The 55483-nt window shown below is 70.8% G+C and carries 57 protein-coding genes (1 of these 57 cut by a window edge); 21 read left to right on the top strand and 36 right to left on the bottom strand.

All coding sequences use genetic code 11. The annotated features are described in order from the left end of the window. Positions 1-62 precede the first annotated feature (62 nt). The 4 genes from ACPXB1_RS18295 to ACPXB1_RS18280 all read right to left on the bottom strand — a co-directional run bounded on the left by ACPXB1_RS18295 (position 63) and on the right by ACPXB1_RS18280 (position 2170). On the bottom strand, positions 63-566 hold the full coding sequence (locus tag ACPXB1_RS18295; RefSeq protein WP_425735596.1) for a winged helix-turn-helix domain-containing protein: 504 nt from the start codon (positions 564-566) through the stop codon (positions 63-65). Between the two features lie 123 nt (positions 567-689). Continuing rightward, positions 690-1178 (bottom strand): rhodanese-like domain-containing protein, encoded by a 489-nt coding sequence (locus tag ACPXB1_RS18290; RefSeq protein WP_355629600.1) that lies wholly within the window; start codon positions 1176-1178, stop codon positions 690-692. Positions 1179-1225: 47 nt separating this feature from the next. Further along, positions 1226-1681: a cysteine dioxygenase gene (locus ACPXB1_RS18285; RefSeq protein ID WP_355629598.1), complete on the bottom strand. Its 456-nt coding sequence runs from the start codon at positions 1679-1681 to the stop codon at positions 1226-1228. A gap of 111 nt (positions 1682-1792) precedes the next feature. After that, positions 1793-2170 carry a signal peptidase I gene (locus ACPXB1_RS18280; RefSeq protein ID WP_355629595.1) on the bottom strand — a complete coding sequence of 126 codons (378 nt, stop codon included), beginning with the start codon at positions 2168-2170 and terminating at the stop codon, positions 1793-1795. Positions 2171-2233: 63 nt separating this feature from the next. Between ACPXB1_RS18280 and ACPXB1_RS18275 the strand changes: the two genes are divergently transcribed. Continuing rightward, on the top strand, positions 2234-2626 hold the full coding sequence (locus ACPXB1_RS18275; RefSeq protein ID WP_053655767.1) for an ankyrin repeat domain-containing protein: 393 nt from the start codon (positions 2234-2236) through the stop codon (positions 2624-2626). A 32-nt stretch (positions 2627-2658) separates the two neighbouring features. Next, positions 2659-3609 (top strand): DUF3500 domain-containing protein, encoded by a 951-nt coding sequence (locus tag ACPXB1_RS18270; protein ID WP_355629592.1) that lies wholly within the window; start codon positions 2659-2661, stop codon positions 3607-3609. Positions 3610-3772: 163 nt separating this feature from the next. On the opposite strand, the gene ACPXB1_RS18265 is transcribed toward ACPXB1_RS18270, so the two are convergent. From ACPXB1_RS18265 to ACPXB1_RS18235, 7 genes are all read right to left on the bottom strand, one after another. Next, positions 3773-4531 (bottom strand): class I SAM-dependent methyltransferase, encoded by a 759-nt coding sequence (locus ACPXB1_RS18265; RefSeq protein WP_355594848.1) that lies wholly within the window; start codon positions 4529-4531, stop codon positions 3773-3775. A gap of 240 nt (positions 4532-4771) precedes the next feature. Then, positions 4772-5263 carry a DUF2231 domain-containing protein gene (locus ACPXB1_RS18260; protein WP_355629590.1) on the bottom strand — a complete coding sequence of 164 codons (492 nt, stop codon included), beginning with the start codon at positions 5261-5263 and terminating at the stop codon, positions 4772-4774. Positions 5264-5488: 225 nt separating this feature from the next. After that, the gene (locus ACPXB1_RS18255) at positions 5489-6229 is read right to left on the bottom strand and encodes a GAF and ANTAR domain-containing protein (RefSeq protein ID WP_355629587.1); all 741 of its coding nucleotides are present in this window, start codon (positions 6227-6229) and stop codon (positions 5489-5491) included. 346 nt (positions 6230-6575) lie between these two features. Beyond that, positions 6576-8867, bottom strand: coding sequence for an accessory Sec system translocase SecA2 (secA2, locus tag ACPXB1_RS18250; protein ID WP_425735573.1), 2292 nt, complete (start codon positions 8865-8867; stop codon positions 6576-6578). Between the two features lie 87 nt (positions 8868-8954). Continuing rightward, positions 8955-10724 carry an ABC transporter ATP-binding protein gene (locus tag ACPXB1_RS18245; RefSeq protein WP_425735572.1) on the bottom strand — a complete coding sequence of 590 codons (1770 nt, stop codon included), beginning with the start codon at positions 10722-10724 and terminating at the stop codon, positions 8955-8957. Positions 10725-10776: 52 nt separating this feature from the next. Further along, positions 10777-11865 (bottom strand): zinc-binding dehydrogenase, encoded by a 1089-nt coding sequence (locus ACPXB1_RS18240; RefSeq protein ID WP_425735571.1) that lies wholly within the window; start codon positions 11863-11865, stop codon positions 10777-10779. Then, entirely contained in the window at positions 11858-12868 is a 1011-nt protein-coding gene (locus ACPXB1_RS18235) for a Gfo/Idh/MocA family protein (RefSeq protein ID WP_425735570.1), read from the bottom strand. Before ACPXB1_RS18235 ends, ACPXB1_RS18240 begins: the two co-directional genes overlap by 8 nt. A 223-nt stretch (positions 12869-13091) precedes the next feature. On the opposite strand from ACPXB1_RS18235, the gene ACPXB1_RS18230 reads away from it, so the two are divergent. The 4 genes from ACPXB1_RS18230 to ctaD all read left to right on the top strand — a co-directional run bounded on the left by ACPXB1_RS18230 (position 13092) and on the right by ctaD (position 18317). Further along, positions 13092-14075 carry a glucosyl-3-phosphoglycerate synthase gene (locus ACPXB1_RS18230; RefSeq protein WP_425735595.1) on the top strand — a complete coding sequence of 328 codons (984 nt, stop codon included), beginning with the start codon at positions 13092-13094 and terminating at the stop codon, positions 14073-14075. A gap of 106 nt (positions 14076-14181) precedes the next feature. Further along, positions 14182-15339: a glycosyltransferase gene (locus ACPXB1_RS18225; protein ID WP_377674000.1), complete on the top strand. Its 1158-nt coding sequence runs from the start codon at positions 14182-14184 to the stop codon at positions 15337-15339. A gap of 132 nt (positions 15340-15471) precedes the next feature. Then, positions 15472-16200, top strand: coding sequence for an ATP-binding protein (locus ACPXB1_RS18220; protein ID WP_425735569.1), 729 nt, complete (start codon positions 15472-15474; stop codon positions 16198-16200). Between the two features lie 125 nt (positions 16201-16325). Further along, positions 16326-18317, top strand: coding sequence for a cytochrome c oxidase subunit I (gene ctaD, locus ACPXB1_RS18215; RefSeq protein WP_425735568.1), 1992 nt, complete (start codon positions 16326-16328; stop codon positions 18315-18317). Between the two features lie 80 nt (positions 18318-18397). Here ctaD and ACPXB1_RS18210 read toward each other — a convergent pair whose 3' ends face one another. Both ACPXB1_RS18210 and ACPXB1_RS18205 read right to left on the bottom strand, forming a co-directional pair. Further along, complete coding sequence (locus tag ACPXB1_RS18210) at positions 18398-19552, bottom strand: SigB/SigF/SigG family RNA polymerase sigma factor (RefSeq protein ID WP_355594867.1); 1155 nt, start codon at positions 19550-19552, stop codon at positions 18398-18400. A gap of 222 nt (positions 19553-19774) precedes the next feature. Beyond that, positions 19775-21178 carry a hypothetical protein gene (locus tag ACPXB1_RS18205; RefSeq protein ID WP_355595069.1) on the bottom strand — a complete coding sequence of 468 codons (1404 nt, stop codon included), beginning with the start codon at positions 21176-21178 and terminating at the stop codon, positions 19775-19777. A gap of 243 nt (positions 21179-21421) precedes the next feature. Between ACPXB1_RS18205 and ACPXB1_RS18200 the strand changes: the two genes are divergently transcribed. Beyond that, positions 21422-21652 carry a CDGSH iron-sulfur domain-containing protein gene (locus tag ACPXB1_RS18200; protein ID WP_355594869.1) on the top strand — a complete coding sequence of 77 codons (231 nt, stop codon included), beginning with the start codon at positions 21422-21424 and terminating at the stop codon, positions 21650-21652. Positions 21653-22005: 353 nt separating this feature from the next. Here ACPXB1_RS18200 and ACPXB1_RS18195 read toward each other — a convergent pair whose 3' ends face one another. From ACPXB1_RS18195 to ACPXB1_RS18185, 3 genes are read right to left on the bottom strand one after another with little or no spacing between them, the layout of a single operon-like run. Then, a complete protein-coding gene (locus tag ACPXB1_RS18195) occupies positions 22006-23121 on the bottom strand; it encodes an iron-containing redox enzyme family protein (RefSeq protein WP_425735567.1) in 1116 nt (371 codons plus the stop codon). 50 nt (positions 23122-23171) lie between these two features. After that, positions 23172-24926, bottom strand: a complete 1755-nt coding sequence (locus ACPXB1_RS18190) for a thiamine pyrophosphate-binding protein (protein WP_355629568.1) — start codon at positions 24924-24926, stop codon at positions 23172-23174. Then, positions 24919-26043, bottom strand: a complete 1125-nt coding sequence (locus ACPXB1_RS18185) for a Vms1/Ankzf1 family peptidyl-tRNA hydrolase (protein ID WP_355594874.1) — start codon at positions 26041-26043, stop codon at positions 24919-24921. Before ACPXB1_RS18185 ends, ACPXB1_RS18190 begins: the two co-directional genes overlap by 8 nt. A 142-nt stretch (positions 26044-26185) precedes the next feature. Between ACPXB1_RS18185 and ACPXB1_RS18180 the strand changes: the two genes are divergently transcribed. After that, positions 26186-26734 carry a hypothetical protein gene (locus ACPXB1_RS18180; RefSeq protein WP_355595070.1) on the top strand — a complete coding sequence of 183 codons (549 nt, stop codon included), beginning with the start codon at positions 26186-26188 and terminating at the stop codon, positions 26732-26734. Between the two features lie 28 nt (positions 26735-26762). Here ACPXB1_RS18180 and ACPXB1_RS18175 read toward each other — a convergent pair whose 3' ends face one another. Continuing rightward, a complete protein-coding gene (locus ACPXB1_RS18175; RefSeq protein ID WP_355595072.1) occupies positions 26763-27101 on the bottom strand; it encodes a DUF3817 domain-containing protein in 339 nt (112 codons plus the stop codon). Between the two features lie 181 nt (positions 27102-27282). On the opposite strand from ACPXB1_RS18175, the gene ACPXB1_RS18170 reads away from it, so the two are divergent. Further along, the gene (locus ACPXB1_RS18170; protein ID WP_355594876.1) at positions 27283-28761 is read left to right on the top strand and encodes a glutamate--cysteine ligase; all 1479 of its coding nucleotides are present in this window, start codon (positions 27283-27285) and stop codon (positions 28759-28761) included. 470 nt (positions 28762-29231) lie between these two features. Here ACPXB1_RS18170 and ACPXB1_RS18165 read toward each other — a convergent pair whose 3' ends face one another. Both ACPXB1_RS18165 and ACPXB1_RS18160 read right to left on the bottom strand, forming a co-directional pair. Beyond that, positions 29232-30404 carry a zinc-dependent alcohol dehydrogenase gene (locus ACPXB1_RS18165; RefSeq protein ID WP_355629567.1) on the bottom strand — a complete coding sequence of 391 codons (1173 nt, stop codon included), beginning with the start codon at positions 30402-30404 and terminating at the stop codon, positions 29232-29234. 26 nt (positions 30405-30430) lie between these two features. After that, positions 30431-31447 (bottom strand): SRPBCC family protein, encoded by a 1017-nt coding sequence (locus ACPXB1_RS18160; protein ID WP_355594880.1) that lies wholly within the window; start codon positions 31445-31447, stop codon positions 30431-30433. 158 nt (positions 31448-31605) lie between these two features. On the opposite strand from ACPXB1_RS18160, the gene ACPXB1_RS18155 reads away from it, so the two are divergent. The 5 genes from ACPXB1_RS18155 (at position 31606) to ACPXB1_RS18135 (ending at position 37053) form a co-directional block, all read left to right on the top strand. Further along, on the top strand, positions 31606-32658 hold the full coding sequence (locus ACPXB1_RS18155) for a carboxypeptidase regulatory-like domain-containing protein (protein WP_355594881.1): 1053 nt from the start codon (positions 31606-31608) through the stop codon (positions 32656-32658). Between the two features lie 87 nt (positions 32659-32745). Further along, positions 32746-33306, top strand: a complete 561-nt coding sequence (locus tag ACPXB1_RS18150) for a sigma-70 family RNA polymerase sigma factor (protein ID WP_425735566.1) — start codon at positions 32746-32748, stop codon at positions 33304-33306. Further along, on the top strand, positions 33293-34501 hold the full coding sequence (locus ACPXB1_RS18145; protein ID WP_425735565.1) for a WD40/YVTN/BNR-like repeat-containing protein: 1209 nt from the start codon (positions 33293-33295) through the stop codon (positions 34499-34501). The genes ACPXB1_RS18150 and ACPXB1_RS18145 overlap by 14 nt, the downstream gene beginning before the upstream one ends. A gap of 129 nt (positions 34502-34630) precedes the next feature. Then, complete coding sequence (locus ACPXB1_RS18140) at positions 34631-35002, top strand: SCP2 sterol-binding domain-containing protein (RefSeq protein WP_355629555.1); 372 nt, start codon at positions 34631-34633, stop codon at positions 35000-35002. Positions 35003-35007: 5 nt separating this feature from the next. Next, on the top strand, positions 35008-37053 hold the full coding sequence (locus ACPXB1_RS18135; protein ID WP_355629644.1) for an amylo-alpha-1,6-glucosidase: 2046 nt from the start codon (positions 35008-35010) through the stop codon (positions 37051-37053). Between the two features lie 73 nt (positions 37054-37126). Here the strand turns inward: ACPXB1_RS18135 and ACPXB1_RS18130 are convergent, their stop codons facing one another. Further along, positions 37127-37612: a hypothetical protein gene (locus tag ACPXB1_RS18130; RefSeq protein WP_355594886.1), complete on the bottom strand. Its 486-nt coding sequence runs from the start codon at positions 37610-37612 to the stop codon at positions 37127-37129. A gap of 170 nt (positions 37613-37782) precedes the next feature. Here ACPXB1_RS18130 and ACPXB1_RS18125 point away from each other — a divergent pair, with 170 nt between their 5' ends. Then, on the top strand, positions 37783-38418 hold the full coding sequence (locus ACPXB1_RS18125) for a dihydrofolate reductase family protein (protein ID WP_425735564.1): 636 nt from the start codon (positions 37783-37785) through the stop codon (positions 38416-38418). Positions 38419-38442: 24 nt separating this feature from the next. Here the strand turns inward: ACPXB1_RS18125 and ACPXB1_RS18120 are convergent, their stop codons facing one another. The 9 genes from ACPXB1_RS18120 to ACPXB1_RS18080 form a co-directional block, all read right to left on the bottom strand. After that, positions 38443-39231 carry a hypothetical protein gene (locus ACPXB1_RS18120; protein WP_355629552.1) on the bottom strand — a complete coding sequence of 263 codons (789 nt, stop codon included), beginning with the start codon at positions 39229-39231 and terminating at the stop codon, positions 38443-38445. Positions 39232-39248: 17 nt separating this feature from the next. After that, positions 39249-39566, bottom strand: coding sequence for a type VII secretion target (locus ACPXB1_RS18115; RefSeq protein ID WP_355594892.1), 318 nt, complete (start codon positions 39564-39566; stop codon positions 39249-39251). After that, positions 39563-40312: a hypothetical protein gene (locus tag ACPXB1_RS18110; RefSeq protein WP_425735563.1), complete on the bottom strand. Its 750-nt coding sequence runs from the start codon at positions 40310-40312 to the stop codon at positions 39563-39565. The genes ACPXB1_RS18115 and ACPXB1_RS18110 overlap by 4 nt, the downstream gene beginning before the upstream one ends. After that, positions 40309-40782 (bottom strand): hypothetical protein, encoded by a 474-nt coding sequence (locus ACPXB1_RS18105; protein ID WP_355594896.1) that lies wholly within the window; start codon positions 40780-40782, stop codon positions 40309-40311. The genes ACPXB1_RS18110 and ACPXB1_RS18105 overlap by 4 nt, the downstream gene beginning before the upstream one ends. Before the next feature lie 163 nt (positions 40783-40945). Beyond that, the gene (locus ACPXB1_RS18100; RefSeq protein WP_355594898.1) at positions 40946-41569 is read right to left on the bottom strand and encodes a DUF6518 family protein; all 624 of its coding nucleotides are present in this window, start codon (positions 41567-41569) and stop codon (positions 40946-40948) included. 92 nt (positions 41570-41661) lie between these two features. Beyond that, positions 41662-42117: a DUF6069 family protein gene (locus ACPXB1_RS18095; protein ID WP_355594900.1), complete on the bottom strand. Its 456-nt coding sequence runs from the start codon at positions 42115-42117 to the stop codon at positions 41662-41664. 36 nt (positions 42118-42153) lie between these two features. Next, a complete protein-coding gene (locus ACPXB1_RS18090; RefSeq protein ID WP_425735562.1) occupies positions 42154-43152 on the bottom strand; it encodes an RNA polymerase subunit sigma-70 in 999 nt (332 codons plus the stop codon). Between the two features lie 155 nt (positions 43153-43307). Next, a complete protein-coding gene (locus ACPXB1_RS18085) occupies positions 43308-43700 on the bottom strand; it encodes an ester cyclase (RefSeq protein ID WP_355594904.1) in 393 nt (130 codons plus the stop codon). A gap of 24 nt (positions 43701-43724) precedes the next feature. Then, positions 43725-44411, bottom strand: a complete 687-nt coding sequence (locus ACPXB1_RS18080; RefSeq protein WP_355594906.1) for an SDR family NAD(P)-dependent oxidoreductase — start codon at positions 44409-44411, stop codon at positions 43725-43727. Positions 44412-44534: 123 nt separating this feature from the next. Between ACPXB1_RS18080 and ACPXB1_RS18075 the strand changes: the two genes are divergently transcribed. Next, positions 44535-45143, top strand: coding sequence for a TetR/AcrR family transcriptional regulator (locus ACPXB1_RS18075; protein WP_355594908.1), 609 nt, complete (start codon positions 44535-44537; stop codon positions 45141-45143). 215 nt (positions 45144-45358) lie between these two features. On the opposite strand, the gene ACPXB1_RS18070 is transcribed toward ACPXB1_RS18075, so the two are convergent. Further along, positions 45359-45697 carry a GlsB/YeaQ/YmgE family stress response membrane protein gene (locus ACPXB1_RS18070; RefSeq protein ID WP_425735561.1) on the bottom strand — a complete coding sequence of 113 codons (339 nt, stop codon included), beginning with the start codon at positions 45695-45697 and terminating at the stop codon, positions 45359-45361. A gap of 218 nt (positions 45698-45915) precedes the next feature. Between ACPXB1_RS18070 and ACPXB1_RS18065 the strand changes: the two genes are divergently transcribed. Continuing rightward, positions 45916-46989, top strand: a complete 1074-nt coding sequence (locus ACPXB1_RS18065; RefSeq protein WP_425735560.1) for a glycoside hydrolase family 43 protein — start codon at positions 45916-45918, stop codon at positions 46987-46989. Between the two features lie 320 nt (positions 46990-47309). On the opposite strand, the gene ACPXB1_RS18060 is transcribed toward ACPXB1_RS18065, so the two are convergent. The 3 genes from ACPXB1_RS18060 to ACPXB1_RS18050 all read right to left on the bottom strand — a co-directional run bounded on the left by ACPXB1_RS18060 (position 47310) and on the right by ACPXB1_RS18050 (position 49831). Continuing rightward, positions 47310-48344, bottom strand: coding sequence for a hypothetical protein (locus ACPXB1_RS18060; protein WP_425735559.1), 1035 nt, complete (start codon positions 48342-48344; stop codon positions 47310-47312). 486 nt (positions 48345-48830) lie between these two features. After that, a complete protein-coding gene (locus tag ACPXB1_RS18055) occupies positions 48831-49187 on the bottom strand; it encodes a hypothetical protein (protein ID WP_425735558.1) in 357 nt (118 codons plus the stop codon). Between the two features lie 422 nt (positions 49188-49609). Further along, positions 49610-49831: a VOC family protein gene (locus ACPXB1_RS18050; RefSeq protein ID WP_425735594.1), complete on the bottom strand. Its 222-nt coding sequence runs from the start codon at positions 49829-49831 to the stop codon at positions 49610-49612. Between the two features lie 288 nt (positions 49832-50119). On the opposite strand from ACPXB1_RS18050, the gene ACPXB1_RS18045 reads away from it, so the two are divergent. Further along, on the top strand, positions 50120-50827 hold the full coding sequence (locus ACPXB1_RS18045) for a DUF4386 domain-containing protein (RefSeq protein WP_425735557.1): 708 nt from the start codon (positions 50120-50122) through the stop codon (positions 50825-50827). A 130-nt stretch (positions 50828-50957) separates the two neighbouring features. On the opposite strand, the gene ACPXB1_RS18040 is transcribed toward ACPXB1_RS18045, so the two are convergent. Then, complete coding sequence (locus ACPXB1_RS18040; protein ID WP_355594920.1) at positions 50958-51299, bottom strand: nuclear transport factor 2 family protein; 342 nt, start codon at positions 51297-51299, stop codon at positions 50958-50960. Between the two features lie 2 nt (positions 51300-51301). After that, the gene (locus ACPXB1_RS18035) at positions 51302-51994 is read right to left on the bottom strand and encodes a hypothetical protein (RefSeq protein WP_355594922.1); all 693 of its coding nucleotides are present in this window, start codon (positions 51992-51994) and stop codon (positions 51302-51304) included. 684 nt (positions 51995-52678) lie between these two features. On the opposite strand from ACPXB1_RS18035, the gene ACPXB1_RS18030 reads away from it, so the two are divergent. The 3 genes from ACPXB1_RS18030 to ACPXB1_RS18020 all read left to right on the top strand — a co-directional run bounded on the left by ACPXB1_RS18030 (position 52679) and on the right by ACPXB1_RS18020 (position 55246). Next, on the top strand, positions 52679-53524 hold the full coding sequence (locus ACPXB1_RS18030) for an aldo/keto reductase (protein WP_425735556.1): 846 nt from the start codon (positions 52679-52681) through the stop codon (positions 53522-53524). Between the two features lie 314 nt (positions 53525-53838). Continuing rightward, positions 53839-54555, top strand: coding sequence for an SDR family NAD(P)-dependent oxidoreductase (locus ACPXB1_RS18025; RefSeq protein WP_425735593.1), 717 nt, complete (start codon positions 53839-53841; stop codon positions 54553-54555). Between the two features lie 64 nt (positions 54556-54619). Continuing rightward, positions 54620-55246 (top strand): VOC family protein, encoded by a 627-nt coding sequence (locus ACPXB1_RS18020; RefSeq protein WP_425735555.1) that lies wholly within the window; start codon positions 54620-54622, stop codon positions 55244-55246. 124 nt (positions 55247-55370) lie between these two features. Here the strand turns inward: ACPXB1_RS18020 and ACPXB1_RS18015 are convergent, their stop codons facing one another. Continuing rightward, positions 55371-55483, bottom strand: the final stretch of a protein-coding gene (locus ACPXB1_RS18015) for a helix-turn-helix domain-containing protein (protein WP_425735554.1). 1177 nt of this gene lie beyond the right edge of the window; 113 of the gene's 1290 nt are visible here — the last part of the coding sequence; its start codon lies off the right edge, out of view; it ends in the stop codon at positions 55371-55373.

Here is a 55483-nt window from a genome sequence, read left to right as displayed (position 1 = left end):
GGGTCCCCGTCCTGTTCACCGGGTCGCCGCGACCCGCCTCCGATCGGCCGCCCGCCCGCTGGTCAGCGAGTGTGGTCCACGCTGATCCGCGCCTCGTCGGCCAGCCGGTAGCCCACCCCGTGGACTGTGGTGACCACCTCCACGCCGTCCAGCTTGGCGCGCAGGCGACGTACGTGCACGTCCACGGTGCGGACGACCGCATGCTCGTAACCCCAGACGTTCGACAGCAACTGGAGCCGGGTGAAGACACGGCGCGGGTGCTCGGCCAGAAACAGCAGCAGGTCGTACTCGATGCGGGTCAGCGCCACCACCCGGTCACCGCAACGGACCGCCCGCGAGCCGGCCAGGATGAGCACGTGGTCGGAGTCGGCGGCGGCGGTCGCGGGCGGCGGCGCCGGTGCGACGACGGCGGCGGTCGCGGGCGGCGGCGCCGGTGCGACGACGGCGGCGGTGCCGGTGGTGCTCAGCTGCCCCTCGCCGGCCTCGGCCAGTTCGCCGAGCAACTGCACCAGCCGGGCCAGCCGGGGGCTCAGCGGCCCGGGGGTGAGATCCAGCGTGATGGTCAGGGTCGGGCCGGTGCGCTGGCGGCTGGGGCGGGCCACCGGGTGGGGACGCGTGGGGATGGCGACGACGGACATGGTGCCTCCTGAGATGGCGGTACGCCCGCCACGCCCGGTGCGGCGTGACGGTCAGCGGCGCGCCCAGCCGGCGGTGACCGGGGACGCGAGGGGGGACGCGTGGTGCAGCGGGGTCGGGCCGAGGGCCGGCAGGCCGGCGATCCGCCAGGCCGCGAAGCCACCGTCGACGTCGGTGGCCCGGTGCAGGCCGATGTCCTGCAACGCGGCGGCGGCCAGCGACGAGGTGTAGCCCTCCTGGCAGAGGATCACCACCGGCACGTCGTAGTCGACGGCCTGGGGCAGGCGGGACGGACAGCGCGGGTCGAAGCGCCACTCCAGCACGTTGCGTTCGACAACGAGGGAGCCCGGCACGACGCCGTGCGCGGCCCGCTGTGCGGCCGGCCGGATGTCGACAAGCAGGGCGCCGGCCCGGTACGCCAGGTGTGCCCGCTCCGGGTCGAGCCTGTCGAGTCGGGCGCGGGCGGCGGCCAGGATCTCGTCGATGCCGCGGGAGCCCGGTGGCGGCACGGGAGCCGGACAGTGGTCGGCGATGACCTGCATTATCGGGTTCCTTCCGGTGACGGGGGTGATTCGGTGCCGACGGTCGCTCACCAGGACCGGCCGGCCTCGGCGACCTCGGCGGCGCGCAGACGGCCGTCGACGAGGTCGTAGCGGGTCATCCGGCGCAGCGCCGGCCGGTAGACGTGGACGCTCACCGCTGGCGTCACACCCCGGTTGGTGACGACGTGCACGTGCCGGGAGCCGAAGCGGCGACCGGAACCGGCGGGCAGCAGCCGGGGGCTCAGTCGTCCTCCGCTTACCGTCTCCTCGGTGAGCGCTCCGGCGACCACCCGGAACGCGCCTGCGGACCCGCCGTGGTCGTGCAGGTCGGTGCCCTGGCCGGGCAGCCAGCTCAGCGCCCACACCTCGTGGTCGACGCCGGTGGCGAGCCGGGCGTACCAGCGCTGCACGGGGTCGAATCGCAGTGCGACCGGCCACCTGGTCGGGTCGGCCCATTCGGCGGCGACGGCCAGCAGGTCGGTGTCCGTGCGGTAGTGGATCATCGGTGTTTCCTCGCGGGTCGTTCGACGGGGTGCCTCCGTACTCTAGCCGTCAAACCCTATAGGTTTAGTAGGTAATTTCACATGCCGGGACACCAGCCCTCGGGCCACGGTTCAGCGCAACACCGGTGGGTCCACCCGGTAGCCCGGCACCGACGGCCACCGCACTGTCAGCACCGTCGACGCCACCTCGGCGTACCAGGAGTGATCCACCCCCCGGCCCCACACCACGTAGTCACCCGGCGCGGCCAACCGCACCGTCCGGTCCGGTAACTCGACCCGGAAACAGCCCTGCACGAGGACGAGAAGCGTGGTCCGACGCTCCCCGGTGGCCCACCGCGACCGCGCCTCCCCCGGCCGGTGCACACCCCACTTCACCTCGACGTCGGTGCTGTGCCGGATCTCCCCCGGCGGCGCGAAGTGCCCGAGCAGCCAGCCCGCGTTGCCGGCGCCGTCCACACCCGCGTTGCCCACGTAGACCGTCTCGCCCATCGGACCCTCCCCCAGCCTGCCGGCCGAGCAACCTATCAGGACGCCGACGGCTAGCCTGGACCGGTGACCGACGACCTTGACGCCGAGACCCTCGCGTTCGCGCACCGGATGTTCGACCTGGCCCGCGCCGGCTCCACCGAGGAGCTGGCCGCCCAGATCGACGCCGGCCTGCCGGTCAACCTCACCAACGACAAGGGCGACACGCTGCTGATCCTGGCCGCCTACCACGCCCACCCGGACACGGTGGCCGCCCTGCTCGACCGCGGCGCCGACCACACCCGCACCAACGACCGGGGGCAGACCGCGCTTGCCGCCGCCGTGTTCCGCAGCAGCGCCGACGCCGTCCGCGCGCTGCTGGCCGCCGGGGCCGACCCGGCGTACGGCAACCCGTCGGCGGCCGACACCGCGCAGTTCTTCAACCTGCCGGACATGGCTGAGCTGCTCCGGGCGGGCTGACGCCGACCCCGACCGACCGGTATACAGGGGCGATGGAAGGTCCCCTGTCCGAGCAGATGCGCGCCGCCGGCACCTCGCTGCTGGCCGCTCTCGACCCCCCGGCTCGCGCCGCCGCCGGCTACGCGTTCGACGACGATAACGCCCGCCGCTGGCTGGAGTACCGACCACGCCCCCGCCCCGGCGTCAGCCTCGCCGACCTGGACATCGCCGGGCGCAAGGCCGCGCACCGGCTCCTGGCCACCGCGCTCAGCCCTTCGGCGTACGCGCAGGCGATGGCAATCATCGCGCTGGAAGAGGTCCTCGATCGGGCCGAGGGATGGCGGCGCGGGCGACACAGCGGCGACTACTGGGTGGCAGTCTTCGGTGATCCGGCACGCGACGACCGGTGGGCGTGGCGGCTGGAGGGCCACCACCTGTCGGTGACAATGACCGTGGTGGACGACCAGGTCTCCCCCGCCCCGATCTTCTTCGGCGCCAACCCGGCCGCCGTCCGCTATGCCGGACGCCCCGTCTCCCGGCCGCTCGGCGTCGAGGAAGACCTCGCCCGCGACCTCCTCGACGCGCTCGGGCCCACCGAACGGGCCGCCGCGATCATCGCCGACGAGGCACCGGCGGACATCATCAGCGCTACCCGCCCCCACGTCGACGGCCCACTGGAGCCACTCGGCGTACCTGCCGACCGGCTCCGCCCAACCGGACGCGCGCTGCTGCACCAGATCGTCGCGCTCTACCTGGACCGGCTGCCGCCCGAACTGGCCACCGCGGAGGCTGCCCGCCTCGACGCCGGCCAGCTGCACTTCGCCTGGGCCGGCCCGACCCGACCGGGCCAGCGGCACTACTACCGGGTGCAGGGCCACGACCTACTTATCGAGTACGACAACACGAGCGAGGACGGCAACCACGCGCACACAGTGCTCCGCCGCCCCGCGAGCGACTTCGGCACCGACGTCCTAGCAACCCACCACAAGTCCCACCCCCACTAACGCCCGCCGCGCCGCGCCGCGCTTGCCGATGACCATGCCGCCGACCCCGGCCGGCATCAGCCCAGACGCCGTGCCGCGTCGATCATGGAGTTGTGGTGGGCGGCGCGCCCCGATACGTCGCTTTTGTGAGGCACCACAACTCCATGATCGACGGTGCGGGGAATCAGGGGCGGGTGGCTTCGATGAGGAAACGTTCGGCGTGGGCCACGAAGGAGCCTTCGGTGGTGATACGGCGATGCAGGGCCAGCAGCGCGGGACGGTGGGCCTGCACGGTGAACCCGGGCACCGTCCAGATCACCTTGCGGAGGAACCAGACCACCGCGCCGATGTCGAGGAAGACCGCACGCAGCCTGGCCCGCCGCAGGTCGACCACCCGCAGTCCGGCTGCCTCGGCGTCGGCAACCGCCTGCTCGGGGTGCCGCGTTGCCGGCGCTGGCAACGGACCGAGGATCGCCTCGCTCAGCTCCCGCATGGTGCCCGGCCCGATCTGCTGCGACAGGTACGTCCCACCCGGGCCCAGCACCCGCGCCGTCTCCACCCAGTCGGTACGCACCGGATGCCGGCTCACCACCAGGTCGAAGGAATCGTCACGAAACGGCAGCGCCGACTCCGGGGCGACAGCCACCACCGTCGCGCCGACCCGCCGCAGCGTCCGGCGGGCCACCTCGACGTTCGGCGGCCACGCCTCGGTGGCCACCAGCACCTTCGGGGGATGTGGCACCTCGGCGAGCACCTCACCTCCGCCGGTGTCCACGTCCAGCGCGGCAGTAGCGCGGACCATCCGGTCGGCGACCAGCCGCGCGTACCCCCAGGGCGGCCGCTCCTCGGTTGCCCGGCCGGCCAGCCAGTCGAAACCCCAGCCGTCGACGGGCGCGGTGGCGGCCTCGGCGATCAATTCCTCGACGTCGCGGGTGTCGTTCATGGCGGTCAGCCTCGCCGGCCGGCGCCCCGGCCGGCAAGCCATTTGCCTTTGGCTGACCGGACCCGCATCCCGTCCGTCACCGATTTCGCACCACCTGGCCGCACCGCACCGCACCGCACCGCACCGCACCGAGCTGACAGAGCAGGGCCTAGCCATGCCGGCCGGGGCGGGGAAGGCCAGGGCAGGCGGGGCGGCTGGGCCGGGCGGGCCGGAGGGCGGGGCCGGGTTGTGGCGGGGCGGTCAGGGGCGAGGACGGACGATTTCTACTGTGGAACCGGCGAGCGCGTCGAAGCTGCCGGCCTCGGCCCGGCCCGCGTCGAACTGGCGCATGAGCCGCGCGCCCAGGTGCACCCCGACCCCGCCGATGGCCAGGGCGACCAGTTCGGTGACCAGGATCGCGACCGACGCGCCGCGCTGCGGAGACTGCGCCCGAACGAGGCAGGCGATCAGGAACATGCCGGCCATCGCCGCGTTGGCCAGGTTGAAGGCGATCGCGGTCCGACGGGTACGGTCGCCCGGCACGTCCCACAGGTCGATCATGCCGGCCACCACTGTGAGCGCGGCGGCGACAAGCGCGGCGACGCCCGTCCAGTAGCCGACCTCACCGAGGAACGCCGGCCCTCCGATGACGTCGGTGAAATCGAAGACGGTGGCGCTGACAAAGAGCCCCATCGGGAACGTCACAAGCATCGGTTGGATTGGATGCCCCTGCACCCGCAGCCGGCTCTGCATCGGTCCTCCCCAGGTTTGTGCAGCTCAGGAATTCAGAGTGCTACCCGGGTCATCCGATTGTGAAACGATTCCGCCCGGCTCACCACCGACCGGAACAACGGGCACGCCCACCCGACACATTGATCGACTCGACTTCCTGGAAATCGGGGTGTCCGGATCGCGAGGACACCCCGATTACATGAAACCCGAGTCGATCATGGGCGGGCGCGGCGCGGCGCTCGGCGATCAGCTCTCGCGGGGACGGGAGACCGTGCGGACGAGGCGTTCCGCCACCTGGCGCAGCGGGATGTCCAGCGACGAGGCGGCGGCGCGCAACACGCCGAGGGCCTCGGCCGGCGGGCAGCCGCGCTGCGTCATGATCACGCCCACGGCCTGCCCGACCACCCCGTCGAGCAGAAGCGTGGCGTCCCGCTCGTCGGCGAGGACCTGCTGCCGACCCCGGTCGCGTACGGCGGCAAGCAGCAGGCCAGCGTGTTCGGCGAGCAGCATCGCTGTCAACTGGTGCTGCGGGGTGAGCATGTCCGGGGCGCCGGCGTACAGGTTGATAGCCCCGATCACCTGGTCGTCGATGTCGACCGGTGCGGAGATCACGCCGCGTACGCCGAGGTCACGGGCACGTGCGGTCCAGACCGGCCAGCGCGCCTCGGCGGCCAGGTCGGCGGCGAGGATCATCTCGCGGCGCTGGATGGCGCTCATGGCCGGCGAGTCGGGGCCGTGTCGCAGGTCGTCGAGGCCGGCCATCCGCTCGTCGGAGGCGGCCACACCTGCCGGCTCGCCGGCCCGCAGCGCGGTGAACCCACACCAGCGGACGCCAGCCACCGCGTCCCGGGTGATCCGGACCAGCGCCAGCAGGGCCTCATCGAAATCGGTCAGCGCGATGAGGCCGGCGGTCAGTTCCCGCAGCAGTGCGGCGGTCTCCAACACGCCGAGTCGTTCGACGACCGGTTCCCGCGTGTCCAGGTTCACCGGCGCACTGCCCTCGTGCGCCCTCGTATGTGTCCCGCCGACGTCGTCACGTGTGCCATCGTCTGCTCTCTTCTGAACTTGACCGACCCGCCCTACTACCCTCGCAAACCGGGATCGAAACGGCGAACCCGGGGCCTCCCCGACAGGCGGGACGTGCCGCGGAGCCCTGAACGCCCGACCGGAGACCCGATGACCAGCACCGCCACAGCCCCGACGCCGCGCGGACGCCCGACCGAGGAACGCACGCCCGCTCCTCGAACGGTCACGCGCCGACCCCAGCGCCGCAGAACCCCGACCGGCACACGAACGCGCGATCGGGGCCCTGCGGACGGCGGGGCAGGTCGGATCAGCGCGAGGCGCCGCTGAGCCGCCGTCCCACCGAGGCGATCAGCCGGTCCAGCTCGGAGCCGAACGGGTTGTCGTGAACCAGGTACGTCCAGGTGGCGGTCGGCCGGACCAGGGTGCTCTCCTCGGGCTCCCAATCCTCGTCGAATTCGGTCTCCTCGAAGGTGGCGAGGGTACGGGCTTCGATCTCCGGCACGAGGTTGTTGAACGCCGGAACGGCCGCCCGGTGGAACTCGTCGAGCGGGTCGAGCCGGCCCAGCGCGCGCAGGTGCACACCCTCGCGGACCTCGGACAGCTCGGCCAGGTGCTCGGCCCACAGCCGGTCCAGGTGGTAGAGCGCGATCGACCGGGCGGCGCGGGCGAGCAGGTCCTCGTCCATCTCGCCGGCCTTGTCGGGCATCTTGTCCAGCAGCATCAACGCGGCCACGTCGCTGGTGAGCAGACGCTCCCGGCGCTCGGCGAGGGCCTTGCGCTGCTGCTCGATCACGACGCTGTAGCGCCAGGTGTTGCGGTGGATCTCGTGGTTGACGCCCTCGGCGACCCGCTGGGCGTGCTCGACGGCGTAGTCCACCTGCTCGTCGGTGACGAGCCCGTCCGCGTTCATCCGGGGCGAGGCCGGCACCGAGTCGGAGGCGTGCCGCACGACCAGGTCGTCCTCCAGGCTGACGAAGAAGACCGAGCCACCGGGGTCGCCCTGACGGCCGGCGCGGCCGCGCAGCTGGTCGTCGACCCGGCGGCTGTCGTGCCGGCCGCTGCCGATCACGTAGAGCCCGCCCAGCTCGGCGACCCGATCCTGGTCGGACTGGTCGCTGCCGCCGAGCCGGATGTCGACGCCCCGACCGGCCATCTGGGTGGAGACGGTCACCGCGCCGTACGCGCCGGCCTCGGCGATGATCGCCGCTTCCTCGTCGTCGTTCTTGGCGTTGAGCACCACGCAGGGCACACCGGCGGCGTTGAGCCCGGCGGCGAGCCCTTCGGACTCCTTGACGTCCAGTGTGCCGATCAGCACGGGCCGGCCCTTGGCGTGCCAGCGCTGGATCTCGTCGATGAGCGCCTCGTCCTTCTCGGCGCGGGTGGCGTAGATGCGGTCCGGCTCGTCCTCGCGGACACACGGGGTGTTCGGCGGGATCACCGCGACCTCCAGGCCGAAGAACTCCCGCAGCTGGTCGCCGACAAGCACCGCCGTGGCGGTCATGCCGCACACCTTGGGGTAGAGCGCGATGTACGCCTGCACGGCGATGGTGCCGAGCACCTCGCCTTCGGCTGTGGCGTCCAGCCCTTCCTTGGCCTCGACGGCCGCCTGGAGCCCGTCGGGCCAGCGGCGGCGCTGGGCCACCCGGCCGCGCATCTCGTCGATCAGCTCGACCGAGCCGTCCCGGACGATGTAGTCCACGTCGCGGTGCAGCAGGGCGTGCGCGTGCAGCGCCACGTTGACAGCGGAGAGCTGCGCGACGTGCTCCTCGTCGTACAGGTCGATGCCGAGCTTGGCCTCGACGGCGGCCAGGCCGGTGGCGGTGAAGGCGACGCTGCGCCCGTCCTCGGCGACCGTGTAGTGCCGGTCCTTGCGCAGGCCGCGGACGAGCGCGGCGGCGGCGTGCACCGGGTCCTGCTCGCCTGGTACGGCGCCGGCGAGGACCATCGGCACCCGCGCCTCGTCGATCATGATCGAGTCGGCCTCGTCGACGATCGCTGTGGTCAGCGTCGGCTGCACCCGGTCGGCCACGTCGGTGACCAGCTGGTCGCGCAGGTAGTCGAAGCCAGCCTCGCTGACCGAGACGTAGGTGACGTCGCACGAGTAGGCGTCGCGCCGCTCCTGCGGGGTGGACGCCTCGTTGACCCACCCGACCGTCAGGCCGAGCAGCTTGTAGACGGGCTCCATCCACTGGGCGTCGCGGCGGGCCAGGTAGTCGTTGACGGTGAGCACGTGCACCGGCCCGTTGCCGAGCCGGACGTGCCCGTACGCGGCGATCGTGGCAGTAAGGGTCTTGCCCTCACCGGTCGCCATTTCGGCGACCTTGCCGGACAGCAGCGACATCGCGCCGAGCAGCTGCACGTCGTACGGCCGCTGGTCGAGGCCCCGGCGAGCGGCCTCGCGGCCGACGGCGCAGATCTCCTCGTACCCGGCGGCGACGCCTGCGGCCTCGGTCAGCTCGGCGTCGTCGAGCGCGACGAGGTCATCCTCGCGCGCCGCGATCGCCGGCAGCAGCTTCTCCAGCGGAGCAAGATCCACGGTGTGACCGGGGCGCTGCAGGAACCGCCGGAACTTGCTCTTGAACCGTTGCGACACACCCATGAGCGGCAACGGTACGCGATTCGAGCCGCCTTCTGCGGCCCGGCCGGTCGGTCATCTGCCGGCATGTCGGTACGGAACGCCTGTGGATCAGCCGACCAGCAGTTGGTGGGTGGCCAACTCCCTGTAGAGCGGGTCGGTGGCGGTCAGTTCGGCGTGGGTGCCCACGGCGCTCACTCGACCGCCGTCGAGGACGACGATCTGGTCGGCGTCGACCACCGTGGCGAGCCGGTGCGCCACGATCAGCAGGGTCCGGCGGACGGCCACCGCGTCGATGGCGCGGCGCAGGGCTGCCTCGTTGCGCGCGTCGAGGTTGCTTGTCGGCTCGTCCAGCAGCAGCACCGGAGGGCTGGCCAGCAGCGCCCGGCCGATGGCCAGCCGCTGCCGTTCGCCTCCGGAGAGCAGTACCCCGCCCTCCCCCACCTGCACGTCCAGGCCCTGCGGGGTGCGGTTCGCCAGGTGGCTCAGGTTGACCTCGTCGAGGACCTGGTGCAGCCGCTCGTCGGTGGCGTCCGGGGTGGTGATCAGCAGGTTCTCCCGGAGCGTGCCGGCGAGCACCGGGGCCTCCTGCTCGACGTAGCCGAGCCGGGCCCGCAGCACGTCGCGGGGCAGTTCCCGCACGTCGGTGCCGTCGATGCGGACCGCGCCGGCGCTCACCTCGTAGAAGCGTTCGACGAGGGCGAGCAGCGTCGACTTGCCGGCGCCGGAGGGCCCGACAAGCGCGGTACGGGTGCCGGCCGGCACCGCGAAGCTGACCTCGTGCAGGACCTCCTGGCCGCCGGGGTAGCCGAACCCCACCCGGTCGAACTCGATCATCGGGGTGGGCTGGCGCGGGGTCGCCGTTGCACCTCCGGGCATCGGCCGGTCCGCCGCGCCCTCGGCGGGCACGGCGAGGATCTCCTCGATCCGTTGCAGCGCGCCCAGGCCGCTCTGCAACTGGGTGTACGCGTTCAGCACCTGGGCCAGCGGCAGAGCCAGGAAGAACAGGTACATGACGAAGGCGACCAGGTCGCCCACAGTGATCGCGCCGGCGGCCACCCGCGCCCCGCCGATGCCGAGCACAAGCAGGAAGGCGCCCTGCACGGTGACCGTGCCGATCGGGCCGACCACCGCCTGCACCCGGGCCACGCGCAGGCCCGCCGAGTACGCCTCCCGGGCGCTGCCGGCGACGGTCTCCGTCTCCCGGGCCTCGGCGCGGCTGGCCCGGATGGTGCGGGCCGCCGAGATGGCCCGCTCGACCGCCGAGGTCATCTCGCCGACCCGCTCCTGCGCGGCGCGGGCCAGTGCCCGCACCCGGCGGGCGAAGGTGGCCGCGAAGCCCAGCCCCAGCCCGACCCCGAGCAGGGTGACGCCGAACAGCAGCGGGTCGAGAAGCACCATCGCCGTGCCGGCGCCGACCACCATCACCGCACCGGTGACCGTCTCGAAGAGCCCGGAGGTGACCACCGCCCGCAGCAGCGTGGTGTCCGAGCCCACCCGGGAGAGCAGGTCACCGGTGCGCCGGCTGTCGTACTCGGTGATGGGCAGCCGCAGCAGATGCGCGGCCAGGCGCCGACGGGTGGTAAGCACAAGTCCCTCGGCGGTGCGTTGCAGCAGGTAGTTGCGCAGTCCGCCAATGGCCGCGCCGAGCAGCACCAGCACCACGAGCACCGCTACCAGCCGGGACACGCCCTGGCCGTCGGTCACCCGGTCGAGCACCGACCGGGTGAGCAGGGGCTGGGTCAGCGACGCCGCGGCGCCGGCCAGCGACAACAGGCCCACCACGACGAGGGTGCCGCGGTGTTCCCGAAGGTACGGCAGCAGGGCGGTCAGACCGACGGGACGGTCCTTCGGGGTGCTGCCGTCCTTCGGGGTGCTCATGCCGGGAACGGTAGCCCGCCGACGCACCCGAACAGCGCGCCGCGGCGACGGATCACACTGCCAGCACCACCTGCAACTCCTGGCGGCGGCGCTCGGCGAGGTCGGTGAGCAGGGTGGCCGCGTCGTCGAACGGCACCACCGCCGAGACCAGGTGCTTGCCGATGGCGTCCCCGTACGCCCGCAGCAGGTCGATGGTCTCGGCCGACAGCCGTTCGCGGTCCCAGGTGGGCGCGAGCCCGCGCGGGACCCTGCCGATCTGGGCGCAGCGCAGCGCCAGCCCGTTGTGGTGGAACTCCTCGCCGAGGCGGACCGCGTCCGCGCCGCCCTGGTAGAAGGCCAGGTCGATCACGGTGCCCTGGGGGCGCAGCAGCCGCAGCGCGAGCTGCAACGCCCACGCCTGACCCCGGCACTGGAACACCACGTCGGCGCCCCGGTCACCGGCGGTGTGCGCCCACCGGGTCTTGAGGACCACCGCCGGGTCGTCCGCCTCCGGGTCGAGGGTTTGCAGGCCGAGCGCCTCGGCGACCTGTCGGCGCTGCGCGGTGGGGTCGAGGACGACCACTGAGGCGGCGCCGTGCCGCCGGGCCAGCAGGGCGGTCAGCAGCCCCACCACGCCAGCGCCGATCACGGCGACCCGCCGGCCGCGTACGCCGTCGCCGAGTGACCGGACGTCCGGGCCGTGCAGGTCGGCGGCGGCGTGCAGCAGGCCGTTGGCGCAGATCGGGCCCATGTGGGCGACGTACACGCCGAGCAGCGGGTCGAGGTCGTCGGGCAGCGCCACGAACCGTTCGGCGACCGGGTCGGCGAGCCAGCCGGTGCGGTGCCCGTACGTCATGGCGCCTACAGTGCCCACGGCGACCGCCGGGGTGGCGCTCTCCACCACCCGGCCGACCTGCATGTAGCCGAGCCGGGTGACCGGGTACCTGGTGCTCGCCTCGCCCGGCTGGAACAGGCCGAGGTCGGCGTTCCAGGTGACGTGCAGGTACGGGTTGGTGCCCTTGACGTAGCTCAGCTCGGTGCCTGCGGAGACGCCGCTGAACAGGGTCTCGACGCGGAACGTGCCAGGGCGCAGCTCCGCCGCCTCCTGCTCGACGATCTCCACCCGGCCCGGCGCGCTGACCGTGACGACCCGCTCACGCATCGACTGTCACCCCCGTGGTGAGCAGCGCCGACTCGGCCGGCGCGGTGAGCCGTACCGTCGCTCCGGTCCGCGCCGAGTCGGCCACCGCGAGGGCCAGCCGCTGGGTGCCGAGGGCCTCGGCGTACGGGACGCGCACGTCATCGCCGATGCCGCGTACCGCGTCGACGAAGGCGCGGTCCACCGCCACCCGGGCGGCCTCCGGATCGGCGGGCAGGTGCCGTTCGCCGTCGGCGTCACGGATCGACAGGCCGTCCTCGGTGAGCGACAGGGCCAGCCCGTCGGCGAGGATCTCCAGCCCGGCCCGGTGCTTCCAGCCCAGCACGCAGGCCGCGCTGAGGGTGCCGACCGCGCCGTCGGCGAAGCGCAGCGCGGCGGTGGTCACCGAGTCGATGTCGGCGCCGTCGACCGGCGGTGGCGTGCCGTTGCCGTACGCGGTGACCTCGGTGACCTCGCCGGCCAGCACCCGAATGAGGTCCAGTACGTGCGCGGCCTGCTCGACGACCGGACCGCCGGAGCGGTCCCGCACCGACCACCAGGCGACCGGCGGAACCTTGTCCAGCCAGGCGCCGCTGACCATCCGAACGGGACGGTCGGCGAGCAGCTCGCGGGCCTTGTCGACAACGCTCAGGTAGCGCCAGTGGTGCCCGACGGCGGTACGCAGCCCGCGTCGGGCGACGAGGTCGGCGATGCGCTCGGCGGTGACCAGGTCGACGGCGACGGGCTTCTCCACGAACATCGGCACACCGGCGTCGATCACCGCCTCCTCGGCGGGGCCGTGCGCGAACGGTGGCACGCAGACGTACACCGCGTCCGGCGCGGCGGCCAGCAGCTCGGCGACGTCGCCGTGGACCTGCCCGCCGTGCTGCGCGGCCAGCGCCGACGCCGCCTCCGGCAGCACGTCGGTCACCCCGACGAGTTCGACGTCGTCGAACCCGGACAGCACCCGGGCGTGGCGCTGTGCCACTCCGCCCGCGCCGATCAGACCCACCCGGCATTTCCGCATTCAACAACCTCTTTCGAGAACGTTTCTCCTTCGATGGGAGCAGTCCCCTGGGGTGTGCGCAATCAAACGTTCATGCCCCGGGAACGCGACAATGTCACCACCGTGATCAAGCTGTTGCTCCGGAAACGGTTAGCGCGTGGTGGCGAGTGGGAAGAAGCACTGTCGCTATTTCCACGCACGAACAAAGGGGGTGCCCGTGCGGGATACGACCGTGTCACCGGTGGTGGAGGCGTGGGCCACGTACCGGACGACCTCGGCAGCGGACTGGCCGGCGCGCCGGCTGCTGCGTGCCAAGGGGGAGAGCCGGGTCAGCGTGGTGCTGCCGGCGCGCAACGAGGAGGCCACGGTCGGAGCGATCGTGTCGACCATCCGCGAGCACCTGATGGACCGGGTCGCCCTGGTCGACGAACTGATCGTTGTGGATTCGCGGTCGACCGACCGCACCGCGCAGGTGGCGCGGGCCGCCGGCGCGGAGGTGGTCAGCCAGGACGTGATGACCCGCGGGCTACCCCGGCTCACAGGCAAGGGCGACGCCCTCTGGGCCGGGCTCGCCGCCGCCGAAGGGGACGTGGTGGCGTTCATCGACGCCGACCTACGGGAGTTCCGACCGCACTTCGTGAGCGGGCTGCTCGGCCCGTTGCTCACCGACCCGTCAGTCGATTTCGTGAAGGGCTTCTATCACCGGCCCCTGGTGGGCACGGCAAGCGTGGAACCCGACGGCGGCGGTCGGGTGACCGAGTTGATGGCCCGCCCGCTGCTCAACCTCTTCTGGCCCGAGCTGGCCGGCTTCGTGCAGCCGCTCGCCGGTGAGTACGCCGGCCGCCGCGACGTGCTGGCCCGGGTGCCGTTCGTCTCCGGGTACGGGGTGGAGACGGCAATGCTGATCGACCTGCTGGACCTTGTCGGCCTGGACGCGTTGGCGCAGGTCGACCTGGGCGAACGCAAGCACCGTCACCAGGACACGGCGGCCCTCGGCAGGATGTCCGCCCAGATCATGCTGACCGCCTGGTCCCGGTTGCAGCGGCGCGGCTGGGCGGCGCCCGGCACGGTGCCGGAGGCCCTGTTGACGCAGTTCCGTCGGGGCGGGTCGGACACCCTGCCGAACCTGGACCGCGAGATCGTGGTCAGCGACGTGTCCATCGAGGAGCGTCCGCCGCTGGCGGAGCTGCGTCACCGGGTGCCGCGTCGACGGGTGGCCGCCGCGTGAGCGCGAGGAGTGAGCCGATCTCGCGAGCCCCGCAGGCGCGAACCAACGGCACCGTGAGCACGACAGTGCGGCGCGGGAGCGCCGCCATACCGAAGGGCGGAATCCGATGAGCCTCACCGTGCTGATGAACGCCGGCCCGTGGCTGTCGGTGCCCCCACCGGGCTACGGCGGCATCGAGAACGTCATCGCCACCCTGGTGCCCGAGCTGCGCCGACTCGGCGTACGCGTGGTCCTCGCCTCGGTGCAGAGCAGCGCCCTGCCGGTGGACGAGAAGGTGTCGGTCTTCGCCGACGGGCAGTTCGCGTCGCTGCAACGGCCGTACAACCAGGTCTGCGGAATCGCCCAGGCGCACCTCGCCGGGGTGGTCCGCGAGCTGCACGCACGCGACGACATCGACCTGGTGCACGACCACGTGGAGGCGGTGGGGCTGGCCACCCTCGCGGCGATGGGGCCGTCCGGGCCGCCGACCCTGCACACCCTGCACTGGGATCTCGCCAAGCACCCCGACCTGTACGGGAGCCTGGACGGCGGCGACCGGGTCCGGGTCAACGGCGTCTCCGCCTCTCAGCTGGCCCGTGCCCCACTGGCGCTGCGCGAGCACTCGGTGGGTCACGTGCACCTGTCCACCCCGCTGGCCGTGGACGCCGACCGCCGGCCGCGACCCGACAAGGGCGAGCACCTGCTCATCCTGGGCCGGATCAATCCGGGCAAGGGGCAGGACGTGGGCGCCCGGCTCGCGCAGCGGGTCGGTTTCCCGCTGGTGCTGGCGGGCCCGGTCGGCCCGTACCATCGCCCGGCCGACCTGGCGGCGGCCGGCGACGAGGCCCGGCAGAACCCGGACGTGCGGTTCTTCCTCGACGAGGTCGCCCCGCACGTCGACGGTGATCTGGTCCGCTGGGTCGGCACGGTGGCCGGTCAGGAACGCGACGACCTGCTCGCCAGCGCCCGCGCATCGCTGTTTCCGCTGCGCTGGGAGGAGCCGGGCGGCACTGCGGTGGTCGAGTCGCTCGCCCTGGGCACGCCAGTCGTGGCGACCGCGCGGGGCTGCCTGCCGGAGCTGATCGAACACGGCCGCACCGGGCTGCTCACCGCCGACGAGGAGGAGTTGGCCGATCTCGTCCTGGCCGCCGACCTTCTCGACGCCGACGAGTGTCGCCGGGTGGCCGCGCAGCGGTTCACGCCGGCGGTGATGGCCCAGCGCTACGTCGAGCTGTACGAACGGGTCCGGGAGCTGGCCAGCGCGCCGCGCCTTCAGCCCGTCTGACCTGCCCGTACCACTTGCTGCCGCCGAGGGCCTGACCGCCGTCGGCGGCAGCGGCGCGTGTGCGGGCCGGTTTGGTCCGGCTCAACGTCGGGTAGTTCGCAGATCCCGACACACCAGCCGAAGCGAGGTTCCATGTCCGACCGGATCGTCTGCGAGGTGCGTGACGCGGCGCCGGTGGCGGTCGTTCGGCTCAGCGGTCCGCTGGATCTGGGCACGATGCGCACCGTTCACCAGGCGCTGGGCGCCGCGCTGGCCACCCAGCCGGAGGCGCTGGTGGTCGATCTCACCGACGTCGCGGTACGGGATCGGTTGGCGCTGTCGGTCTTCGCGGCGACGGCCCGGAGGGCCGAGGAGTGGCCTGCCGTGCCGGTGGTGCTGTGCGCTCCGCCACCGGTCGCCGCCCGCTGGCTGGCGGAGTCGACGACGTGCCGTGTGGTGCCGGTGTCAACGGACTGCGCGGAGGCCACCCGGCTCGCGGGCGCGGCCACGTCGTTCCGGGTCCGGGCCCGGTTCGAGCCGGTGGCCGAGGCCTGCCGGCGGGCCCGGGAGCTGGTGGGCGACGCGTGCGCGCGGTGGAACCTGCCGGACGCCGCCGGTCCGGCCGCCCTGGTGCTCAGCGAGCTTGTCGGCAACGTCGTACGGCACGCGGGCACGCCCATGCAGGTGACGGTGACCCTGCGCCGGCCGTACCTGCATCTGGCAGTGGTGGACGGCAGCGGCGCGCCGGCCCAGCCCGCCGAGGCCAGTCTGCGAGCCGAGGGTGGTCGTGGGCTGATGCTGGTCCGGGAGCTGGCGCAGCGGTGGGGCAGCGTGCCGGCGGGCCAGGGCAAGGCCGTCTGGGCGATGCTGCCCGCGACCTGACAGTTCGGGGCGCTTCCACCGGTACCGGCGATCTGACCGAAATTACCGCTCTCGCCTGGTTTTATGGTGGGAGGGTCGGGTAGGTACGCCCGTCCTTTCTGCCGTCACGACGGGGTGAGAATGCCATGCCCAAGCGGGTAACCACGGAACCCGGTCGAGATCGGGGCCCGGCGATCCTGGCGCCGGCCCGCTTCGGGGGCTTCCCCGGAGCGGTACGGGCACCGGTCCCCGGCAACTCCCTGATCAGGTTTCTCGGCACCACCGACCACAAGCAGATCGGCATCCTGTACCTGCTGACGTCGTTTGCGTTCTTCCTGGTGGCCGGGCTGGAGGCCATGCTGATCCGGGCCGAGCTGGCCCGCCCGGGGATGCAGATCCTCTCCGCCGAGCAGTACAACCAGCTCTTCACCTCGCACGGCGCGGTGATGCTGCTGCTGTTCGCCACCCCGGCGGCCTTCGGGTTCGCCAACTACATCGTGCCGATCCAGATCGGCGCGCCAGACGTGTCGTTCCCCCGGCTCAACGCGCTGGCCTACTGGCTGTACCTGTTCGGCGGCCTCATGGTCATCGGCGGATTCCTCACGCCGCAGGGCTCGGCGGACTTCGGCTGGACGGCGTACACCCCGCTCAGCGACGCCTCGAACAGCCCCGGCGTGGGCGCGAACATGTGGGTGCTCGGCCTTGTCGTCTCCGGCCTTGGCACCATCCTCGGCGCGGTCAACCTGATCACCACGATCCTGACCCTGCGCGCGCCCGGGATGACGATGTTCCGGATGCCGATCTTCACCTGGAACATGCTGTTCACCAGCCTGCTGGTGATCCTTGTCTTCCCCCTGCTGGCCGCCGCGCTGCTGGGGCTCTCGGCCGACCGGCTGCTCAACGCGCACGTCTACGACGCGGCCACCGGCGGCCCGATGCTCTGGCAACACCTGTTCTGGTTCTTCGGCCATCCCGAGGTGTACATCATCGCGTTGCCGTTCTTCGGCATCATCACCGAGATCATCCCGGTGTTCTCGCGCAAGCCGATCTTCGGCTACACCGGGCTGGTGCTGGCGACCGCCGCGATCACCGTGCTGTCCATGACGGTGTGGGCGCACCACATGTTCGCCACCGGCCAGGTGCTGCTGCCGTTCTTCAGCATCCTCAGTTATCTGATCGCGGTGCCCACCGGCGTGAAGTTCTTCAACTGGATCGGCACCATGTGGAAGGGCCAGCTCACCTTCGAGACACCGATGCTGTTCGCCGTCGGCTTCCTTGTCACGTTCCTGCTCGGCGGGCTCACCGGGGTGCTGCTGGCCAGCCCGCCTGCCGACTGGCACACCCACGACAGCTACTTCGTCGTGGCGCACTTCCACTACGTGCTCTTCGGCACCGTGGTGTTCGCCCTGTTCGGTGGCTACTACTTCTGGTGGCCGAAGATGACCGGCCGGCTGCTCGACGAGCGACTCGGCAAGGCGCACTTCTGGACGATGTTCATCGGCTTCCACGGCACCTTCCTCGTGCAGCACTGGCTGGGCAACGAGGGGATGCCCCGCCGGTACGCCGACTACCTGCCCAGCGACGGTTTCACCACGCTCAACATGATCTCCAGCATCTCCGCCTTCGTCCTCGGCCTGTCCACACTGTTCTTCATCTACAACGCGTGGAAGTCCTGGCGCTACGGGGCGATGGTGACGGTGGACGACCCCTGGGGGTTCGGCAACTCCCTTGAGTGGGCCACCACCTGCCCGCCCCCGCTGCGCAACTTCGACCGGATGCCCCGGATCCGCTCCGAGCGGCCGGCGTTCGACCTGAAGTACGGCCCGTTCGTCGCCGACCTGGGCCGCGACCTGCCCCAGCGCACCACCAAACCGCCGCAGCACCTGGCCGACGAGATGCACCTCGAACACCACGCGCCGGAGTCGCCCGCCCGCGAGGGCGCGCACGGCGCGGCCGAAGCAGCCGCGTACCAGCCGGCGCCGGAGTCGGGTGCCCGGCCGGTGGACGTGCCGGAGCCCGAGGACGTCCGCCGACCGAGCTTCGAGAACAGCGACGCGCCGCAGGACCCCGACGAGGCGCCGGGGCCGCACGAGCGGTGGCGGCACCCGCACAGCGACGGCGAGACCGGGGAACGCTGACACACAGGTACACGAGCGAGGGCCGACACCGCGCTGGTGTCGGCCCTCCTTGCTTGCGTACGGTCGCGACCGCCGCCCGGTCAGTCCCGGGCGGGCGCCATGCCGGCGGCGGTGAGCGAGCGGCGTACCGCCGGCTGCACCCGGGTCAGCCGCAGCGGCACGCCGGTGCGCTCCGCGGCGTCCCGCCCGGCCATCAGCGCGGCGATCCCGCCGGCGTCGAAGCCACCCGCGCCCACCAGGTCGACGACGACCTCGCTCGGCTGGCCGGTGACCGCCTCCAGCATCGCGCGGCGCAACTGGTCGGCGCCGTCCCGGTCGATCTCGCCGCCGACCTCCACGACCACCCGGTCGCCGTTCTGTTTCACCGAGATGCGGGTCTTGCCCGGGTCCGGCTCGGCCGCGCCGTTCTGCCACGGCGGCGGCGCGTCGGCGAGCATCGCCTGCCGCAGCCAGGTCAGCGCCCGCGACAGCAGCCGGGAGACGTGCATCTGCGAGATGCCGAACCGGGCGGCGATCTCCGCCTGGGTCTGGTTGCCGTAGAAACGCATGGCCAGGATGCGGCGCTCCCGCCAGGGCAGCCGGTGCAGCAGCCCGCTGACGGTCACCCTGTCGTCGACGGATTCCAGCGCGTTGTCCGACTCGCCGACCAGGTCACCGAACTCCGCGGAGCTCTCCCCGCCCACCGGCGCGTTCAGCGACGCCGGGCTGTAGCCGGCAGCCGACTCCAGCGCGGCGAGGATCTCCGCCTCCGGCGTCTCCAGCCGGGCCGACAGCTCGGCCACCGACGGCGCCCGGGACAGTTCGCTTGTCAGCGCGGCGGTCGCCTGCCCCACCTCAAGGATCAGGTCACGCAACCGCCGGGGTACGTGCACACCCCACGTGCGGTCCCGGAAGTGCCGCTTGATCTCCCCGACGATGGTGATCGCCGCGTACGCGGTGAACGAGCCTCGTTCCGGGTCATACCGGTCGACGGCGTTCACAAGCCCCAGTCGGGCCACCTGCTCCAGGTCCTCCAGCGGCTCTCCGCGCCCCCGGTACCGGCGGGCCAGCCGACCGGCGAACGGCAGCGCGAAGCGGACCAGGTCGTCCCGTGCCTCCTGCCGCCGCTCCGGCGGCAGCCCTTCGATCCGGGCCGCGTACGCCAGTGCCGCCGCGTCGAGGTCCTCCAGACCACGCTCGGTGGGTGGTGGAGTGGTAGTGGTGCTGGTCGTGCCCGTGCTCGTCTGTCCGAACATCCGCGCCTCCCTCAGGAAGGTCCCCCGCCCGGATCGGGAAACCGGTCGTGCGCGTGGTCGAGCCACGCACCGGGCCGGAAAGTGGGTCAGTGACTGGGATGCCAGCGGGCGACACCGCCTTTGCGCAGCGCAATCAGGCCGTCGCAGTCAGCGATGTTCCCGCTCCGTAGGTACTCAATCACGGGACCCCGGGTTCGCGAGGAAGTTTCGGCGTGCTCCGCCTCAGGAGACCAGCAACCCCTGGTGGCTGCCGCTGTCGCGGAGCACGGAGAGTGCCTCAGCGGCCCCCAGCGGGGGCGGAACGGGCAGGTCGTACGGCTGGGCGCGCAGCACCTCCGTCGCCCGGCGGGTGGGCACCGACGTCACCGGATACCCCCGGGCGGTGGTCCGGTCCAGGGCACGACGCCGACGGCCGAAGCCCGCCACCGCCAGCCACTGCGGCAGCCCGGCCAGGGCGGGCGAGCGGACCCCGGGCGGCTCGGGCAGGACGTCCACCGAGCTGAACGCCTCGCTGCCGGCCAACCACCACTCCGCCTCGTCCACGCTGCGCCGGGTGGCGTTCTCGCACCAGTACGGCACCAACCCCGCCCGCACCACCTGCCACGGGTCGAGCAAACGGCCGCACTCCACCACGAGCCGGTCACCGGTCTTGCCGGCGTCGCGCAGCCACCGCCGGTACAGGTCGGCCACCGCCGCGCTCAGCGCCGCCGGTCGTGGCACCAGCACCCGGTGCAGCGGATGCTGGTGGCGGGCTGCCCAGTCCCGGCTGGCCAGCTCGAACCCCGAGTCGGTGCCGTGCTCGGCGTCACCGGACGGCACGGACACCTCCGGCGGCTCCCAGCGGGCGGCATCCCCGCCCACGGAACGCAGCACCTGCCGCAGTGCGTGGCTGTCCCTGTGGAAGTCCACCGGGTCCAGTCCGCTGGACGGGCATCCGACCTGGAAGCTGTGGCCGGGACCGCGCTCCAGCACCGGCCAGCTCCGCGCGTCGCGTACCAGCACGACGGGGGCGCCCGCGCTCAACCGGTCGGTAAGGAACTGCGTGTACGCGGCCGGCAGCGTCCGCCAACGCGCCGCCAGCGACACCGTCACCCCGCTCAGCGACCCCCGGCTGGCCGGGCAGTGCACCTGGCGCAGGTGCAGGTCCGGGTTGCCGGCGTGCAGCCGGGCAGCGAGCGCCCCACCGTGCTCCAGGGCCTCGGCCGGGCGGTCCACGGCGCCGCCGGGCCACTGCGCTGTCATCTCGAAGCCTGTCGGCAGCCACGGCACGCCGAGGGCCACCGCGAGGTGCGCCGCGGCGCCGTGCGGGCCGCCGAGAAGCACACCCGGGTACTGCCCCCTCGGGTACTGGTCGACGAACCAGCGCGCCACACGCGCCCCGTCCACCTCGTCGACCTGGCCGTCGGTGAGCACGACCCGGCCGGCGGCCCGGGTGGCCACCGCGCGGCGTACCGGCTCGGGGGCGCCGGGGAAGCGGGACATCGGCCCGGCCTGACCGAGATCGGCGCAGTCCGCGCCGCGCAGCGCCCGTGCGGTGGCGGCGACCAGCACCCGGGCGGCGCTGCCCACGGCCACCACCCGGTCGCCGGCCAGACCGGCACCATTGGCCGTGAGCCCCTTGCGCACCGTGTGCACCGGCTCCACCTTGCCTCGTTCGCTCACCACGCGGCCCGGCTTCCCGTCCCGATGGGGTTCAAACGGCACATCACCCACCCGGCGGCACGAATCCACAGGTCGGCGGGCTGCGCCGGTCATCCGTGGCGTTGGCCGACGATCGCCCCCGCACGGCGGCAGCGGGCTTGCCAGGGCCGTCGGGTCCCGGGCGACCGCACCGGTTTCGACGCGGCCGGGGCGGGCACTTCCGGGGCCATGAGCACCGACGACGCCAGCGAGTTGCCCGCCGCCACGATCACCCCGTACCAGGACGGACCGCTGCTGGTCCGTGGCGACTTCGCGCTTGTCACCCCGGACGGCGAGCGGATCGACGCCCGCCGGGGCACTGTGGCGCTGTGCCGGTGCGGCAAGTCGGCGCTCAAGCCGTTCTGCGACGGCACCCACAAAATGGTCAACTTCCGTGCCGGCACCGCCCGCGAGCACTGACCGTCGAAGGCCGCTGAGCTGGCCGGCGACCGGGGACCGCTCCAGACCGGGGTACTGGCACGCGGGACCCGCAGGGGCCGCCTCGCGATCACGCCCGCCCGAGCCCGACCGGGCGCGCTCCCGCCGCCGCAGCGCCGGGAGGAAGGTAATGTCCGCGTCCTTTGCACTGCTTCAACCCACGCAACACTTACGCCCCCGCTCTGTTGCGTGGGGGTAAGCAAAGCAAAGGAGACGCGCAGGGGGTGCCGGGGGCGGCCCACGACAAAGGACGCGCAGGGGATGCCGGGGGCGGCCCACGACAAAGGACGCGCAGGGGATGCCGGGGGGCGGCCCGCGACACCGGCTGAGCGCTGTCAGGCGACGACGGGCTCGGCCGGCAGTGCCCGCGCGCCGGAGACCGCCCCGGCGAGCGAGATGGACGCCGGCGCGGCCAGGGCGGCGGGCGGCGGGGCGGGTGAGCGCAGCGAGCTACGGCCGGCCGCCCAGCTGTCGAGCAGGTGCGCGGCAAACAGCCGGTCCACGGCGAGCGCGGCCGCGGCGCCGAAGAGCACATCGCCGGCCAGCGCCGGCTCCGCCCGGACCAGACCGCCGCACAGGTCGTGCGCGGCGATCTGCTCGTGCACCGCGTCTGCCTCCACGTGCTCGTCGTAGAAGCGGGTGGCCACCTCGTCCAGGCCGAGGCGGCGCAACCCGTTGCCGTACCGGCGGTTGGGCAGCGACGACGTCATCTCGAAGGCCGCGAGGTGCCCCAGCAGCGCCCCGCGCAGCCGCCGGTGCAGACCGAACAGCGACATCAGGTTGTTTGTCGCAAGGGTCACGGCGGGCACCGCGTCCAGGTGGGCGCCGTAGTCGGTGTCCATGCCGAGCCTGCCCAGGGTGCGCCGGAACAACTCGGCGTGCATCCGCTCCAGCCGGCCGTTGCCGTACTCGTCGGCCTGGATCTCGACGAGGGCGGCCTTGGCCGGCCCGCCGAGGCGGGGCAGCGCCCAACTGTGCGGGTCCGCCTCGCGCAGGTGGTACACGGAACGGTGGGCGACGAACTCACGGAACTGGGCGAGGTCGGCGTGCCGTTGCAGCGTACGGGCCAACGGCGGGCCGTCGTCGGCCTCGACAAGCGCGGCGAGCCCTGCTGCCACTCCGCCGGGCGGCACCGGCTGCGGTCCCACCAGCCGGCGCAGCGCCGCCTCGAAGGGACGCTCGGCGCGGGCCCGCAGGGCCAGCAGCGTCGGCTGCCACTCCCAGCCCTCGTCCACACCCCGCCAGCCGCGGTAGTGCAGCTCGTAGCAGAGGAACAGGGTCAGTTGCAGGTCCTCGTCGGTGAGCGCGTCGGCCGGGTCCAGGTCGGCGCCGAGGGCGGACGGCAGGTCGTGCGGCGTACCCCGCAGAGCACCGGTCACGGCGGCGGACAGCGGGCCGCGCGGTTGCGGCAGAGGCGCAGGACCGTAACGGCGGTCGGCGGGCTCCGACATGGGACCTCCAGCATCATCAGGGCCGCTACTGATGCCCTGGTCGGATGCGCCTAAACGACATCCTGCACGGCCACGGCCTGCTCCACCTGCTCGCGTATCCGCCGGGCCGGCTCCCCCTCGGCGTACAGGCCGCGCAGGTCGGCGAAGGCCGGCTCCGGCGGGGCCAGCGCCACGGCGGGGTCGACCACCGCTTCGAGTACGCACGGACGGTCCGCGGCCAGCGCCTCGTCCCAGGCCGCGCCGACCAGCTCCGGTCGGTCCACCCGCACGCCGTGCAACCCCAACAGCCGGGCCCATCCGGCGTACGGCACGTCGGGGCGGCGGGTCGTCGTATCAGGTGACACCGGTCGGCCGCCGCCCATGCCGGACTGGTCACGGTTGTTGAGCACCAGCACCACAAGCCGTGGATCGGCCCACTTCTGCCAGTGGTGCGACACCGTGATCAGTTCGGCGAGGCCGTTGAGCTGCATGGCGCCGTCACCCACAAGCGCGATGACGGGCTTGTCGGGCGTGGCGAGTTTGGCGGCCACCGCGTACGGCAGGGCGCAGCCCATCGAGCCGAGCGTGCCGCACAACTGCGCGTTCACCCCCGGTGGCAGGACGAGGTGCCGGGCGTACCAGAACAGGACCGACCCGACGTCGACAGCTACCGACCCGACGTGCGGGATCCGGTTGGACAGCTCCTGGAGCACCAGTTGCGGATTGACCGGCTCGGCGGGCTGGGCGGCCCGGTCGGCGGCATCTGCCCGCCACCTGTCGACAGCGCCCTGCACTGTGGTCCGCCACTGCTGGTTGGGCTGGCCCTGCACCCGGGCCAGCAACGCCCGCAACGTCTCGGCGGCGTCGCCGACCAGCGGCACATCCGCCGGATAGCGGCTGCCGATCCGGGTGCCGTCGATGTCGATCTGCACGGCACGGACCTGGTCGGGCATCGGGAAGTAGTCGATCCACGGGTCGTTCGTGCCGACAAGCAGCAGCGTGTCGCAGCCACCCATCAGCTCCGCCGCGGCCGGGGTGCCGACCTCACCGAGCACCCCGGCGTGAAAGGGCAGACGCTCGTCGAGGACCGGCTTGCCCAGCAGTGACGTGGCCACACCGGCGCCCAGCCGATCGGCCAGCTCGATGATCTCCTCGGCCGCGCCCCGGCCACCCTGACCCACCAGGATCGCTGTGCGCTGACCGCTGCCCAGCACCTGCGCGGCGGCGTCCAGGTCCACCTCGTGCGGCAGCACCCGGGCCAGCGGCTCCCCCGGCGTCGCGGTGATCACACCGGCGCCCAGCGACTGCAGCTTGGGCACCACGGCCTCCTGCAGATGCCGGGGCAGCACCACACAGGTGGGGCTGCGGGTCGCCGCCGCCGTACGGAACGCCTGGTCCAGCAGGGACGCCACAGCTTCCGGGCTGCGGGCGTACTGCACGAACTGGTTGCACACGTCACCGAACAGTCGACTCAGCCCGATCTGCTGGTGCGCGCCGCCGAGCGGACCTGTGATGTCCTCGCCGACGATCGCCACCACCGGCTTGCTGTCCAGCTTGGCGTCGTAGAGGCCGTTGAGCAGCTGCACAGCGCTCGGCCCCTGGGTGGCCAGGCAGACCCCGATTCCGCCGGTGAACTTGGCGTGCCCGGTGGCCATGAACGAGGCCGTCTCCTCGTGCCGGGCCGGGATGAACGCCGGGTCGCCGCCGGAGTTGTCGAGCGCGTCGACGAGCGGGGCGATCGCCGCGCCGGGATAGCCGAACACGCGTGGCACCCGCCAGGCGCGCAGTCGCTCCACAAGGAGGTCGGCGACGACGCGCTCAGCCATTGCCCCGCCCCGGCGTGCTCGCGTCGACGTACCGCAGGACCGCACCGACGCCGTCGGTCAGGTCGGGCGCCTCGTCCGGGCCGAGCACTGTCAGCGCCGCGTCGGTGCCGACCAGCGCCCGCACCAGCGCCGCGTCGGCGCGTACCCGCTGCGGGTCGTCCACGCTCATGGCGGCGAGCTGGCCCCTGTCGACGGCGATCTCGGTCGGCTCCGCGCCGATCCACAGCTCACCGTTTGCCGACGGATCGTCCACGATGAGCATCGTGTCGACCTGGTTGCGTTGCAGGGCCGAGACGACAGCGTCGAGGCCGGCGCCGACGTCCTCCTGCACGCCGAACCGGTCCAGCGCGGCGGTGATCCGCTGGTCGGCGACCTCGGCGATGGTCTGCACCGTGAGGTCGTCCAGCAGCGTCTGGTCCGCCCCGCCGGCCCGTGAGCCGGCGTCGGTACGCACCATCGCGTCCTGCCAGCGCTCGGGCATCTGCGCGGCGATCATTCCGGTGGCGCGGACGTCACCGGCGACGACCACCACCTCCGCGCCGACCTTCTCGGCGAGTTCGACTGTCGCCGCCGTGACGTCGCCGGCGTTGTGGTGCCACGCCTCCATGGCGGCCCTCTGGTGGTGCGATTGGGACCAGCCGCCAGGCTGCACGCGACGCAGCGGGAAGCTGTCCCGCCCGGAGACGTGCGCCCGTCGGGGCACCCCTCCGGCGCTGATCGCTATCGCGTCGGCGCCGGTGCGGTCGGCCAGGACCCGTACCCATGCCACCTGCTCGCCGCGCTGGGCGAGCAGCGGCATCACGTGTGGCAACGGCCCGAAGCTCGCCAGGTCGCGCAGCGGTGGCGCGGAGAGGTACTCGGAGAGCACCACCCGGCCGTGGCTGGCGAAGACCGCGAGGCCGTAGTCCCCGGCCATCGGGTCGTGGCCCCGGATCACCCGGTCCAGCGCGGCGATGCTCGGCTCGTCCGCGCCCTGTTCGGCAAGGCTGCGTTCGAGGGCACGCCAGCGCAGATCAAGCGCGGCATGGGCGTCCTCCGTGTCAGCGGAGGCGTCCAGGTACACCGAGCACCACGGCCCGGGTCGGTCGTAGAGCGGGCGCAGGAAGGACAGCTGCATGCTCGACCCCTTTCCAGCTCGACCCCCCGCTTACCCGGGTCGCCCGGGATGTCACCTCGCGGCCGTGACCCCGTGACCAGGTTTCATTCACGTCGTTCAACCGGCGAAATCGATACGATCAGTGAACACACGCGGACTCTCGGTGGTGGAAATGGACAGCGGCCTCGATACACGTCGGATCGTTCACCCGACGGAACGGATCGTCACCGGGCGGTTGGTCCGCCTCCTGGATGGCTACACCCGCGAGGTACGCATCGGTCAACCGGTGCTCGTCGCGGTGCTCACCGCCGCGGCGTTCGCCCGGCTGCCCGCTCTGCTGTTGCGCTCCCTCTTCTCCTTCGGCGGCGGCGGCACCAGGCGCCGCTGGAAGGAGCTGAAGAAGGGCCCGGAATACCTCGTCACGCCGGTACGGCTGCGCAACACGGCAGGCCAGCTCTGCGAGGTGGAGCTGCACGGTCATCTGCCGCAGAGCGCCCTGCACCCCGCCGACCATGTCCAGCTCACTTTGCGCGCGCAACGCGACCCGGATCTGCCGCCCCGGATCGAGCGGATCGTCAACCTCACCACCGGGCAGCTGCTCACCCCGCGTACCGCCACGCTCTGGTCCCACCTCGGCCCGCCGCTGCTGTTGCAGGCCCTGGTGGGCGTACTCCTGCTCGCCGGTGTGACGGCCTGCTCCGCGCTGACCTGACCGGGACGGGCACGCCTGGACTGGCTGGTCAGCCGACCGGGGTGGGCTCGCGGGTGGGTCGGTCGACGCTGCCGAGCATGCCCCGGCGCTGGGCCCAGCGCTCGAAGACGATCGTGGCGAACGGCGGCACGGCGCAGGCAAGGGCCACGACGGTGGCCGGGATGCTCCACCGATGCAGGCGGGCCATGGCGAGGACCAGCAGGCCGTACGCGACGAAGAGGCCGCCGTGGATCGGGCCGAAGATCTTCACGCCCAGCTCGTTGTCCGGCGGGCCGTACTTGACGGCCATCCCGACGAGCAGGGCCAGCCAGGAGCAGGCCTCGGCGATCGCCGCCGCGACGAACAGCCGGGTCACCTTTTCGCGCATCCGCACGCCACCACCTCTCGCGCGGCAATGGTAGCGGCGCCGCTGGGTCACCTCCGCACGGACCACGCGAGCGCGACAGGGATCACCAGGCCCGTCAGTGGGTAGGAAAGGCGCGTCGGGTCTTCCCCCGCCCGCACAGCCGTGCAAGGTTAGGGGAACCAGCGGTGACAGGGTGGTGACCATGGGCGAAGATGTCGGCGTACGCACCTTCAGTCGTGAGGACCGGGCCCGCTACCGCGAAAAGGTCCGCAACTGCCTCGACGTCTTCGCCGAGATGCTGCGCGAGTCGCGGTTCGACATCGACCGGCCCATGTCGGGGTTGGAGATCGAGCTGAACCTCGTCGACGAGGCCTCGGACCCGGCGATGCGCAACGCCGACGTCCTGGCGGCGATCGCCGACCCGCACTTCCAGACGGAGCTGGGCCAGTTCAACATCGAGATCAACGTGCCGCCGCGCCGGCTGACCGGCACCGGCACCGCCGATTTCGAGGAGGACGTGCGGGCCAGCCTCAACGCCGCGGAGGAGAAGGCGCGGGCCATCGGCGCCCACATGGTGATGATCGGAATCCTGCCGACGTTGCGGCCCGAGCACCTGACCGCCGACACCCTCTCGGCGAATCCCCGCTACAAGCTGCTCAACGAGCAGATCTTCGCCGCCCGTGGCGAGGACCTGCCCATCTCCATCAGCGGGGTGGAGCGGTTGTCGGTCACCGCCGACACGATCACCCCGGAGGCGGCCTGCACCAGCACCCAGTTCCACCTCCAGGTCAGCCCGGCGCAGTTCGCCGACTACTGGAACGCCGCACAGGCCATCGCCGGCATCCAGGTGGCGTTGGGCGCGAACGCGCCGCTGCTGTTCGGCCGGGAGCTGTGGCGCGAGACCCGCATCCCGCTGTTCCAGCAGGCCACCGACACCAGGCCGGAAGAGATCAAAGCCCAGGGGGTACGACCGCGAGTCTGGTTCGGCGAACGGTGGATCACCAGCGTGTTCGACCTGTTCGAGGAGAACGTGCGCTACTTCCCGGCGCTGCTGCCGGTCTGCGACGCTCAGGATCCGGCGCAGACCCTCGCGGCCGGCGGGGTGCCCAACCTGTCCGAGCTGCGGCTGCACAACGGCACGATCTACCGCTGGAACCGCCCCGTGTACGACGTGTCGCGTGGCCGCCCGCACCTGCGTGTGGAAAATCGGGTGCTGCCCGCCGGCCCCACAGTGCTGGACACGATCGCCAACGGCGCCTTTTACTTCGGACTCGTCCGCGCCCTCGCCGAGTCGGACCGGCCGCTGTGGTCGCAGATGTCGTTCAGCGCCGCCGAGGAGAATTTCAACAGCTGCGCCCGGTACGGCATCGACGCCCAGGTCTTCTGGCCGAGTCTCGGCTACCTTCCGGTCACCGAGCTGGTGCTGCGCCGACTGCTGCCGTTGGCACACCACGGCCTGGACCGCTGGGGCCTCGACACGGCAGAGCGCGACCGACTGCTGAGCATCATCGAGCAGCGCTGCCTGACCGGCCGCAACGGCGCCACCTGGCAGGTGGCGACGCTGCACCGCCTGGAGTCCGCCGACCACCTCGACCGGCCGGAGGCGCTACGCGAGGTGGTCCGGCACTACGTGACGCTGATGCACAGCAACCGCCCCGTTCACGAGTGGCCGATCCCCTAACCTCCACCCGCCCCCGTCCCCACCCGCCACTCCCCCAGGGAGCACAGCGCGGGGCACGGACACGCGCGCGGGGCACGGGCCCGGGGCGCGCAAGATCGTCTCGGTTTCATTGAAATCGGGGTGTCCCAGTGGGGTAGACAGCCCGATTTCAATGAAACCGAGTGGATCATCGTAGATATCTCGGCAGGTGGGAGAGATTTACCGGACTCTGGTACGACCAGCCGACCACGGGCGGCAGCGGACGACGTGTAGACGCGGTCCGATGACGGAGCATGCACGGGCCCACGACGGCAGGCGCGCCCACCAGGGGCAGTCACGGGCGATGGACGGCGAGCGGCGGGCGAGCAGGCACCGCGCGAGCGGGCGACGCGGGCCCGCGACGAGCGGGCGACGGGCCCGCGACGAGCGGGCGACGGGCCCGCGACTGGCGGGCGAGCTTCTCTCGACCGGAGGGCCTGCGGGTGCGCTGGTCAGACTTTGAGCAGCACCTTCGTACACTCGTCCTGCTTCTTCTGGAAGATCTTGTAGCCCTTCGGGGCGTCGCGCAGCGGCATGCGGTGGCTGACGACGAAGCTCGGGTCGATCTCGCCGCGCCGGATGCGTTCCAGCAGCGGCCGGGTGTAGCGCTGGACGTGACACTGGCCGGTACGCATTGTCAGTGACCGGTTCATGAACGCGCCCATCGGGAACTTGTCGACGACGCCACCATAGGCGCCGATGACTGACACCACTCCGCCGGAGCGGCAGGCGAGGATCGCCTCGCGCAGCGCGAACGGACGCTCCGTCTCGGTGCGGGTGGCCTGCTTGGCCCTGTCGTACGCGTAGATGGCGGCGTTGCCGTGGTGGCCCTCCAGTCCGACGGCGTCGATGCACGCGTCGGGTCCCCGGCCGGCGGTCAGTTCGTTGAGGGTGTCGAGCACGTCGGTGTGCTCGTAGTTGATCGTCTCGGCGCCGGCGTGCTGTTCGGCGAGGCGCAGCCGGTACGGGAGCCGGTCGATGACGATGACCCGTTCGGCGCCGAGGAGGCGGGCGCTGGCCGCGGCGAGGAGCCCCACCGGCCCGGCACCCCAGACGGCGATGACCTGCCCGGGTTTGATGTCGCACATCTCGGCGCCCATCCAGCCGGTCGGGAACACGTCGGCGAGCGTCACTGCCTGGTCGTCGGGGATCTCGTCGGGCACCTTGAGCGGTCCGATGTCGGCGAACGGCACCCGGGCGTACTCGGCCTGGCCGCCTGCGTACCCGCCGAGCAGGTGGGAGTAGCCGAAGATGCCGGCCGGCGAGTGGCCCATGACCTTCTCGGCGATGCCGGCGTTGGGGTTGGAGTTCTCGCAGACCGAGTAGAGGCCACGTTGGCAGGAGGAGCAGTGCCCGCAGGCGATCGGGAAGGGCACCACGACGCGGTCGCCCGCTTTGAGGTTGCGAACCTGCGGGCCGACCTCGACGACCTCGCCCATGAACTCGTGTCCGAGGATGTCGCCCTTGCGCATCGCCGGGATGTAGCCGTGGTAGAGGTGCAGGTCGGAGCCGCAGATCGCGGTGGTGCTGATCTTCACGATCGCGTCGCGGGCGTTCATCAGCTTCGGGTCGGGCACGTCGATCACCTTGACGTGGTCGGTGCCCATCCAGGCGGTGGCCTTCATGCGGGATCCCCTGAGGTGTGTCGCGGTCAGCGGCGGGTGTCGGGCAATGGTTGGGCCGGGCGCTGCATGACCTGCTGGCGCACGGAGATGCCGTTGGGGCTGCCGTCGGAGCGGACCACCTCGCCCGCCTCCAGCATCTGCTTGAACCGGCGTAGGTCGTCGCGGACCTGCTGCTCGGGTTCCTCACCGAACAGCTTCGCCACGGCGCGGCCGAGCGACCCGGCGGGCGGCGCGTAGGCGAGCTGCACGCGTACCTCGGTGCCCCGGTCGCCCGGCGCCGGCAGGAAGCGGACGCGACCGGCGTTGGGCACCTGGGCGCCGGGCATCGACCGCCAGGCCACGGACCGGTTCGGCTGATCGTCGATGATCTCGGCGTCCCACTCGATGTGCCGGCCGGCGGGGCCGCGGGCGATCCAGTGCGAGCGGCGCAGGTCGTCGGCACGCACCGACTCCAGGTGGGCCATGAACCGGGGCAGGTTCTCCAGGTCGCGCCAGAAGCGGTACGCCTCGGCGGGCGAGCGGTTGACGGTGACGCCGAGACTGATCCGGATCATGCGGTCGCGGGCGCGGCGGGCACGCGTCGCGGCGACGGCGACGGCGAGGTCGACGGCGGTGATGCCGGCGATCACTGCGGTGGTCAGCGCGAGCCGTCGGCGTCGCTCGCCACGACGGTGCGCCAGCGCCCGACCGAGCAGCGACAAATCCAGCGCGTCGCCGGCCACCCGGGTCCATACCCAGCCCCCCGGATGGCGGCCGGCGACCAGGGCTGCGCCGTGCGAGAGCTCCCGCAGACCGACAGCTCGGATGATCGCCACCGCCGCCGGGGAGTCGTCGACCCCGGTGAGGCGGGCAAGGGGGGTGGGTTCGGCCAGCGCGCCGACGCCGAGCGCGAGGCTCAACCAGCCCAAGGTACGTGGCAGGGCTTTCCTGGGTGGCGACCCGTCCAGCTCCGGTAGGCGTACCCCGTCGACATGGTCCACGTCCGGTCCTCTCCGCTCGGCGTGCCCGCCGGCGGCGCGGCGGCGCGGCGGTGGTGCCGCCACCGTGACGCTATGCCGTAGCCCCACCTCCGGTGTCCGTTTCTGCCCAGAACGCCTCCCCGACATGAGCGTCTTGACGTCACCTTGGCGACACGACACGCACGCATCGGGGCTGGGTCGCTACGGTCGGGCTGCCGCCACGCTCCGGAAGGGACTCCGTCATGAGCCGTGCCTCGGTCCGTCTGATCGCCATCGCCTCCACCGTCGCACTCCTCGCCGTCGAGGCCATCGCACCGCCCGGCGCCCACGCCGCTCCCCCGCTGCCGGCGGCGTCCGCCACAGCGGCCACGACGTCGAAAACCGCCACGCCCGGCGGTGTACGGAGCGTGGTCCGGGACGCCCGCACCGGAGCACCGGTCCCCCGGGCCTGTGCCGCACTCGTTCCCGTCGACCTGGTGGCGCTGACCTCGGTCATGCTCGGCGAGGAACAGTCCGGCCGCCACGCCGGCTGCACCGACGAGCAGGGAAATCTGAGCGTCGACGGGGTAACGCCCGGCCGCTACCGCCTCCTGGTCCGGCCGTCCGACACCGCCCGGCACGGCTCGCAGTGGGTGGGGCGACACGGCGGCACCGGCGAGCGGGAGCGCGCCCAGGTGATCCAGGTGCGCGGGGGCGCGGTGACCAGGGCCCCAGAGGTACGCCTCGACCCGCCGGGCACGATCGTCGGGGTGGTGACCGACGCGGCCACCGGCCAGCCGATCTACGGCGCCAGCGTGCTTGTGGTGCCATTCCTTCCGCATCCCAAGTACGGCGACAACGGCGTCCTCACCGACGAGCAGGGCCGCTACACGGTGACCGGTCTCGGGCCGTACCACTGGCCGTTGCAGTTCACAGCGATCGGGCGGGCCACCCAGTGGTCCGGCGGCGTGGCCAACCGCCTGCTGGCCCGGCCGGTGCGGGTACGCAGCGACCGGACGGTGACGGCGAATCAGGCGCTCACCGCCGGGACGGTGGTCAGCGGATCGGTCCTGGTCGACGAGTTGGCCACCTACGCCCAGGTGGTGGCCTTCAACACGGTCACCGGTGACCTGGTCGGCGTGGCGGACGCCGGTAGCTCGTACACGCTGCGTCTGCTTCCGGGGCAGCGGGTGAAGCTGCGGTGCGACTGTTCGTACCGGCTGCCGGAGTGGCACCGCGACGCCGCCGGCTTCGACACCGCGACCCCCGTGCCTGTCGGACGGGCGCCTGTCGTGGTCGACTTCGACCTGGGCTGATCCGTTAGGTCCGGCGTCATATCCTGACCGCCCACTGGAACCTTCTTCCCAGCCCGTTGGTGGGAGTGGTGGAGAAGGGAGGTGACGGTGTCGGACGGCGATCTGATCTCCGAGCTTTACGCCGGCTGTTTCCGACGGCTGGTGGTCCAGTTGTACGCGGTGACCGGTGACCTGAACGAGGCGCAGGAGGCAGTCCAGGAGGCGTTCACCCGGGCACTGGTGTCGCCACGGCGGTTCGCCGGACTGGAGAACCCGGAGGCGTGGCTGCGCAGGGTCGCGGTGAACTGGGCCCGCAGCCGGTACCGCCGCCGCCGCGTGCTCGACGGCCTGCTGCGCCGCATTGGCCCGCCGCCAGCCGTCGCCGACCACTCCCCGGACCACCTCGCCCTGCTCGCCGCCCTGCGCGTACTGCCCGAGGGGCAGCGGCACGCCCTGGCGCTGCACTACCTGGTCGACCTGCCGGTGGACGAAGTCGCCGCCACGTTGGGTGTCTCGGCCGGAACGGTGAAGTCCCGGCTGTCCCGGGGACGGAACGCCCTGGCGGCGCTGCTCGCCGAACCCGAGAGAGCCGTACCCGAGAGAGCCGTAGCCGAGAAAACTGCCCACACCGACACCACGGAAACCGGGAGGATCGATGTCCGGTCGTGAGTTCTCCGAATTCGACGTGGACGTTGTCGCCGAGGCCGTCCGGCAGCCGCCCGTCGAAGAGCTGCGATCCGCGGCCCGGTCCCGCCGACACCGGTCGATCGCGATGGTAGCGGTCGCCCTTGTCGCGCTGTCCGGTCTCGCTGTTGTACCGCTGGTCGGCGAGCCAGACCGGGCCGCCCCAGTCGACCCGGCGAAGCGGTCGCCCGCGCAGTTCAGGGAACTCACACTGACCGGGCCCGATTCCGGGGTCGACGTGCGGCAGGACGGTTGCGTCCTGCACTTCACGTACACCGGCGACGGCGGCCGGAGTTGGTCGGACTGGGACGCGGCGCGCTTCGAGGGCACGAGATGTACGGCCGGTATCGCCACCGCGACGCCGGGCAGCAGCGTTGACTTCTCCGTACTCGGTGAGCGGTCCTACCTGGTCACGGACTCAGGGCTGCCCCGCCTCTCCACCGACTACGGCCGTACCTGGCGGGACGGAAACTCCGCGATCGTCGCCGTACCCACGTTCCCGGCGACGGCCCGACCCGTCCTCTGCGGGTTCGGCTGTGGACCGTTGGCGGAGCCGCTGGCGGTGGACCCGTCGAGTGGAACGGTGTATCGGCTCACCGCCAAGGCGCCCTCCTGGCGTCCGCTGTTCAGCCTCTACCCGGCAGCGGACGGCAGCATCTGGGCGATCTACCGGATGGGAGGCACCTCGGGATCGACGGTGGCCCGCAGCGTCGACCGGGGCGCTACCTGGACCACCTGGGAGGTGGGAGACGATGCGAGCGCTGTGTCGGTGGTCGGGCTCAACGACCGGGAGGGGTACCTGCTGGTCGCCCCGCGGGAGACGACCGGTGGGGTGAAGCTCCTGAGGACCACGGACGGTGCGAAGACGTGGACGGACACCGGCGCCGACCTGCCGGTGGAAACATACTACGACCTCACTGTCGGGTCGGACGGATCCCTACTGGTGATCACCCCGGGCGGGGGTACCGAGCCTGAACGGCGCGCGAAGCTCCTGGCCAGCCGGGACAGCGGGCGGCATTTCACTGTCGCGCGGGAGTACGGCCGGCTCGTCGGCTCGGTCAGCGTCGCGCCCGGCTACGCCTGGCTCTTCGGGCGCGACGACGGGTCGACTGGAGAGCCTGACCACGCCCTGGTCACCACCGACGGGATCACCTGGTCGCGCGTCACGCTCGCGCCGTGAGCCGTGGGCGATGCGGCCACCCCTCGACCTGGGTCACGGATCCCGCCGGTGGAGCCTTCGCCGTGAAGGTTAGCGGCCACGCACAGCGGGTAGCCGACGGGTGCTCCTACCAGCGCCCGCGGAGGTCGGATGTCGGCGACCAGTGCCTTCTTCGAACGCTTGGCGGCTACCGACCATGATCCACGGTTCGACAAGGTCCGGGGCAGCATCCGGTTCGACATCCGCGACGGTGACCATGTGCAGCGGTGGCTGCTGGCCATCGACCACGGCCGTCTGCGGGTGACGCAGGACGACGGCCCCGCCGGGACTGTGATCCGGGTGTCCGCGCAGGTCGCGGAGTCGATGGCGCTGGGCCAGATGAACGGCTTGGCGGCGATCACCCGCGGCGAGATCCTGGTCGACGGTGATCTGGCTCTGGCGTTACGGGTCGGCCGGCTGTTTCCGTCGGAGGTCGAGGTACGGCGCGGTGCCGCCGCCGAGCCGACGAACGGGACCAGATGAGGGACATCCCGGGCACCGTGTCGTGCCTCGACGGCAGCACCTTCATCGTCTCGGACGCCAGCGGTGACGTGGAGTCGTCGTCGAGCGCGCCCGTGGGGCTGTTCGCCGCCGACACGCGCTTCCTGTCCCGCTGGGTGCTGACCGTCAACGGGGAACGCCTGAACGCGTTGTCGGTGGACGACAGCAAGTACTACGAGGCCACGTTCTTCGTGGTGCCGGGTGGGGCTGTCGACTACGTGCAGGCCGACGTGTCGGCGATCCGGCGGCGCTGGATCGGGCCGGACCTGACCGAGTCGCTGACGATCTTCAATTACGGCGATGAGGACGTCGACCTGGACGTACGACTTGAGGTGGCTGCCGACTTCGCCGACATCTTCGAGATCAAGTTCGACACGCACGACAAGGTCGGCAGTCACTACACCGAGATCGAACCGACCGAGTTGCGGCTGGGCTACCGCCGCGGCACGTTCCGCCGCGAGGTCTCGGTGACGGCAAGTGAGCCGGCAACCTTCGACCCGCAGGGGCTGCGGTTCACGTCGCGGCTGCGGCCCGGGGAGCAGTGGTCGACCCGGTTGGACGTGGTGATGCGGGCGCTCCGCCCGGACGGTGTCGATCTGCGGACCGCCGTGCGGGCGCTCCGCCCGGACGATTCCACACTGCCCGAAAGCGTGCGGGAGTGGGTTGCGCAGGCCCCGACACTGGACACCGACAACGTCCCGCTCCAACAGGTCTACGAGCGCAGCCTTGTCGACCTGGCGGCGCTGCGCTTCGCCCCGCTCTCGCTGAGCGGCGCCACCGTACCCGCGGCCGGGTTGCCCTGGTTCATGACCCTGTTCGGGCGCGACAGCCTGCTGACCTGCCTTCAGACCCTGGCCGTCACGCCGTCGTTGACCCCGCCGACGCTACGGATCCTCGCCTCGCTACAGGGCGCCCGCACCGACGACGTACTGGAGGAGGATCCCGGTCGGATCCTGCACGAGTTGCGCTACGGGGAGTCGGCGGCGTTCGAGGAGCAGCCGCACTCCCCCTACTACGGCACCGTGGACGCCTCACCGCTGTTCGTGGTGCTGCTCGACGAGTACGAGATGTGGAGCGGCGACCGGGCTCTGGTGATCGAGTTGGAGCAGGAGGCCCGCGCGGCTCTGGAGTGGATCGACGCGTATGCGGACCTGAACGGGACCGGCTACATCTGGTACGAGCGGCGCAACACTGCCACCGGTCTGGAGAACCAGTGCTGGAAGGACTCCTGGGACAGCATCTCCTTCACCGACGGGAGGCTGCCGGGTTTCCCGAGGGCGACATGCGAAGCCCAGGGATACGCCTACGACGCCAAGATCCGCGGCGCGCGGCTGGCGCGTACCGTCTGGGGTGATCCTGACTTCGCCGACCGGTTGGAACGCGAGGCGGCAGCCCTGTACGACCGCTTCAACAGGGACTTCTGGCTCGACGACCGTGGCTACTACGCGCTGGCGCTCGACGGCGACGGGACGCCTGTCGACAGCCTGTCGTCGAACATCGGCCATCTCCTGTGGAGTGGCATCGTGCCGCCGGAGCGCGCTCCGAGGGTGGTCGAGCACCTGATGGGTCCGGCGCTGTTCTCCGGCTGGGGCGTGCGCACCTTCGCCGAGGGGCAGGGCCGCTACAACCCGTTGGGCTACCACAACGGCACCGTGTGGCCGTTCGACAATTCGTTCATCGCGTGGGGCCTGCGCCGGTACGGGTTCCGCAGCGAGGCGGGGCGCATCGCCGAGGGGATCCTGTCCGCAGCGACCTACTTTCAGGGGCGGCTGCCGGAGGCGTTCAGCGGGTTCGACCGCTGCACCACCCGCTACCCGGTCCGGTACCCGACGGCCGGCAGCCCGCAGGCGTGGTCCAGTGGCGCGTCCATGCTGCTCATCCGAACGATGCTCGGCATCGAACCGCACGAGAATCATCTCGCCGTCGATCCGGCGCTGCCGTCGGCGTACGGCCGGATCGCGCTGCTGGACATCCCGGGCCGTTGGGGCAGGGTGGACGCCTTCGCCCGCCAGCGTCCCGAACGGTCCAGCTGAGGGTGCCGGGCGACGGGGACGCCGGCCGGCGTGGGCAGGTGCGCCACGCCGGCCGGTGTCAGAGCTGCGATGGTCAGAGAACGAACGTGACGCCGGCGGCCTTGCACGCGGTGGTGATGTCCTTGCCGGCCTTCTCGAAGGCCGGGTTGTCGGCGGCGGTCGCCGGGTCCGCTGCCGCCGCGGCCTTCGCCGCTTCGGCGCCGAACGTCTTCAGGGCAGTGGCCAGCTTGCTGTCGCCGCCGGCCGTGGCCAGGGTGGTCACCCTCTCCTCCAGCCCCGCGAGGATCTTCTTGTAGTCGGCCGCCGACGGCTCACCGGCCGAGACGATCTTCAGCAGCTCCGCCTTCATCTCGTCGCTGGCCTTCTGCGCCGACTCGCAGATCTCCTTGTCGCTCATGGCGGGCGCGGTGGGCGAGGGTGCGGCGGAGGTAGCTGCTGCGGACGTGGGGGCGGTGGTCGTGGACCCGGCGGTCGTCGCCGCATCTCCGTCACCGCAGGCGGCGAGAGCCGTTGCGGCGGCGAGGATCAACACGGCGGAGGCAATTCGAGAGGACTTCACGGACGGGCACGATAACCGATGCCCCGGCAATGATCAATTTGGTTGCGGGGCACCGCCCAATCACGACGGACGCGCCGATTCCGTACGGCTGAGGTTGCCGAGCGGCCCTCCTCTGTCGGTGTGCGGGTCTACGCTCCGGACCGAGCAAACCAACCGACCGGGGGTAGGGCATGGGCCACATCCACATCGAGCTGTTCGCAACTCTCGACCTCGTCGGGCAGGCGCCCGGCGGTCCCGACGAGGACCCGGAGGGGTTCCCGTTCGGTGGCTGGCAGGCACCCCTGCTGGACGAGGTTTCCGGTGCGCAGGTCTACGCCGCGTACGAGGGCACCGACGCCCTCCTGCTCGGCCGACGCACGTACGACATCTTCGCCGCGTACTGGCCACACCAGGAGAGCGGCCAGGACAACGCCATCGCAACGCTCTTCAACAGCGTCCCGAAATACGTGGCGTCCCGCGGCGAGCCGGATCTGTCCTGGGCGGGCTCCACCCAGCTGGGCCCGGACCTGGCTGGCGCGGTGCGCGAGATCCGTGACCGGCACGAGCACGTGAAGGTCGTCGGAAGCCTCAACCTGGTGCAGACCCTCCTGCGCGAGAAGCTCTTCGACAGGCTCGACCTCTGGGTGCACCCGATCGTGCTGGGCGTCGGCAAGAAGGTCTTCGACGGTGGCGAGGTGCCCACGAACCTCACCCTCCTCGACCCACCGGTGGCCAGCCCGACGGGCACCGTCTACCTGCGCTACGGGCTCGCCGAAGGCGCCCCCGGCACTGGCGACATGAGCGCACCCGACCGTGGTCAGAGCTGAGTCGCGGTCAGCGCTGACTCGCGGTCAGGACTGTAGGGACCAGTCGGCGTCGCCGTCGGTGACGGTGGCGTCGCTGAAGTGCCCCGGGGCGGCGTCCGGCCAGTTGCCGCCGGGGAAGGCGCTGGCGTCGATCGCTTCCCCGTGCAGCGCCACCATCTGGGTGGCCTGCGCGCCCAGCACCGCCGTCAGGGTGCTGACCGCCGCGATGATCATTCCGGTGTTGACCGCGGCTTCCTCGATGATGAGGGCGGCGCCGGCCCAGGAGAAGACCACGCTGCCGAGGGCTGCCAGCGCGGCGATTGTCGCGATGATGAACTTGGTCAGGATGACGGCGATCGCCACGTAGAAGGCAAGGCCAGCCACCGCGCAGGTGTTCAGGGCGGTGGCGGTCTTGTCGGCGATCACCCCGATCCGGGCTGCGGCGTCCGACTGGGGCTTGATCTGCTTGATGTAGGCGTCGGCGGCCTGGCCGTGCCACACGCGGGCCACACCGAGCTGTTCCGGCTTGAGTTCGCCGGACACGTCGGTGGCAAGCCCGCGCACACCCTGCCACTCCGATGCGGTGAAGAAGAACGTCACCGGTGCGGCAGCGCCCTTGAGCAGTTCAGCGATCTTGTCCAGGATCGCCGAGCCGAGTTCGAGGAGCTTGTTGCCCACCCAGATCAGGCGATCGGCGATGTCCTGGGTGATGAACCACCGATCGACGGCCCTGCGGACCGTCGGCTCGACCTTGTCGAGCTTGTCCGAGAGGTCCGTCATCGTGGACGAGAGCTTGTCCATTGTGGCTTCGTACTGGGCGAGGGTGAATGACATCCGGATCGATCCCCAGGTCAGTAAAGGTTGTTGAGCGCGTGGGCGTTGTTGGCGTCTTCGGCGTCGTAGGTGTCGGCGACAGTGCGCAGCGTGGTGGCGATCTCGGTCATCCGCTGCTGACCCTCCCGGCAGCGGGAGGTGATCTGGTCGGCCGCCTCGTCGTACGGCTTCACGAGGAGCTGGAAGAGACCCGCCTCCAGTGCGGTCATCCGCAGCCCGTCGGCCTTGCTGGTGATGGTCGCCATCGTGTCGCTGTGCCGCAACCACATGCCCGCCTCGGTGCGCAGCGTGTCGGTGGCGACCTCGACGTCCTTCTTGCTGGGGGGCGGGGTCATGTCTGGTCCTTCGCGGATTGCGCCGATCGTTGCAGGTCATTGAGGGTTGCCAGGGTTTCGGCGAACAGCTGATCCAGCTCGCTGGGGCCGGCCGCCTGCCGGGACGCGTCCGCCAGGTCGGCGCGAGCAGCTGCGACGGCCGAGGTCAGCGCGGCGGTCAGGTCGGCGCCGCCCTGCGTTTCCAGCCAGTACGGCTCCGCCTCGCATGACAGCAGGCCGGCTGCTGAGACGGTGACGACTATCTGGCCCGATGCGTCAGTGCCGGTGCCGGTGGCGGCGATCGGCGACAGGGCCGCGTACTCGTCGATGTTGTCGGCGGCACGCAGCACGTCTTCGACAAGTTCGTCGAGCGGGCGGGGCCGCGCGCGGTCCACCTGGTCCCGCATTGCGGCGGGCAGCGGATCGGCGGTCTCGGCCGGAGGCTCCCCCGGTTGGTCGGCTCGCTGGTCTGCCGCGTCGTCGGGCAGCGCCTCGGAGACCGCAGCCATCCGCTCCACGGCAGCCGCCTCACAGGCCTCCAGCACCGCCGCTGTCAACTGCTCGGCGGCAAGTCGCCGCCGCCAGCCCGGCTCCACGGCGATGGATTCCGGCGATCCGTCGGAGCCCAGCACCACCTGAACGGCGCCGGTGGCATCGGTTGCCACCACCTGCTCCGGCATGCTCGCCTGGGCTTCGCTCAGGATGCCCTGGAGGCCGAGGGCGTAGCTTCGCAGTTCCTGCAAAGACCGGACGATGTCGTCGGTCACGAACGATCCTCTCCTAGCTGCTCGAACCGCTTTCGCAACCGGTCACCACCAGCTGTCGCGCGGACCCGGACCATCTGCCGGGCCACCGCCGCCATGGCCACCGCGCCCACCACCAGCAGTACGCCGAGGAGAACGTCGGTGCTCGCCTCCGACCTTGCCAGGCAGCCGATCCCGAGCACGACGACGAGGAGCGCGAATGCGAGAAGCGGCCCCGCGATGGCCCACCGGCGACCGCGCGACCACTGCCGCGCCCCGTACCAGACGACCACCGACGCCACCGCGCCGACCGCCGTCAGCGCCAGCGCGATGAGCAGCACCGTCACTGACGCCGCCCGGCCGAACACCGCCTGGTCCGCCGCATCGGTCGACCCGAGCCACACAAAGAGGGCGGGCGCGACGCAGAACGCGGCGACGATCCCCCACACCGGACCCGTGTCCCGCCCACGCGGGCCGGTCAGTCCTTCGCTCATGGTCAGCGAGCGTATCGGCTCGTGTCGCAACCGTCAGTCCAGCCATGGTCACCGATGAACAACAAGTGGCTGCCGCAGGTGAAACACCGGACCGACCTGCGACAACACGTCCCAAGCCGGTGTCCCACTTTGCGGGGACGGCGGACAAGGAGGAAGCCCTGTCCTACGAGCGGGCGCCGCCGGCCAGCGCGAAGGCCACCAGGATCGCGGCGGCCAGTGGCACTGCCACCGCGACGGCGAGTGCCCGCTGACGATGGGACCGGCCGGTGAGCACGACGATCAGCACGCCCAGCGCGAGGTCGATGGCGACGTTCCACCACGCGCCGGAGGAGTAGTCGGGGTCGGTCGCCTTGCCGGCGAACCGGGCCGCCTCCTCGAAGAAGACGGCTGCCGGCAGCGCGACGCCGACGACCTGCCGCCAGCCCGTGCCCCGGGCCCAGGTGCCCGCGGTGCCGAAGACCACCCCGGCGAGCACGCCGAAGAACATCCAGACCAGCGATGTCGGCGCCCAGAGGACCGCGAGGTCGTCGCCTTGCAGAAGGGCCGCCGCGAGGTAGTAGCTGGGCACGGCGACGACGAGCAGGACGGTGGCGCCGAGGGCGGCGCGGAGCCACCCGGATCGCACCCAGTAACCGAAGAGGAAGGCGGCAACCGCCCAGGTCGCTGTGGAGTTGCCGAGTTCGGCGATGGGGAACGGCAGCCACTTGATCCAGCAGAAGTCCAGAAAGCCGAGCAGCAGGCCGCCCACCACGGAGGCGAGCGCCACCGTCCGATCACCAGGTCGCATGGCGGCAGAGCATACCGAGTATGCCCGGACCGGTTTGGCACCCCGTCGCCCCCGCCGCCCCCGCCGCCCCCGCCGCCCCCGCCGCCGGATCGTCAGCCGGTCCGGGCGCGGAGGCTCCGCGCCAGGGTGGGGATCATCACCGCCGCAGGGACAAGGTGCAGCGCGAGCAGGGCGGCGATGGTGGCGGCGTCGGCCCCGGAGAGCAGGGGCGGAACCATCGACATCGCGGTCAGCGCCACCGTCGTCCACACGAACCGGTCGGCCGGGCGGGCGCTCCAACGGAGAAACGCGACGGCGATGACGACGCCCGCGACCGAGAAGACGCCGGTCAGGAAGGCGAACCCGCCCAACGGGATCTTCTCGCCACCGTCGGGGATCTCGAAGTCGACACCGGCGGCCCGGGCGAGAGCGGCGGCGAGGGTGGTGACGACCATCGCGACGAGCGCGGCAAGGAGGCCAACGCCGACCAGGCTGCGGTATCGGTGGGTACGCCCGGTCCGGCCCGATGCCCGATCCGCGACGATCCCGGTGTCATTGGTGCTGCTCATGTCGTTCCTCCACTCGGTGTCGGGCGTACGTCGGGACTACTTCGCGCCATCGGCCGGCAGGCGCTCGGGCAGCCCGAGGCGGGGGAACTGGTCGTTGTGGAAGATGGTGATCTCGGTGATCTCGCCGCCGGTGACGCGCAGGACGTCGATCGTCAGAGGCAGGTACGCGTTCTCCTGCTCCTGCCAGTGGTAGAAGGCGACGGCGGGTTGCCGGTTCACTGTGGTGGGGATGCCACGCAGGCCCGTCATGCCGTCGAAGCCGTCCTCGATCCAGCTGGCCACTACCGCGTCGCGTCCCACGTACACGCCGGGGGTCGGTGGCATCGAGGATCGGACGTCGTCGCGCAGCATCGCAGCCAGCGCCGGCACGTCGGTGGCCACGCTGGCGTCGGTGAAGCGGCGTACCAACTCGCGCGTCCGGGCGTCCTGCTCGTCGCCGGTCCAGTCCTGCCGCTCGGCGGGAAGGTGCTCCCGCATGCCGGCGCGGGCGCGCTGCAAAGCGCTGTTGACCGAGTTGACGGAGTCCCCGAGCAGCTCCGCGACGTCCTTGGCCGGCCAGCCGAGGACGTCGCGCAGGATCAGCACGGCGCGCGGGCGCGGCGCGAGGTGCTGGACGGCGACCAGGTACGCCAGCTCGATGGTCTCCCGCGCGACGGTCATGGCCTCCGGCTCGTCCGCGTCGCCTGCGGGCAGCTCGTCGAGCAGCCGGTCGGGGTAAGGCTGCAACCACAGCACCTCGCCGCCGGTGGCGGGCTTCGGGCGGTACTTGGCGAGCAGGTCCAGGCAGGCGTTGGTGGCGATGCGATACAGCCAGGCGCGGAACGTGGACCGTCCCTGGAAGGTTTCGCGCCGCCGCCAGGCGCGCAGGAACGTCTCCTGCACGGTGTCCTCGGCGTCCTCGAAGGACCCGAGCATCCGGTAGCAGTGCACGTGCAGTTCCCGCCGGTGGCGCTGCGCCAGCCCGGTGAACGCCGGCTCGTCGACCTCGCTCAGATCGCCCACGCCCCGCTCCTTCAGCCGCGTGTCCGTAGTCATCACGTCATCCTTCCGCCTCGTCGTGTCCTGTCGTAGGTGTGACGGGCGCGGGCGTGAGAACTCATCACCGGGTCGGCGTGGATGGCTGAAGCGGATGCGGTTTTGCCGCGTCCGCTCGGGGAGCGAGCGGACGCGGCAACCGGGGATCCGTGCTGTCAGGCGGTGAGTTGCCGAAGCATCTCGGCCGAATCGTGCAGGGCCGTCATCTGGACGAACCGTCCGTCGCTGACCTTGTAGATGGCGTACTCGACGATCTCGAAGGACCTGCCGGACGGCGGCACTCCGAGCCACTCCTTCACCGGCGTGCCGGTGTTGATGGCGCGTACGGCGATGCGGTCGCGGTCGAACAGCAGTTCCTTGACCTCCCAGCGCAGGTCCGGAACGGCGTCGACGTCGTGCTTCTGGACGGCGAGGACGTCGTCCCGGGTGCCGGGCTCGCCGTTGAGCATCACCGTGTCGTTGATGAACTCGTCCATGCCGTCGAACTTGTGGGCGTTGAGGTCGGCGACGTAGCGCAGGTACCAGTCACGCAGGTTGTTGTCAGTCATCAGATTTTCTCCTGTTTCTCCGTGTCACCAGTTCAAGGGGCCGAACTCGTCGGTGAAGGTTGCGGTCGGGCCGTCCGGGCCGAGGGTGGCCAGGCGTACGACGGTCTTGGCGCTCTCCGCCGCCGGTCGTCCGATTCCGAGGAAGGCGGTCATGTCGGTGGCGGTGGCGCCGGGCTCGAGTGCGTTGAACTTGATGCCCGGATTGGCCTTGGCGTACTGGACCGTCAGCATGGTGGCCGCCGACTTGGACGCCGAGTAGAGCACCGCCGAAAGGTTGTATTCGGGCCGTTCCGGGTTGGTGACCGCCCAGAAGGACCCCATGCTGCTGGACAGGGTGACCACCGTCGGGTTCGACGACTGTCGCAGCAGGGGCAGTGCCGCCTCGGTGACGCGGACGATCCCCACCGCGTTGGTGTCGAACATCCGCAGAGCGGTGGGGCCGTCGACGGGGTCGACGACGAGGATGCCCGCGTTGTTCACGAGGACGTCGAGCCGACCCTCCGCCGAGTTGATGGTCGCCAGGGCACTGTTCACCGACGCATCGTCGGTGACGTCGAGTTGCACGAACCGTGCGCCCAACTCGGCTGCGGCCTTCTCGCCCCGCTCGACGTCCCGGGCGCCGATGTAGACGTTGTGGCCCAGGTCGAGAAGCTGTCTGGCGGTCTCGAACCCGATGCCCTTGTTGCCACCGGTGATGAGCGTGACGGTCATTCGTATCTCCTACGTGTGGTGCCCCGGTTTTGTACCGCTCGGTTGCCAATCACCGTAACAGGGTTTTGTACTGGTCGGTTGGTGACGCCGGTCACGATCTGTACCGAGCGGTAGACTGATGCCATGACCACTGCGACACCGACGGGCGGACGCCCCCGGGGCTTCGACGAGGAGACGGTCCTCGACCGGGCGACCGAGGTCTTCTGGCGACACGGCTACGAGGGCGCGTCGTTGAGCGACCTCACCAAGGCCATGGGCATCAACCGACCCAGCCTGTACGCCACGTTCGGCAACAAGGAGCAACTGTTCGAGCGCGCCTTCACCCGCTACCGCGACACCCAGGCGGCAAACGCCCGCGCCGCACTCGACAAGCCCACCGCGTACGCCTCGATCGAAGCGTTCCTGCGCGCCAGCGCCGACGGCCTCACCGACCGTGCCCACCCGGCGGGCTGCTTCTCGATCCAGGGCGGCCTGGCCTGCTCGCCGGAGAACGCCCGCATCTCCGAGATCCTGGCCGCCGGCCGCGCCGCCACCGAAGCCGCCCTGGAAGAACGGCTGACCCGCGCCGCGACGGAGGGAGACCTCCCCGACGGCGTGGACCCCCGCGCCCTGGCCCGGTTCGTGATGGCCCTCAGCGAGGGGCACGCCGTGCACGCCGCAGCCGGCGCGAGCCGCGAGGACCTCCAGGCATCTGTCGCCATCGCCCTACGAGCCCTGGCGCTGAGCCCCTGAGCCCCGCCCCCGGCGCGCTCCGCGCCCGAGCCCCTGGCACGCTCCGCCCCTCCGGCACCACCGTGGCCCTCGCGGCGGTCACCTCCGGGCCTACTACTCGCCAAGATCCGCGCAACTTCCCGGATAGTGCTGCCTCCTGGGGCGCCGGAGACAGCACTATCCCTGATGTTGCGCGGATCATGGGACGAGCATCAGGATCGGCGGGCGCTTTCTGATCAGCTTTTGGTCTTGCTGCGACGGGTCTGTCGACGAGGGGTGTCGCCGCCGGCAAGTCGGGTGAAGGTGAGCATGTTCGCCAGCGCCACGGCGATGATCGCCAAGCCGACCTGGATCGCGAGGACGATCCAGTCCCAGCTCAGCACCGACACCCGTACGCTGGCTTCGTCGTCGACATGGAGCGCCTTGGCGACCACGGTGCCCAGCACCGCCGAGCCGACGCCGATGACGAACGTGGCGAAGAGGCCGATCCGTTGCCTCCCCGGCAGGATGAGTCGTCCGAGCAGGCCGACGAGGGCACCGATGAGCACCGCGCCGAGATAGCCATAAACCAGCATTGCCGTCTCTCCCCTCCAGCAGTGCCGAGATACATGCCCGATTCTCACGTTCCCGGAAACCCGGCCGGCTCCATGCCCGGCAACCCACGCTGCGGCTCGTCGACCCCTGGCCTAATCTATCGATGTCAATCGTTGCCGCCCTGAGGTGTACGACGGCTGGCCGACCCGATCCGGGTCCGATTTTCGGCCAGCTCACGTCGAGGAGAGGAATCCCGATCGTGAACGCCGAGAGTCGAACCATTTCGCGACTCCTCTCCGCCCTGTTGACCGCTGTGCTCGTCACCGGCCTGCCCCTGATCGGCGCTGGGCCGGCGGCGGCCGGGCAGACCAGCCTGCGGGCCGCCGACCCGAGCGTGATCCGCGTCGGCGGCACCTATATCTCCGTCCAATCGCTCAACGGCGGGATCGCCGTCCGACAGGCGGCCTCCCCGGACGCGCTTGCCGCCGCACCGGCGCGACAGGTGTGGACGGACAGCCACAACCTCGGTGAGGTCTGGGCCCCGGAGATCGTCACCGATGGTGGCCGCTACTACATCTACTTCTCGGCCGGGCGCGGCACGGCCCACCGCATGTACGCGATCCACTCGGCGTCACCGGCCAGCGGCTACACGGCCGAGCGGCAGCTCGCGCTGCCCGGCGGCAAGTGGGCAATCGACGGCAGCCTGTTCACCTTCAACGGCCAGCGGTGGTTCGTCTGGTCGGGCTGGGCCGGCGACACGAACGTCGAACAGAACATCTACCTCAGCCGGATGAGCGACCCGCTCACCCCGACCGGCAACCGGTACGTCATTTCCCAGCCGCGCGAGAGCTGGGAGCGCGTGGTGGGCAACCCGTTCATCAACGAGTCCCCGGAGGCGATCAGGGACCCGAACGGGCAGCTCCACATCGTCTACTCCGCCAACGGCAGTTGGAGTGATCAATACTGCCTCGCCGACCTGCGACTGCGCGCCGGCGGCGACCCCACGTACGTGTGGGACTGGTACAAGTCGAACGGCTGCCTGTTCGGCTCGAACCGGGCCACGATGATGGCCGGCTGGGATCCCACCCTGCACGTCAACGGCCCTGGTCACCACAGCTTCGTGCTGCTCAACGGTGACATCGCCACGAGCCCACCCGCCGGGCCGAGATTCCCGCTGATGTTCCACGCCGTACCCAAGGGCACCGCGTACTCGTGGGCGAACCGGTACTGGTACACGGGCACGTTCTGCTGGTGGGGCAACACCACCTACCGCCGCGCCAACGTGCCGGGCCCGACGGCCGACACCGGCTTCAGCCTCAAGTTCTTCGAGTGATCCGTTCCGTGCGCCCCTCCCCCCGCCCCCGTGATCATGAGGCTGCCGGGCGGTTTGATCTCGCCGCGGCCCGCCAACTTCATGATCACCGAAGCGGGATGTGGCTGGGACGGGTGGGCGGTGCCAGGCAACGCGGAGTTGATCTCAGCCGGTCGCCTGGGCGCTGCTACTGGCCACCGGCCACCTCGCCACGTGACCGGCGGTTAACGTCGCTGGCCAGCAGAAGGCAGCGTCGCCAGTCGCTGCACGCCGGCCGGCGCCGGGTGACCCGGGGCTGCCTCGGCGACGAGGGTACGGGCCGACCTCTGGTGTCGGCCGTCTCAGCAGTCGGTCCAACTCGCTGGGCGCAGTCGAGAGTCGTTCGTGGAGCCCACGACGAGGCCGTTGTCGGCGATTGCCCAGCCGAAGATGAGGCGGACATCGGGGACAGCGCCGTCCAGGGTGACGAGGCGGTCGCCGTGGATGACGGTATAGCCAGTGAGGACTGCGCCCCGGGCGTTGACGTCCTCCGTCGTTCCCCGCTCCAGGTTCACGGCGTTCGCCACACCGGTCCGCAGGTCCCAGCGCACCCAGGTGCCGTCCTCTCGGTCGTCGCTGCTGCCGATGCGGCCCACCGCCCACGTTCCCTGAGCCGCCCAGACCCCTGACCACCGGGCGCCCGGAGCGGTGAGCCGGTCGGTCGTTCCGTCGGGATGGCGTACCCAGCCAAAGTCGCCCGCGGTGCCGACGATGGTGCCGTCGTCGAAGATCTCCTGCGCGGCCGTGACGGGCGGGCTGTCGATCACCTCGACGGTGCCCGGTCGATCGACAGGCCAGAGCAGCGGGAGCGTCGTCTCGGTCTCCTCGACAGCGCCCTGGCCGATGATGTCGCCGCGCGAGTTGATTCCCCGCGGCCAGGTGCCGGAGACCGTCGTCGGGGCGGGCAACCACTCCAGGTGGCCGTTGCTGTAGCGCCAGGGGCGGTGCACGTTGTCGACGTAGGCGGTGCCGACGACCACTCCGTACCGGTTGATGCCTCCGAGACTCAGCTCCGCTGCCATGGGGACGACGGTGAGTCGGGGCTCGTTCCACACTCCTGGCCTGGGGTGGAGCGGCGGCACGGTCCAGAGCAGCAGTAGGGGCTGCCAGCCGTCGTCGGTGATCCGGTAGCCGAGGCCGGCGACGAACCGGCCAGTCGGGTCGACCTCCACGGCTCGACCGACCATATCCGCCGGTAGAGGCAGCGGGTGTAGCGCGCAGACCGAGGCGGTCCGGGGCGTCGTCGCGGCTGCGGCGACGCCGGGCAGGCCCAGCGTCGCGGTAAGTGCCCCGACGGCCATACCAGCCAGAACTCTGCTCCGAACAGTCCGGGTCATCGCTGCTCCCAGTGGTGTCTCCGTTATCGCACGACCGCCGTGTTACGAGCCCCGTTGCGGTGCAGCTGTTGAGGTGGTCCGTCGGCGAGAGGTTCGGTAGATGGGCTTGAGTCTATGCCCACTTGCCGTATTCGGGTGGTACACCGTGGACGATGTCCGCGGCCCGCTCGTCAGCTCTCCGGCGCGGCGGCCCTCACCGCACCCGGCAGCGGCAAGAGCGGCCTGAACCAACACCGCCCCGCCCACGGCCCACTCCCCCGCCGCCCCTGCCGCACGGCCGAACGTCGGCTCAGGTGGAACCGCGCGACGAATCGCGCCAAGCATTCCGACTATTTCTGGAATCGTGATTGGCGTGGCGGGCATGGTCCGATTCGGGGCGTACAACGAGGCGTAATCGCACCCAGTTGCCCATCCAAATCAGTCACACCCGCCAGCCAACCAAGCTCAATTAATACGATTCACGGACGGCCCTGCCGAGTCCTGAGGTCAGACGACCTTGAAACTGCGCAGGGGCGACTGGACGTTGTGGAGATCGCCGGTCGGGACAAGGTAGGAGACGCCGGTGCAGCCGGCGCCCGAGAACACCCTCAAGGTGTGGTCGGTGAGGTTCAACCAGCCCAGAAAGCCGACTGGGGTGGTGACGCACTCGGTGCCGAGCGGAACCGTGTATTCCATCGTGGCGCCGTTGAACCACTTCGACACGTGCAGACACACGGTGCCGTCGGCGTAGGTGCAGCTGTCGTTGGGCTCGGCCGCGACCGCGGGCGTGGCGGTCACCGCGATGGCCGCAGCGCTGATGGCCGTCGCGAGCAGGGCGGCTCGGGTGGACGGTGATGGGCGCATGCAATCCTCCTGTGGATAGAGGTGTCGGAAAGTTGGCATTGGAGGGGCCTCGCGCCCCTAAAAGCCAACTGACTAAACATTTGACGCCTCAATGAAGTGGATGTCAATGCGTCCGTCGCAATCATCGCCGATATGCCACCGCCGGCGTTTTCGTTCCTATTACGACGCACCCAGCCTCGATCGGTTCACGTGAACTTTATCTTTTTGTCCATCATGGATTCGGCGCAAGGTTCCCGGCAAAATTCGGCGGTTTCCGCTAGCGGAACGGCCTGCGTTCCACCCTGAGCCACGTCGCAGCACCAGCGTCTCGTTGAGGGACCGGTGCTGCGAGGTGAGCTTTCCGATCAACTGGTGAGGCCGACCAGCGTCGCCAGTCGTGCCACACCGGCCGCGCTGACTGTTCTCCGTGGACGACGGCTCGGTCAGCGAGCACTGCGCCCCCGGTGTTGACGTCCTGCGTCGATCCCAGCGCTGGGGCAGCGGCGTAGGCAGAAGGGATGGCCGGCTGGATCGCGCAGGACGCGAAAGCGGTCCGGCGCAAACTGCTGATCCTCCTTGACGGCTCCGAGTTCGATCGCACGCGCCTCAGCGTCGTCGAGGCTGGCTGGCTGCCCTCGATCGCCGGTGTGCGAGCCAACCTGGATCTCCGCCCTGGTCGGCGCCGCCGTCCCGGTCGCCTACCTGGCGGCAGTCCTGCCCGAGGTGCCGGGTACGGACGCGGCGAGGAGCGCCTATGTGGGGCCGATGCTCACCTCGATCGGCGTCGGGATCGGCGCGTGCATCGTCCTGGCCATCATGGCCGCCATGGCTTTGCCCCACAACGTGACACGGCGCGCGAGGCAACCGCCTCGCGGCCCGGTTCCACGCACCCGAAATCAAGGAGAGATCATGCAAACCCCTCAACGCCTCACCCGGGTCGAGAAGGAGCCACGATGCATGCGCTGACACGTACCGCCCGCGTCACCGGGCTGTTCTACCTCGGCAATGTCATCACCGCCGTACCCGGGCTCCTTATTGTCCGCCCGCAGCTCTTCGCAGCCGACGACCCCAATGCGACGCTGGCCAACCTGGTTACGCACGAGTCGCTCGCCCGCGCTGGCGTTGCCTTGGCGCTGGGCATGGTCGTCACCCAGACCCTTGCCGCCGCCTGGTTCTATCGCCTGTTCCGCACCGTAGACTCCTTTGCCGCGAGCGGGATCGCCGCCTTCGGCCTGGTCAGCGCGATCGTGGGCCTCGTGAGCGCGGCAATGTTGGCCACGGCGGTCGAGGTATCGGTCGACCCGGTCGGCGACGCGGCGGCCAACGTCCAGGTTCTGTACCTGGTCAGCGACGACCTGTGGGGCGTCGGAGCACTGTTCTTCGGCCTGTGGCTTATCCCCATGGGCTGGTGCGTGCTGCGCTCGGGCTGGATGCCCCACGTCCTGGGCTGGATCCTCGTCGGCGGCGGTGTCGCGTACGTGCTCAGCGCGTTCATCAGATACCTCGCCCCCGACGCACAAGTCGTGGCCGAGGCACTTACGTATCCCGCGTCCGTAGGCGAGCTCTGGATGGTCGGCTACCTGCTCGTCCGCGGCGTGCGCCGGCAGGCACTGGACGAAGCGCCGCCAACCGTTCCCACGCCGACGCGGGTGGCGAGCTGAAGCGTTGCTTTGACTCACGTACCAGTAGCCCAAACCAGGCGGCGAGGTGTGGTTCACACCAGATGTCGCCTTGGAGCGGTTCAAGCTGACGCCGTCGGCAGGCCGACCATTGGCGACGCCGACGTATGTGTTAGCTCGCGTACGCCTGCATTGAAGTGATCATGGCTTGGTCGTCGAAGGTCATGGTGTCGATGACCTCTCTGGTGGGGCCGTCTGCTGGTGTGGCGCGGAAGTGGAACGCGGCGTGGTGGTCGGCGATCGCCACCATCACGAGTTCCATTGTCCGTTGCTCGGTGAGCACGCCGGCAAAGTGCTGTTCGATGGCCGTTCGGCCGGTGACTGGGGATCCGCCAGCGGGGTCATGCAGGCGGGCATCCGGTGTGTAGAGATCCGCCAGTGCGGTAGCGTCGGCGGCGCCGACGGCGGCGAGGTGGGCCTCGATGGTGGCCCTGATCTGCTCCTTGCCGGCCACGATCAACCGTCGCTTTCCGCCGAAGGACCCGCAGCCGAGGCAGGTCGCGCTTGCCGGTCGAGGACGACGCAGAGGACACCGGTGTAGCCGGTCGTCGGATCTCCTCGCAGGTTCAGGATCATCTGCTCACCGCCGTCGGCGAAGATGCTGTCGGTGGCGTTGGTGGTGTCGCGCAGCGGCCGGCCCCGATAGGGCGGGCGACTGAAAACCTCGTCGGTGACATTGTCGGGAAAGTAGAGCTGGGTGGTCACCGAGCGGTCGCCGAGGTGCGCGATGAGGTGGATGTGCACGGTGCGGCTGACGTACCAGCCCGGGTAGATCGTGTTGAACGCGCACATCCCGCGCTCGTCGGTGCGCTGGCTGCCCCGCAGGTACGTCTCACCGGCGGCGATCACATCGTGCGGCACCGACTCCGAGGTGACCACCTGTCCCGGCCTCGCTTCGAATGGCGGGAAGCCGGAGTACCGGCCCTCGTGGTCGGCCTGCCAGACCTCGACGAGGACGTCCGCGAGGGGGGTGGTGGCGTCCGCCGCCAGTAGGCGTAGCCCAAGGCGCAGTGGGAGACCTTCGCGGTCCTCGGTGATCTCCCGACGCTCGGGGTGCACAGCTCGGTGGTATGGCCCCCGCGTCTGCTCGACCAACAACCGGCAGGTGACTCCGGTCGAGGCCAGTAGTTCGACGAGGTCCTCCTCCACGATGCCAGTATCGTCCGCCGTGCGTTGCGGCGCTGCGGTTCGCCGCCCGCCACCGGCGGAACCGATGCCTCTACCCAGGGAGCGGTGATGGCCGACGAGGCACCTGACCACTTCGAGCCCGAGGGCGGGCGGTGCTCACGCACCTGCTGATAGTCCGGGACATCGATTGGCCCCGCGAGTTCTATCGGCGGGTGGGCCTCCTCAGTTGTTTGCGAAGATCAACCGCCGTTAGCTGCACCCACGCCGGTACGGGGTCACCGAGGTCGGCGGCGTCCGCACTATTAGCCGCGAGCCGCACGCAACGTGAGGCGGCAGCGCTGGGCTGCCGCTCGAAACTGAGGATGAGCGTGTGCTGACTGTCCTACATGTCGATGCACTGGCCTTAATGGAACCGATGTCACTTGACCTGGTGGCCGCGTCGGCCCGAGGCATGTCGTCGAGGCTGGACGTCGACACTCACGTCACGCGAGCGGTCGGCGACCCCCTGGGGGCAATGAACGCAGAGGTCCCGGATGGCGGCCCTGTGCGGGAATGTTCACCGAACGGGTTAGACGGGACACCCCGTCGCGCCCAGGCTATCTGAGCTGTGGCGTCCCGTCAGAGGTTCCTTGTTCGAGATGGCGCAGACCGGGCACCGCTAACGGATTGGACCTCAATTGCGGTTGAGGTTTTAGGGTGTGGGTCATGCCAACTACTGAGACGGGAACGCGTCTATCCATGGGTCCGGATACTTTCGGCCGTCAGGGATTCGGCGCGATGAGGTTGCGTGATGGAACCGCCGACGGCACCGACCGCGACCCGGTGGCGGTGGTCCACGCCGCCCTTGATGCGGGTGTCACGATGGTGGACACCGCAGATGCCTACCAGAATGAAGAGCTGGTCGGCAGGGCAATCCGAGGGCGCCGTGATGAGGTGCTGCTGGCCAGCAAGTTCGGGTTGGTATGGCGAGATGAGCTCGCCGGCGGCTTCGACGTACGGGCTGACCCGGCGTACGTGCGGCAGGCGAGCGAGGCGAGCCTGCGACGGCTCGGTGTCGACGTGATCGACCTCTACTACCTGCACCATCGCAGTGACGATGTCCCGATCGAGAAAACCGTCGAAGCCATGGCCGAACTGGTCAGCCAGGGGAAGGTGCGCGCCCTTGGCCTGTCCAACGTGACGGCGGACGACCTACGCCGCGCACACGCCGTTCACCCGATCGCGGCGCTGCAGGAGCAGTGGTCACTGGTGCAGCGCGACATCGAGCAGGAACTGCTGCCTACCGTGGCTGAGCTCGGAGTGGTCGTCGTGGCCCACTCCCCAAACGGTCACGGACTCCTCCACCAGCCTCCGAGCACAGCCGACGCGCAAGTAGCGAGCGGCCTACGCGCCGCGCTGGGCGAGATCGCCAGTAGCCACAACACCACGAGCGGGCAGGTCGCACTGGCCTGGGTGCACCACCGCCAGCAGGCACACGGGTGCCGGTCATCCCGATCCCCGGGACCACCAGCGTCCGCCACCTACGTTCCAACGTCGCCGCGGCCGACCTGAGCCTGTCCGACGACGACCTGCGCCGGCTCGATGCCCTCCGAGTTGCATCGTGACCTGCACACCCGTGTCCGGTAGCGGATCGCCTTACGGGACGGGTTGGACCGGCTTCATGGGTCAACATCGCCAGGCTGCCAACACCTCGGTGCCCGCCGCGCTATCGCCCACGCTGCCCCGGGCTGAATGAGGATGCAGTCCAAGGGCGGCATTGAACATGCGGTCATGCCGCGATCCGCGCGCTGCGAAGCGTGACTATCCAGCAGCCCTCGCAAGTTCCCGTTGACCTCGACCAGAGTTCAGGTGCTTCACTGTCGGCCATGGACCTTGATGGTTTGCGCGTCGCCATCACCGGCGCGGCACGTGGCACGGGTCGACTTCTGGCCGAGGCGTTCGCCGAACGCGGCGCACAGATCTTCCTCTCGGCCCGCGACGTGGTGGGGGCCCGCCGGGTTGCGGATGCGATCAGCCAGCGAGGGGCAGACCGGGCTGATGCGTTTCACTGCGACCTCGCCGCGCCGGATTCGGTGCGTGAGTTCGCCGCGGCCGTGGCCGACCGGACGAGCTACCTCGATGTGCTGATCAACAATGGTGCCGCGTACATCGAAGGTGACGACCTGGCAGACGTCTCGGACGACACGATCGAGAGCGTGATGGCTGCGGGCGGGACCGGCACCGTACTGCTGACCAAGCATCTGCTGCCGCTGCTGCGTGCATCGTCGCGGCCCGACGTCGTCAACATGATCTCCGCATGCGGCGAGGTGGGGCACCGCCGTTCGGGCGCACATCCCGCGTTCTACGCGGCCAAGCATGCCCACGCCGGGCTCGCTGAGATCCTGTCGCACCGGCTCCGGCCAGAAGGAATCCGGGTGATTTCCCTTTTCCCACCAGACTTCGTTCAGAACGGGCCACGGCGGGCAGATAGCGACCTCACTGCGCAGTCGGTCATCGACTGTGTGCTCTTCGCGGTTGGTCAACCACGGGACTGCTTCATCCGCGAGTTCCACTTCGAGCAGGTACGGACTCCACACTCCTGAGCGCCCGCCGGGTCGCCAAGCCACGGCGAGCATGGGCACCGTTGTCGATGTTAGGTTCGCCGGTATGACAGTGCAGATCACCGCTGGGCGTTTCCATGCGGCTGACGGTGTCGAGGACTGGCGTTGTCTCTACCACCTGGTCTCGGCTCATTTCCCGACCGGATCGCTGTCAGCGGGCATCGCACTCGTCAATGAGATAGGTCGGCTCGCCGTCGGCAACGAACGCGAGTATCTCAACGTGGACCTGCGCCATGCCGGCGTGACCGTGTCGTTGTCCCGGCGCGACATATCACTGGCCCGACGGATTTCAGCCGCTGCGCGGGCGCTTGGCATCCCCGCCGACCCCACGGCCGTACAGCTCATCAACATCACCTTGGATGCCCTGAGCACCGACGTGCTGCCTTTCTGGCAGGCACTGCTCGGCTATCAACTGATCGGTGACGACTATCTGGCCGACCCGGCGCGACGCGGCCCCGGGTTCGGGTTGCAATCCATGGAGGCTGCGCGACCACAACGCAATCGTATGCACCTTGATATCGCCGTCCCGCACGATCAGGCCGAGGACCGCATCGCAGCCGCCCTGGCCGCTGGGGGACGTGTCATTTCCGACGCGCATGCGCCGATGTGGTGGGTTCTGGCCGACGCCGAGGGCAACGAGGCATGCATCGCCACCTGGCTCGGGCGCGAGTAGCGCCCCGCTCACAATCGCGCGCGGAAGACCGCACAAGCCCGTCCTACAGAAGCCAACAGAATCGCATGGCATCCGGACCTGCCACATTGCTAGCGCTGCACCCCTGACGCCGCCGCAGCGCCGGTCAGCGGGTCAGGCCGACCAGCGTCGCCAGTCGCGCCACACCAGCCGGCGCCGGCTGCGCGCGGGCAACATCGGCGATCACGGTACGCGCCAACGGCCGGCACCGAACCTCAC

The sequence above is a fragment of the Micromonospora sp. DT68 genome, from assembly GCF_049847245.1.
Classification (GTDB): Bacteria; Actinomycetota; Actinomycetes; order Mycobacteriales; family Micromonosporaceae; genus Micromonospora; species Micromonospora profundi.
This window is presented reverse-complemented; position numbering and strand designations above follow the sequence as displayed.

Excerpts from the sequence above, each read along its gene's own strand:
- ACPXB1_RS18080 (WP_355594906.1), bottom strand. The coding sequence starts at position 44,411 with ATGACCGTCACGCTCATCACCGGTGGCAACAAGGGCATCGGGTTCGAG.
- ACPXB1_RS18045 (WP_425735557.1), top strand. The coding sequence starts at position 50,120 with ATGCATGCGCTGACACGTACCGCCCGCGTCACCGGGCTGTTCTACCTC.
- ACPXB1_RS18170 (WP_355594876.1), top strand. The coding sequence starts at position 27,283 with ATGGGCGAAGATGTCGGCGTACGCACCTTCAGTCGTGAGGACCGGGCC.
- ACPXB1_RS18265 (WP_355594848.1), bottom strand. The coding sequence starts at position 4,531 with ATGAACGACACCCGCGACGTCGAGGAATTGATCGCCGAGGCCGCCACC.
- ACPXB1_RS18155 (WP_355594881.1), top strand. The coding sequence starts at position 31,606 with ATGAGCCGTGCCTCGGTCCGTCTGATCGCCATCGCCTCCACCGTCGCA.
- ACPXB1_RS18140 (WP_355629555.1), top strand. The coding sequence starts at position 34,631 with ATGTCGGCGACCAGTGCCTTCTTCGAACGCTTGGCGGCTACCGACCAT.
- ctaD (WP_425735568.1), top strand. The coding sequence starts at position 16,326 with ATGCCCAAGCGGGTAACCACGGAACCCGGTCGAGATCGGGGCCCGGCG.
- ACPXB1_RS18165 (WP_355629567.1), bottom strand. The coding sequence starts at position 30,404 with ATGAAGGCCACCGCCTGGATGGGCACCGACCACGTCAAGGTGATCGAC.
- ACPXB1_RS18070 (WP_425735561.1), bottom strand. The coding sequence starts at position 45,697 with ATGCTGGTTTATGGCTATCTCGGCGCGGTGCTCATCGGTGCCCTCGTC.
- ACPXB1_RS18260 (WP_355629590.1), bottom strand. The coding sequence starts at position 5,263 with ATGCAGAGCCGGCTGCGGGTGCAGGGGCATCCAATCCAACCGATGCTT.
- ACPXB1_RS18195 (WP_425735567.1), bottom strand. The coding sequence starts at position 23,121 with ATGTCGGAGCCCGCCGACCGCCGTTACGGTCCTGCGCCTCTGCCGCAA.
- ACPXB1_RS18225 (WP_377674000.1), top strand. The coding sequence starts at position 14,182 with ATGAGCCTCACCGTGCTGATGAACGCCGGCCCGTGGCTGTCGGTGCCC.
- ACPXB1_RS18075 (WP_355594908.1), top strand. The coding sequence starts at position 44,535 with ATGACCACTGCGACACCGACGGGCGGACGCCCCCGGGGCTTCGACGAG.
- ACPXB1_RS18240 (WP_425735571.1), bottom strand. The coding sequence starts at position 11,865 with ATGCGTGAGCGGGTCGTCACGGTCAGCGCGCCGGGCCGGGTGGAGATC.
- secA2 (WP_425735573.1), bottom strand. The coding sequence starts at position 8,867 with ATGGGTGTGTCGCAACGGTTCAAGAGCAAGTTCCGGCGGTTCCTGCAG.
- ACPXB1_RS18190 (WP_355629568.1), bottom strand. The coding sequence starts at position 24,926 with ATGGCTGAGCGCGTCGTCGCCGACCTCCTTGTGGAGCGACTGCGCGCC.
- ACPXB1_RS18185 (WP_355594874.1), bottom strand. The coding sequence starts at position 26,043 with ATGCAGCTGTCCTTCCTGCGCCCGCTCTACGACCGACCCGGGCCGTGG.
- ACPXB1_RS18095 (WP_355594900.1), bottom strand. The coding sequence starts at position 42,117 with ATGAGCAGCACCAATGACACCGGGATCGTCGCGGATCGGGCATCGGGC.
- ACPXB1_RS18020 (WP_425735555.1), top strand. The coding sequence starts at position 54,620 with ATGACAGTGCAGATCACCGCTGGGCGTTTCCATGCGGCTGACGGTGTC.
- ACPXB1_RS18060 (WP_425735559.1), bottom strand. The coding sequence starts at position 48,344 with ATGACCCGGACTGTTCGGAGCAGAGTTCTGGCTGGTATGGCCGTCGGG.
- ACPXB1_RS18100 (WP_355594898.1), bottom strand. The coding sequence starts at position 41,569 with ATGCGACCTGGTGATCGGACGGTGGCGCTCGCCTCCGTGGTGGGCGGC.
- ACPXB1_RS18055 (WP_425735558.1), bottom strand. The coding sequence starts at position 49,187 with ATGCGCCCATCACCGTCCACCCGAGCCGCCCTGCTCGCGACGGCCATC.
- ACPXB1_RS18220 (WP_425735569.1), top strand. The coding sequence starts at position 15,472 with ATGTCCGACCGGATCGTCTGCGAGGTGCGTGACGCGGCGCCGGTGGCG.
- ACPXB1_RS18270 (WP_355629592.1), top strand. The coding sequence starts at position 2,659 with ATGGAAGGTCCCCTGTCCGAGCAGATGCGCGCCGCCGGCACCTCGCTG.
- ACPXB1_RS18120 (WP_355629552.1), bottom strand. The coding sequence starts at position 39,231 with ATGTCATTCACCCTCGCCCAGTACGAAGCCACAATGGACAAGCTCTCG.
- ACPXB1_RS18105 (WP_355594896.1), bottom strand. The coding sequence starts at position 40,782 with ATGAGCGAAGGACTGACCGGCCCGCGTGGGCGGGACACGGGTCCGGTG.
- ACPXB1_RS18115 (WP_355594892.1), bottom strand. The coding sequence starts at position 39,566 with ATGACCCCGCCCCCCAGCAAGAAGGACGTCGAGGTCGCCACCGACACG.
- ACPXB1_RS18085 (WP_355594904.1), bottom strand. The coding sequence starts at position 43,700 with ATGACTGACAACAACCTGCGTGACTGGTACCTGCGCTACGTCGCCGAC.
- ACPXB1_RS18125 (WP_425735564.1), top strand. The coding sequence starts at position 37,783 with ATGGGCCACATCCACATCGAGCTGTTCGCAACTCTCGACCTCGTCGGG.
- ACPXB1_RS18175 (WP_355595072.1), bottom strand. The coding sequence starts at position 27,101 with ATGCGCGAAAAGGTGACCCGGCTGTTCGTCGCGGCGGCGATCGCCGAG.
- ACPXB1_RS18145 (WP_425735565.1), top strand. The coding sequence starts at position 33,293 with ATGTCCGGTCGTGAGTTCTCCGAATTCGACGTGGACGTTGTCGCCGAG.
- ACPXB1_RS18025 (WP_425735593.1), top strand. The coding sequence starts at position 53,839 with ATGGACCTTGATGGTTTGCGCGTCGCCATCACCGGCGCGGCACGTGGC.
- ACPXB1_RS18235 (WP_425735570.1), bottom strand. The coding sequence starts at position 12,868 with ATGCGGAAATGCCGGGTGGGTCTGATCGGCGCGGGCGGAGTGGCACAG.
- ACPXB1_RS18030 (WP_425735556.1), top strand. The coding sequence starts at position 52,679 with ATGCCAACTACTGAGACGGGAACGCGTCTATCCATGGGTCCGGATACT.
- ACPXB1_RS18280 (WP_355629595.1), bottom strand. The coding sequence starts at position 2,170 with ATGGGCGAGACGGTCTACGTGGGCAACGCGGGTGTGGACGGCGCCGGC.
- ACPXB1_RS18090 (WP_425735562.1), bottom strand. The coding sequence starts at position 43,152 with ATGACTACGGACACGCGGCTGAAGGAGCGGGGCGTGGGCGATCTGAGC.
- ACPXB1_RS18290 (WP_355629600.1), bottom strand. The coding sequence starts at position 1,178 with ATGCAGGTCATCGCCGACCACTGTCCGGCTCCCGTGCCGCCACCGGGC.
- ACPXB1_RS18285 (WP_355629598.1), bottom strand. The coding sequence starts at position 1,681 with ATGATCCACTACCGCACGGACACCGACCTGCTGGCCGTCGCCGCCGAA.
- ACPXB1_RS18210 (WP_355594867.1), bottom strand. The coding sequence starts at position 19,552 with ATGTTCGGACAGACGAGCACGGGCACGACCAGCACCACTACCACTCCA.
- ACPXB1_RS18245 (WP_425735572.1), bottom strand. The coding sequence starts at position 10,724 with ATGAGCACCCCGAAGGACGGCAGCACCCCGAAGGACCGTCCCGTCGGT.
- ACPXB1_RS18200 (WP_355594869.1), top strand. The coding sequence starts at position 21,422 with ATGAGCACCGACGACGCCAGCGAGTTGCCCGCCGCCACGATCACCCCG.